Origin of the sequence: Brevibacillus sp. NPDC003359 (genome assembly GCF_042878995.1) — a bacterium.
Classification (GTDB): Bacteria; Bacillota; Bacilli; order Brevibacillales; family Brevibacillaceae; genus Brevibacillus.
Genome location: NZ_JBIAOR010000001.1, coordinates 459,795 through 517,465 on the forward strand (window position 1 = coordinate 459,795; position 57,671 = coordinate 517,465).

Here is a 57,671-nt window from a genome sequence, read left to right on the forward strand (position 1 = left end):
GCCGAATGCTTTGGCGTACTTTTTGACGAGCTTTTGGACAGACCGCACTTCGATGCGATGCCCATTTGGATTAGTCGGGGAAACAGCGAGAAAAACAGCGTCCTCCTGCGGTGAGGGATTGTATTTATCTCGTAGCTGCAAGTATCTGGCTAAGTACTCCTTGCCCCAGTCACTGAAGAAGGGCGCGTCCTCTTTCTTTCCTTTACGGATCAATTTCAACTGGTTTTTTTCCATAATAATGTCGGATAGATCGAGACTGACGATCTCTGACACGCGGAAGCCACCGGAGAGAATCATCGCGATCAAGGCAGTATCTCGGTCGCGGTTTTGCATGTGATACTGCTTCTTTTTTTCCGTATCACAATGGGCTAGATATCCGTTGTAGACAAAATCGACGAATTGATAGATTTCGTCGTCAATCAGGATTTTTGCCCGAATGGCGTGAGCGCGTGCGAGGGGAGTCAGCTCCGTGACCTCCAGCTCGATTTTGGCGAGTACATTCCGCGTCAAATACGATTCCCCATTCTCGTCCTCAGCGAGGGCAGACAAGTAATGAAAAAGCGATTTCAGGCTCGATATTTTTCTGCTGATGGTACGGTCGCTGTACTCTTTCTTCGCGCTTTTGGTAGGGTTCGAGAGCAAAGCGGATCGCTCATACAGATGCGATTCCTGCAAGTATAAGATGTAGCTTTCTACCGTTTCCTTCTTCAAGTCATTCAAATCGCTTAGCGGAATGTCCCTCATATCTGTCGCGGTACTCAATCCTTCTGTCATCATCCAACGAAAGAAAAAAGAGAAATCACGAAGGTATCCAAGCAAGGTGGAGGGTGAATTCTTTTTTGATTTTTTATGCTCAATAAACTTTTCGACATACCATGGGTAGGAACCAACTATTTGCAAGAGCTGCAAGGCATCGCGCTGTTTGGTTACGGACATGAATTTCACCACCAAGATCTTATTGTAAAACGTATACGAACATATATTCTATCAAAAACCAAACGTTCTGGGAATTGCAAATTGAACAAGAAACCGTCATGATGGGGAGTGTATATGGATGTTGGACAAGGACGGAGTGGATTTGTAGTGGCAACATGGGACTTATCTCAGACGAGACATCATGTGCTGATCTGTAATGGTGGAAGCTGTATGCGCAAGGGTGGCGAAGAGGTCACGGTAGCGATACGCGAAGCGATTACCAACGCAGGTTTGGATGACTATGTACATACAACCCGCACGCGTTGCAACGGACGCTGTGAGGACGCATGCGTGATGATCGTGTACCCCGAGGGAATCTGGTATGAAAACGTGACGCCAGAAGATGCACAGTTGTTGGTAGAAGAGCATTTTCAAAACGGCAGACCTATAAAGTCTTTGATGACGCATCGCTTTGAAACGAACGGCTTTGAAACGAACGGCTTTGTGCGCACCATAGACACCAAGCCTGGTATCTTAAAGTCACAAAAGGCAAAAAAATGAGGAAAAAGCCACGATCTGCTCACGTGAAGCAGGAGAGTGGTTTTTTCTTTAGTAGGAGTCTAAGAATTACGACAAAAGGAGAAAGTAGGAGAGATGACAATGCCATAATAAAAAAATGAAAACGTTAACAATATGTCTTTGTGATGTGGACGTTTTAAGTAAATGGTGGTAAGATGTTTGTAGATTAAGTTGATTTAATGCGAATTTTATCACAATGATATGTCCATACAGCGTGAACAATTGTTTTTGTGGAACTTACTAATCGATGGCTGAATAATGGAGGGATTCTCGTTGGCGAGCAAAACACTTGAACATTTTTTACATGAAAATTTGGCAGATTTGAAGAGCAAGGGACTGTACAACGTCATTGACCCATTGCAAAGCGCGAACGGTCCTGTCATTACGATTGCAGGAAAAGAACTGATCAACCTCTCCTCTAATAACTATCTGGGCTTGGCTACTGATCAACGCCTAGTGGACGCTGCAATTGCAGCAGCAAGCAAATATGGCGTAGGGGCAGGGGCAGTACGCACGATTAATGGTACCTTGGACTTGCATGTAAAGCTGGAAGAAAAGCTCGCTGCCTTCAAGCACACGGAAGCCGCTATTGCTTACCAATCTGGTTTTAACTGCAACATGGCTGCGATTTCTGCTGTCATGGACAAGGACGATGCGATTCTATCTGATGAGTTGAACCACGCTTCCATTATTGATGGATGTCGTCTGTCTCGTGCACAAATTATTCGTGTAAATCACTCGGATATCGATGACCTGCGCGCGAAAGCGAAGGAAGCGAAAGAGTCCGGCAAATATAAAAAGCTGATGGTCATTACCGACGGCGTATTTTCAATGGATGGCGATGTTGCCAAGCTGCCTGAAATCGTAGAGGTAGCCGAAGAATATGACTTGATTACGTATGTAGACGATGCCCACGGCTCTGGTGTTCTCGGTAAAGGGGCAGGAACAGTTAAGCATTTTGGCCTGTCTGATAAAATCGACTTCCAAATCGGTACCCTATCCAAAGCAATCGGGGTAGTCGGCGGTTATGTAGCGGGACGCCAAGAGCTGATCGACTGGCTCAAAGTACGCAGCAGACCGTTCCTGTTCTCGACTTCACTGACTCCAGCGGATGTGGCTGCTTCCATTGCGGCTATCGATATTTTGATGAACAGCACAGAGCTGCACGACAAGTTGTGGGATAACGGACACTACCTCAAAAAAGGCTTGAAAGAACTTGGCTTCCATATCGGGGAGAGCGAAACGCCTATCACTCCTTGCATTATCGGAGACGAACAGCAGACCCAAGAGTTCAGTAAGCGACTGTATGAAGAGGGCGTGTACGCAAAAGCGATCGTATTCCCGACTGTACCAAAAGGAACTGGCCGTGTACGGAATATGCCAACAGCGGCACATAGCAAAGAAATGCTGGATCGTGCCCTTAGCATCTACGAAAAAGTTGGGAAAGAAATGGGGATCCTGAAATGAAAAAAATTCTGGTAACCGGGGCGCTAGGACAAATTGGTTCCGAGCTCATCATGAAATTACGCGATATTTACGGAGCGGATCAAGTCATCGCCACAGATATCCGGAAAAACGAAGACGATCCTGTGGTGCAATCGGGTCCATTCGAAGTTCTTGATGTCACCGACGGGAACCGGATGTTTGAGTTGGCGAAGAAACATGGCGTGGATACGATCATGCATTTGGCTGCATTGTTGTCTGCAACCGCAGAAGCTAAGCCCCTCTTGGCATGGAACCTGAACATGGGTGGTCTGGTAAATGCTCTGGAAGCAGCACGTGAGTTGAACTGCCAGTTCTTTACGCCGAGCTCGATTGGTGCATTTGGTCCGAAGACACCGAAGGACAATACGCCGCAGGACACGATTCAACGCCCTACGACCATGTATGGTGTAAACAAAGTATCCGGTGAGTTGCTCTGTGATTACTATTATCAAAAGTTCGGGGTAGATACGCGCGGCGTACGCTTCCCAGGTTTGATTTCGTATGTAGCGCCTCCAGGTGGTGGTACGACGGACTACGCAGTAGATATCTACTACAAGGCGATCCAGCATGGAGCGTATACGTCCTACATTGGCAAAGGCACGTACATGGATATGATGTATATGCCTGATGCGCTGAACGCGATTGTTTCCCTGATGGAAGCAGACACCTCCAAGCTCATTCATCGCAATGCGTTCAACGTAACTGCGATGAGCATTGAGCCAGAGGATGTAGCGGCAGCGATCCGCAAACATATTCCTGAGTTTACGCTCTCTTATGAGGTCGACCCTGTGCGTCAGGCGATTGCCGACAGCTGGCCGAACTCCATTGATGCTACTGCTGCGATGCAAGAGTGGGGCTTCAAAGCAGAGTACGACCTGGACAAAATGACCGAGGACATGCTTGCAAAACTGCGGGGAAAGTTGCTCCAGCAGGTCGGATAAACGAAGAGTGAAAAAGAAAACTGCCATTTCTTCTTGTACGAGATACGAGAGAGGTGGTAGTTTTTTTGTTTATCCAATCACATGCACTATGAAAGACTTTTGAATGTCTTTCCCGTTGTACGGGCACAGTAACAAAACATGCTTGAAGGAAAGAGGAATGGAGGGGGAGAACCATGGATTTACCAAAAGTATTGCAGGACAACCATTCGAAGCACGACGAAGAAGGACAAGTCATCCCAAATATTCAAGAGACTAAAGGCAGTGGTAATGAGGAGCGACCAATAGAAAGCTGGGGATGGTCAAATAACACCGAGACCGTTCAAGATCGCTGACACCTTGTAACAAACAAAGTCTTCCAGAATCAGGAAGGTTTTTCTCATTCCAGGTTGCAATGCTTCGCACAAATAAGCCGTTTTTATTATTTGCGTGTTTGAATTGTTAATGAAATCAATGGGCAGTTAGATTTTTTGGTTGTCATTTTAGGATGTTGCAATGTATAAGCGGGGTATGTTAAGATCGTGCTGACACTTAACGATTGGAGTTGAAGAGGATAATGTAATATTTTTTGCCACTTTTTGAAGAATAAAGCAAAGTTTGTTTTTTTCTTCATTGGCAAAAAAGTTACCTTATTCTTTTCACTCAAAAAATATACCCTTTTCATTCCCTGAACCGGGCTGGATTTGCCGTATTTTTTTGAGCTACAAGAAAGGTAACTTTCTTGTAGCTCTTTTTTATTTTGATAAAGGCGGTTACCGATATGTCATTGATCAAGGTAACGAACCTGACGTTTGCCTATGATGGCAGTTATGACAACAACTTTGAGAATGTACAAATCGATATGGAGGAAATTCGATTTTTCGAGTTTGCAATTCGAAAAGGACATGGCTTCTTTTAGCGGTGATCAGAAGAAGATGCTGATCGCGAAAAGCCTTTGCGAGCGGGTTCATTTGCATGTTTGGGACGAACCGCTCAATTTTGTCGATGTCATGACAGCGAGTTTTGCAAGCATATCGCGACAAAGATTGTGGAACTGAAAGAGATCAACCATTTCTAGGAGGATGAAAGCGATGGAGCTTGAGGTTGTAGATGATTGTGTGAACCGGTTCCTGTTAGGTGAAGCGGTTCACAAAAAAACAAATCGGTTGCCGGAGGTTTACCAATCTATCGACAGGTGCACGTAGCGATCCGTCTGTAAACGTATGCGCTTATTCTGTATAGTTGGTTAATGACGTGTCAAAGTGCCAACTGACGGTTGCTTTTTTACGTTTTCTCCGGCGGTAAGGAGAAGACATGAGACTATCCTCGAAATATGAAACGATTCGGCGAATATTGTCCGACTTCAAGCAGCCCGAGTATCGGTATGCTCAAATTATGGACGCGATTTTCAAGCAAAACGTCGGTGAATACGGACGGATGACCATACTGCCCAAATTTTTGCGCGACGAGTTGACCCAGATACTTGGTCCGAACGTCTGCAGCATCGTTCCGGTAAAGGAACTCACGTCGAAACAGGTCAGCAAGGTGCTGTTTACCATTGCTGGCGACGAACGCGTGGAGGCCGTACGTCTTACTTATGAGCGGGGGTGGAAATCGTATTGTATTTCCACGCAGTGCGGCTGCGGATTCGGGTGTAGGTTTTGCGCCACCGGTACCATCGGCCTGAAACGAAATCTGACTGCCGACGAAATTACCGACCAATTGCTACACTTTCGCTTGAACGGCCACGCCTTGGACAGCGTCTCATTCATGGGTATGGGGGAGGCGCTTGCCAACCCGCATATTTTTGATGCAATGACGATTTTGACCGACCCGCATCTCTTTGGTTTAGGACATCGACGAATTACGATTTCCACCATCGGCCTGTTGCCGGGGATCGACAAGCTGACACGGGAGTTTCCGCAGGTAAATCTAACCTTCTCGCTGCATTCGCCGTTTGACGATCAGAGAAGCGAGCTGATGCCGATCAACGACCGATTCCCAGTCCGCGACGTGCTGAAGGCATTGGATCGTCATATCCAGCATACCGGGAGAAAGGTGTATATTGCGTATATTCTTCTTCAAGGAGTCAACGACTCGACGGCGCATGCGGAAGCAGTTGCTGAGTTGTTAAGGGGAAGGGGACCTGGGGAACATCTCTACCACGTTAACCTGATTCCATTCAATTCGACCGATGTTACGCCAGACAGCTATGGGCAATCTGATCCGAATCGGATTAAAGCATTTGTTCGGATCTTGAAGTCAAAGGGTATCAGCATCACGGTCCGAACTCAATTCGGATCGGACATTAACGCAGCATGCGGCCAGCTATACCGCTCCAAATAATCGGCCAAAGATTGACTAATAATCGTTTAGAGGAGATAAACTACTGCTAACTTGCATCCTGGAGGCGCAGGCTCATCCGGGACTTATTGAGAATTGCCTAGCATAAACAAAAAAGAAGCGCCTCTGCCACGGCTGTAGTCGGACGAGGGCGCTTCTTTTCATGATTCTTACAGTTTTTCACGTGCATGTTTAAGGGTTATCGAATTGGCAATGGCTGTCCACATATCAGTTGATTCAGAACCAACGTACCAGTACGCCAATCCACCAATTTGCCATTGGAGACTAGCCTGAGCTTTCAGCCCAATCGAACGGCTTTCTTCCAGCCAAATTGTGTGCGTGACGCCTTGTTTTTGATACGTCGAACGGTATTGTCCAATTTTATCGTCCCACACTGATTTTGCTCTGTATTGAGAGAGAAGCTGGTAGGACTGAGGGATGCTGATATCTGTCGATTTCAATGTCCCATTCGATTGGTACCAGTCGCGTGTGTAAAGAGGCATTCCGACAATCAGCTTTTGGGTCGGTACCTCGTCAAGCAGGTCGGTGATGACTTTTGTAAACCATGGCAAGGATGCTACGGAGCCTGCTTTTGACCCGCCTACCCAATGCTCCTCATAGGCCATTACTACCAAATAATCGGCATACTTTGCTAATTTAGCAAAGTCAAAAGGATCGCTCCAGTCTGAATCACCATCAGGCGGAATATCTACAGATAGTACAGCACCTTTTGCGTGAAGAGCAGTTGCGAGCTCCTGGATGAACAAGGTGAAGTTGTTGCGATCCGCAGGGGAGAACCCTTCAAAATCGATGTTAATCCCATCTAGCTTGTACTTATCAATGAACGAAGAAAGCTTTTGCACAGCTGCTTTTCGTTTAGTGGGATCAGACAGCAAGGTGTGGGTAGCATCGGGATCGAATTTATTTCCGAATAGCGGCCACATCTGCTTGCCATTTGCTTGTGCCCAATGGACGAGTGTAGCATCCGTAGAGTCGCTAATGGTTCCGTCTTTTTGCAGGAAGTACCAACGTGGTGACAGCGTGTTGACTCCGCTTTTCTTGACCTGTGCAATGAATTCCTCTGTCGTGGATTGGTATTGCCATCCGAGAGAGACAAGCGGTTTTGCTGTAACGTTTTGCTTCTTCATATTCTCCTGAATTCGATACAAAATAACAGCTGTTTCTTCTCTTGATAGTGCTTGAGTTGGGCGGAAGTAGCCGTTATAGCCGACCAACCATTTTTTCTGCATGGCGTGGCTGACTGAGGCGCGTGCCCAACTGGAAATCGTATTGGCATCCTTCACGGAAAGCTGGTAAGAAGGCGATATGCTCTGTTCCAGTGCGCGCACGAGAAACGCAGCGGCCTCTTCGCGAGAGATCGTCCGCTTCGGAGCAAAAGTTGTTGGCCCGATGCCATTCGCGATGTTAAGTCCAGCAGCAGCTTGTACGTACCCGTATGCCCAAGAGTTTTGTGGGACATCCGAATAGGCTGCGACGTTGCTGGCCACCGGTTTAATACCGAGCGTGCGTGTGAGCATTGCGACAAACTCAGCACGCGTCACCGGGCGAGTCGGGTGAAAATACCCGTTTTCATCCCCAGCGATGACACCTGCCGCCTGTAGCGAACGGATTTGCTCTTTCGCATAGCTGTTTGCGATATCTTTTAAATTTTTTGTCGATGCTGTGGATGAAGGAACTCCCATTGCAAAAGAGAGACCGTACACCAAAAAAGCCAAGGAGACTAGCCAGATATGTATGTTTTGTTTTTTCATCATACATCCAGTATAAGAAGAGAGAACCAATCTTTCATTGGTCAGATTTTGGTAGAAACCTTGGAGGGTACCCGAACTCTTTTGATGGATAAACGATATGATATGATGGAGGTATAATAATAGAGAGAATGAAGCGAGGCGGAGAGAAATGGAAGACGTACTGATTGTAGGCGGTGGGCCTTGTGGACTGGCAGCGGCAATAGCTTGCAAGCGTGCTGGATTTGATCCCATCATTATTGAAAAAGGGTCACTTGTCCACTCGATTTATCGCTATCCGACCTATATGATTTTTCATAGCACACCTGATTTATTGGAGGTCGGGGGCGTACCTTTTGCAACGGCGAACGACAAGCCGACTAGACAAGAGGCACTCAATTACTACCGACTGGTAGCAACGCGTGAACAATTGCGCGTGAACGTATATGAAACGGTGACGGAAGCGAAGAAGACGCCAGCTGGCGTCCAGGTCACGACGACTGACCGATTTGCCAAAACGCATACGTATGAAGCGAAAAACTTAGTGATCGCCACAGGTTACTTCGACAATCCGAATAGGCTGCAGGTACCGGGCGAGGAGTTGCCGAAGGTATCGTCCTTCTACAAGGAAGCACATCCGTATACAGGGATGAAAGTAGCGGTAGTAGGGGGAAACAACTCTGCCGTAGACGCGGCGATGGAGCTGGAGCGGGCAGGAGCAGAAGTAACGGTGATTTGCCGCCGAACGGAGCTGTCTGACAAGGTCAAGGCATGGACAAGGCCTGTTTTTGAGAGTTTGATCAAAAAGGGACGTATCCACATGCTGTTCGGTGCAACTGTCGAGAGCATCGAGGAGCGTTCAATCAAGGTGAGAACAGGGGAGGAAATTATTACGCTTGCCAATGACCATGTGTTTTCTTTGATTGGATACCGTCCGGATCGTACATTCCTTCATTCGTTAGGGGTTATGATTGACGAGGAAACGGGAATCCCTGCGCATCATCCAGAGACGATGGAGACGAACATCCCAGGTCTCTATATTGCGGGAGTCATTGCGGCGGGCCAACACGCAAACGCCATTTTTATTGAAAATGGAAGGTTTCACGGTGTAGGTATCGCCCGCCACATTGCCTCTCATGGGGAGTAGTAGCTTCAAGTGATTAGAACTGCCACTCCAATTGTCTGCCTCCGATGAGGTGGTAGTGCAGATGGAAAACGGTTTGTTGTCCGTGTTTGCCAATGTTGGTCACGATACGGAATCCGTCCTCGTTCACGCCCATTGTTTCTGCTACTTTTTGCAGCGACAGATGGAGGTGGCCGATCAGCTCCTTGTCCTCAGGCTCGATTGCCAGAACGGATTGGATATGTTTTTTCGGGATCATCAGGATGTGTACAGGAGCAACAGGATTAATGTCGTGAAAAGCCAATACATGTTCGTCCTCATACACTTTTTTAGACGGAATGTCTCCGTTTACGATTTTGCAAAATAGGCAGTCCATAGGGCTATACATCCTTTCTAAAATGATAGAGAGTAATGCCTACTTCGTCATACGAGTAGGCTTTCCCTGTTTTTTACCCTGGAAAAGTCCGCTCCAAAAACTGAAGAACCTCACGCCAAGAGTGCTCGGATGCGTAGGCGTTGTTTTTGGGCGTGCCACCATTGAGCTGTGTGCGGGTAGTCGGTATGTAAGGAAAACGGATTCCATGTCCTGTTTCCGCGTAACGCAAATGCATTACCGAATGAGCAAACTGATGGTCCTTCAGCCGTTGCACCATTTGTTCGCAATGCTCTGCTGCTGGCCACCAGTGATCGTCATCCGAGGAGAGGAAGAGGATCGGTCCATTGATTTTTTTCACCGGAATTACGGCATCTTCTAACCACTCACAAGCTGCCCAGGCTTCGGCATGGATGTGGTCGATGCGTTGACCTGCTTCGAGCCGTTCCTGTGAGATTTTTGTCTGTTCCTCTGTCCATGGCACGAATGGAAGAGGCTCTCCTTGAAACGACCAAGAGGATTGCGGGGAGAACGTGTCTGATCCAGTGAATGCCTTATCCGAACCGATAGTAACAGTAGAGCTGGGACTTGAAGCAATGACAGCATGTACGTGTTGATCGATGGATGCGGTGACTAATGCCAATTCTGCTCCTTTTGAACGTCCGAATAACGTGGTTTTATCAGGATGTACGGAGGGCTGCTGCTGTAGCCAATGAATGGCGCTTTGAACATATTCGATCGGGATCTGGCGAATCTCGTCTGGAAGATCATTGCATTGGAAGTAAGCGAGTGCTAGCGCCGGATAGCCGTGAGAGGCGAACAAAGCAGCAAATTGGGAGCATGAGCCAATTCCGTCTTCGCTCCCACCTAATACGACAATTGCGGGTCTTTGCTCTGTATGGGGTTTTGAAAAAAACAGGCCGACCAGACCATGGTCGAGCACTTTCTGTATCGATACGTCGCGGGAGACAAAAATACGTTTCACGACTGCTTTCGCTACGGGTTTATCGTAGACTTCTGCCGTTAATTCTATCTCGGTGGAGCGTGGAGTGAACTGAAAGTCGTCGAGAGAATAGGGATGATAAAAACGCATGGTCTGGACATTCATAGACCAGAAAAGCCCCATAGGGTCAATTCCCTCATAAGTACCAAATAAGGGAGCTTGGGAAACCAAATCGACGGAGCCATTTTCGTCCGCTTGAAAGATGGCATGCGAGGATGCAGTCAAATCTCCTCCTTGCAACCCGTTTTTCAGAGTAGCATGAAGGGTGATTAATTGATTCGGGACAAACCCGCTGAGTGTGATATGGACGGGAACATCTAGCAAGGCTGTTGCAGGCGTAACTTCAATTTGTGGAAGTATCATTCTGGTCAACACTCCTTCCAGATTACGGGAAAACTTGACACTGTCATTATAGTAGAATCAATAAAAGTTCGACGGGACGAAATGTGACGGTATGGTTAACTTGACTTCTCGCAAAGGTTGTAACTATAATCATTACAACGAAAGGGTGACAACGTATGAAAATCAGCAGCCGGTTCTCCATTGCGGTTCACATCTTATCACTGCTTTCCATTGATTCCAATTCACATTGTACTTCCGAATGGATCGCAGGTAGCGTGAACACGAATCCGGTCGTGATCCGACGTGTGCTGGGGCTATTGAAGAAGGCTGGGCTCGTGAATGTACGTGCCGGAGCTGGTGGCGCTTCTCTCGCCAAGGAGCTGGATCAAATCACGCTTCTTGAGATTTACCGTGCAGTCGATGTCGTGGAAGAAGGGCAACTTTTTCACATCCATGAGCAACCGAATCCCGATTGTCCAGTGGGAGCGAATATACAGTTTGTGTTGGAGTTGATTTTGACCCGTGCACAGCATGCAATGGAAGAGATTTTGGGCGGAGTGAAAATGTCCGAGCTCGTAGATAACCTCCGTCAAAAAATAATCGAAAAAGCGCAGTAACAACAAAAATGCCCTTGCCTATGCGAGGGCATTTTTACGAGGAAGGAGTGGCCAGTATCGGTTCGACACCCGCCATTTGACTGATGGGGGAGGTGATCTCAGTTCCCCAGTTGGAGGAGAAATACTGCTCATCCGGACTGTTGGGCTATTTGCTCTTCCTTCCAGCGAGTTTTCTTCAATTGCGGCCGCATGAGAAAAAATCCTAAAACGATTGCGATAGCGAAGAAGATGGCGAAGAATCGGAAACCGTTGCTCGTGGCAAGAATTAAGGCACTCTTCGATTGGGCGAGCTCCCCAGCTCCCGTTCTAGAGAATAGAGGCAAGACAGATGCAGACTTGACGCTTAGTTGTACGACTACCAAGGTAAGCGCCTGGCTAATTGCCCGACACATTTCATACACGGTCCAGAACATGCCAGAAGCGGAACCGGCTCGCTCTTGAGGAGCAGCCGACAGCACCGCTTTCGCGAGCGATGGCCAAGACAGCCCGGTGGCAGCGGATATGATCAGAAGCGGAATAATCACAGCCATGTTCGAAAGCTGAGAACCTAACTGTCCAAGGAGCAGAAGCGCGAAGCCGATCAGGAATGATCCTAACAGAATCATGCGCACAGGGCCGAAACGGTCGGCAAGTTTCCCGCCAAATGGGGCCGTGAAAAGTTGGGGGATCGATAATGGGAGTAATAGTAGTCCTGCCTCCAATGGAGTTAAGCGATGCGCTCCTTGGAGATATAGCATCAGGAGAATGGTGACGGCAAAATAGCCGATGCAGTAACTCATGGTAATGCCTAGACCTATCGAATAGTTTCGATAGGTGAAGAGGCTGAGAGGAAATAGTGGGTGCCGGACACGTAGCTCAATGAGTACGAACGCTATCCCAAAAAGTAGAGCGGTTGCAAAGAGGCCAAGGGTAGTTCCTGACGCCCAGCCCCATGTATGCCCTTCAGACAGAGCAATAAGCAAAGCGACTAAACCTGGTCCAAAGGTCAGTATACCTGGCCAGTCGGTCTTGCCCTTTTCGATGGGGGGCGTGTGTTTGAGAACGAGTAGGCCAGCGATTAAACCAATGACTCCAACGGGAACGGCCACGAAAAAGATGGATCGCCATCCAAAATCACCGATAAGCGCACCTCCGATCACAGGACCGATGAGTGATCCAGTCACCCATGATAGGTTGTTTATCCCGAGAGCGATGCCGAGCTGATTCGGCGGGAATGTCCGTATGAGGATTGGTGTTGCTGAGGCCATTGCCATTGCTGCACCTGTCCCCTGAAGAAGCCGTGCACCGATCAGTGTTGCGCCGGAGTTCGCCAGACCGCAAAGCACAGTGGAAATCGTGAACAAGGCGAGCCCCCATAAAAAAATGCGCTTGGTTCCGAGCATATCGGACCAACGCCCAGCAGGAAGTAAAAAGAGTGTACTCATAATGTAGAATGCGGTAATGGTCCACATCCCGATGTTGATCGGAATACGCAAATCTTCCATGATAGCAGGAAGACCGATAACCACAATCGTCGCATCTAAATTGGTAATGAACGAAACAAGCGTGACCACAGATAAAACGGCCCATTTATTCGATTGTACGGGTGTCATTTTGTACACTCCTTTGCTTATTCATCCATGATTCATTTGCTGAATGTTTCACGAATCCGAGTCAAATGAGCGAGGCATTTCTTTTTCATGATGAAGCAGCCAGCGTTTGCGTGAAAGTCCTCCTCCGTACCCACCCAAATCACCATTGGAGTTGATGACACGGTGACAAGGAATGACAATCGCTATCTGATTCGCACCATTTGCCTGTGCGACAGCTCGAAAGGCGCTTGGCCTCCCAATTGCTGCCGCAACGTCGGAATAGGATGAAGTTTGACCGGGGGGGATCGTTTGTAAATGCTCCCAGACCATTCTTTGAAAAGGCGATCCGCACAAAAACAAAGGCGTTGCAAATTCTGTTAGCTTTCCGTCAAAATACTCTTCTAACTCACGTTCAATCGAACGGATTGGTGCTGTGGAACCAGGGATAATCGCTGACTTCGTTCTTTGTCTAAGACGTTCAACTTCTCGCTCCAAGCCGCGGCGATCAATGAATTCAAGTAGATATAGTGCTTCTTCATCTGCGATCGCTATCATGGGACCGAGTCGCGTATCCAGCCACGATGCCTTTAAGACATGATGATCTCCAAGAAGAGTAGGTGCTGCCCCCATAATTCGTGAAAATGCGTCTCGAAAACCACTACTGGACTCGTACCCGGTGGATAGTTGAGCATCGATGATTGCTTTTCCTTCTCTGATTTCTTTCAGTGCAATCCCCATACGTCGCGCCCTTGCATATTCGACGAACGTCATGCCAAAACGCTTTTTGAATTGGCGTCGCGCTGTTGCAGCGTCCACGGATAATCTTTGAAAGTCTTTTTCCGTCCAGCGCTGCTCGGGGTTTTCTTCTACAGCGTTTACTAGCAGACGCACAAGCTCTGAAACATGATTGGGATGTGAAAGCGGACGGCAGCGCTGGCAGGGCCGGAATGAGGCCAGAAGTGCTTGTTTGGCATGATCAAAAAACTCACAATTAACAAACTTAGGTTTTCTTGCTGGACATGTCGGGCGACAGAATACGCCGGTTGTTTTGACTCCAACAAAAAAGACCCCTTCATATTCTGAATTTTTATCCAGTAACGCCTGATAATACTCGGACTTCATCTCGGACGTTATCATTCGTTTCCCCCTCCATCTTTATGTTTTCATTTTATCGCTCACCAAAAATGGCTGCAGCCGAAAATCGTACATTGATTTTTAAAAGGCGATGACACGCCTCTGCGAGAAGAGTACCGTGAGAGGGGCGGTTATAAGAGAAATGAATGGATCGTAGAAGTGACCCTCTCTGACAATCATAGACTGGATTTAAGCTGGAATTAGCCAGAAAATATAGATATAATAAATGTATTCAGAAATATGCAAGAAACCGACAACGGCGTCGGTTGCATATGGAAATGATGAGCAGTTGGCACGTCCGTTCACTGGTGATCGGGAGGTGGAATATTGCGTCAACATTATCGAGTCATCATCATAGACGACGACCCCATTACACGTATGGACCTGGTCGAGATGTTGCAAGAGCAGGGATATAACGTCGTAGCTGAAGGAAAAAACGGCAAAGAGGCCGTTCGATTGACGCAAATGTGGAACCCGCATCTCATTATTATGGATGTCAAAATGCCAATTATGGACGGTTTGACAGCGACTGGGATTATCCGAGAGCATTCGGATGCGGCTATTCTTCTCTTGACTGCTTACAGTCAAAAGGACATGGTCATGCAAGCCAAAGCGAAAGGGATATGTGCCTATCTGGTCAAACCCGTCATGGAAGAAGAACTGCTATCGGCAGTAGAGTTCGTGCTTACGCGCAAACAATGAACGCAAAAAAGTGAATCGTAGGAAGAGCAACGGCGCTTGGACCTAGGCGAGCATTTCGTCTTATGTTTCGAAGCGCTTTTTTACGTTCCGTGAGATAGAGGTCAGGAAAGTTGAAAAGAAAGTGAGTGAAGCTAGAGATGAAATTGGCTTGCATTGTACGAAAACAGCATTACCAGTTTACTTCTGTTCGTGATGTATTGGCAAAAGCGAGTGAAGAAAAGTCTGGCGATCACATGAGTAAACTAGCAGCCAATTCCGCACTGGAGCGGATGGCGGCCAAAGTCGTATTAAGCGAAATGCAACTTCGTGATCTATATGAAAATCCAGTCATTCCGTACGAAAAAGACGAAGTGACACGGATCATTTATGATGATATCAATCTCTCCATTTACGAGGAGATTAAAAATTGGACAGTAGGGGAGCTGCGGGAGTACATCTTGTCGTTTTCTACAGGAATGCCTGAGCTCACTAGAATTAGCCGTGGGCTGACCAGCGAGATGATTTCCGCTACTGCCAAGCTGATGTCCAGCATCGACCTGGTCATGGCTTCGCAAAAAATGAAGCATCAAGCGTATTGCAACACACTGATTGGCGAGCCGGGAAGACTTGCGTTCCGTTGCCAGCCGAATCACCCAATCGATGATCCCGATGGCATTTTGGCTTCAATGAAGGAAGGCTTGTCATATGGATCAGGCGACGCAGTCATTGGAATTAACCCCAATAATGATTCGGTTGAAAGCGTTACCAAGCTGTTGAAAATGACACATGATTTCATGCAAAAGTGGGAAATCCCTACGCAAAACTGCGTACTGGCCCACATCACGACACAGATGCAGGCTCTTCGCGGCGGAGCGCCCATTTCCCTCATGTTCCAAAGTCTGGCGGGCTCACAGCGAGCGAATGATGCGTTTGGTGTGAACAAAGAGATTTTGGATGAGGCTATGGATTTGATGCTCCGAAAAGGCACAGCGTCGGGACCGAACGTCATGTATTTTGAGACAGGACAAGGCTCCGAAGTGTCGCTGGATTCCCATGAAGGCGTCGATATGCAGACGCTGGAAGCGCGTACGTACGGTCTTTGCCGTCACTGGAAGCCGTTCATGGTCAATAACGTCTCAGGCTTTATCGGACCAGAAACACTCTATGATGGCAGACAGATGATTCGTGCCGATTTAGAGGATTTGTTCATGGGCAAGCTGCATGGTTTGCCGATGGGAATCGCTCCGACCTATACGAATCACATGTATGCAGATCAAAATGACCAGGAGATTGCAGGGATGCTGACGACCTTGGCAGGAGCGAATTTTTATATGGGCGTACCAGGTGGGGACGATGTTATGCTCAGTTATCAGGACACGAGTTACCACGATGACGCCAGCTACCGCGAGCTCTTGGGACTGCGACCTCTCCGAGAATTCGAGAAATGGTTGGAAAAAATGGGCATTATGGAAAATGGTCGTTTGACAGAACGTGCAGGCGATTTAACCATTTTTGACTAACGAGTGGGGAGGTAAGCAAGATGAAACAGATCAATATGGATGACCTGGTCCAGCGCGTAATCGATGAGCTGTCCAAAAAAGGTCAGGGCGTGATTGATTTTCCTGAGCAAAAGCAATGCGGGGTAAAGAACCCAAACAATCCAGAAGCATTGGAGCAAGCGATGAAACGAACGCCGGCTCGTATCGGAATCGGGCGGGCGGGTACCCGGATGAAGACGGGAAGCTACCTCCAATTTCGTATTGATCAGGCAGCAGCACGCGATGCGGTCATGAAAACCATTAGTCCGCAGCTGATCGAGAGCCTGCAGCTACCTGTCCTCCATTCAAGAGCGACGAGCATGGAGGAGTATTTAATGAACCTCGACTCAGGACGAATGCTATCGGATGAGTCCGCTCGCTGGCTGGAGCAGAATGGGGATAAAAACAAAGACGTGCAAATCGTCATCTCGGACGGACTTAGCACCTCTGCATGTGAAGCGACCATTCCAGACCTCTTGCCTGCATTGATGCAGGGTCTGTCCATGCGAAACATCAGTGTCGGGAAACCGGTGTTCATTCACAAAGGCCGCGTCTGGATTCAGGATCAGGTCGCGTCCATCGTCAATTGCAAGGTCGTCATTTCGTTGATCGGGGAGCGACCAGGGCTTGCGACGGCAGAAAGTCTCAGTGCTTACATGATTTACAAACCGGATGCGAATACGGTAGAATCGGATCGTACGGTTATTTCTAATATTCATAAGGGCGGTACGCTACCGATTGAAGCGGGTGCGTACCTTGCAGAGCTTTTGGAGGAAATTTTGAAGTACCAGGCGAGCGGTGTAAAATTATCACAGCTTCGAGCGAATAAAGGGTAGATTCCCACTGGCGCTTCCTCCTGTCTTGCACTAGAATACATAGAAGATAACCAATTTCTATGAGGAGTTGCTACGCATGACGGAGCCAAATCAAAACGAAAAAGAAACCACTGAGCAAAAGCCTGGGAAGGTCAGCTTGCAAGAAGCGATGAAGCGCAAAATGGCTGAGAAAAAACAAGCGCAAGCACAAGCCAATAATCCGTTGAATCAAAAGGCGCAAAATCAGAGTATGAAAAGCCAGCTCACCAAAAAACCAAACAATCAACGCAGACGTATGGGCGTATAGTTTCGAAGGAAGCAAGGCAAAAAAGGGAATGTGCAGCAAGTTTAGGCTGCAGGTTCTCTTTTTTGTTTTAGTAGGCGTTTATTCGTTTTAGACAGCAGTTGTACTTGGTGTCCTAAGTTTTAAAAGGCTTCGATGAATCCGTAAAGCTGGCGAAAAGAAAAAGCACAGGGCTCGTAGACCTTGACAACGCCTACCCAGTCGGAACTTCAAAAAGGGGACCACGGTTGTCGAACACTTCTCCCTTGAGAAACTTCCGCCCGTAGGGTGGCTTTGGATCGACGGTCCCCTTTTTGAAGTGGAGACGGCCAGTGAATCCCCCATGCTGGCGTGTTAGAGTCGAAGAGAACTGTGCTTTTTCTTTTCCCCCACTATGTTGACTCAAACCAGAAGGATATTCTTAGGTCTTTCTGAATTCCATCAGAAAGGTGGGGCAATCATGAAGGTAGAACGGCTACTCGCTATTGTCATCATGCTGTTGAATAAGCGCCGTGTGAGCGCCCGTGAACTATCCGACCACTTTGAAGTATCCTTGCGTACAGTCTATCGGGATCTGGAAACCATTAACGCAGCAGGTATTCCAATCGTAGCGTACCCTGGGGCAAGTGGCGGATACGAGATCATGGAGAATTTTACGATCGATCGGCAATACTTATCCTTGGACGAGCTGGTAGCGGTTATTGCTGCGCTAAAAGGGGTTCATTCCTCTACAGACGATAAGCAAATCGGACAGCTTTTGGAAAAAATAAAAGCGTTGCTCACCACTGCACCGTCCTCCCTACAAGGAAGTGCACATCCTGTCGTTTATGACTTTAATCCGTGGGGCAGTACACCGGCGATCGCCGAAAAAGTAAACAGGCTGCGAGAAGCCATCGAGAAAAGACTTCGTGTGCGGATCACCTATACGAAAATACAAGGCGATGCGACAGAGCGCACTATTGAACCTGTAACACTGATAATCAAGGGCTATGTGTGGTACGTGTATGGCTATTGTTTACAGCGCCAAGAGGATCGTCTGTTTCGCTTATCGCGGATTGCAGACATGTCTGTGCTGACAGAAGAGTTTTCCACTCGCCCGTATCACGTAGATAAACTGGAATGGCTCGAAGAATGGGATACAGCGGAGCGTATTTCTCTTGTCCTCCACTTTGCGCCGCGTGTACATGTAAGGGTGCGGGATATGTTTCAACCAGAGACGATAGAAACAATGCAGGATGGCTCGTTGCTGGTACGAACGATGATGACAGACGATGAGTGGTTAAACGGAATGCTGCTTAGCTTTGGTGATGCCTTGTGTGTACATGAGCCTGCGCATGTGAGGCAGAGAATTGGTGATACGGTAAAAAAAATGGCAAAACTTTATGAATAAGCGTTGGAACGTTGACAGATAGTTGTCAGGGTACGGTCGTTATACTAAGTCATGTAAACAAACTCTTATAGGAGCGTGGTTAATGATGAACCCAACGATTGTCAAACTGGATGAGATGCGTGTAGCAGGCTTGCAAATTCGTACAACCAATGAGGCGGAATGCGGACCGAATGGGAAAATTGGGGAACTGTGGCAGCGCTATTATCAAGAAGAGCATCCCTTCAAAACTCCCCATCAAAAAGAGCCAGGTGTTGTTCTGGGGGTGTACTCCGATTACGACAGTGACGAGACAGGCGAGTACTCCCTGTTAGTAGGAACCGTTGTAGAAAAGAACGGTGAGCTTCCTGCTGAGCTCACGATCAAGACGCTGCCGGCTTCTACCTATGCCGTATTTACGACGCGAGTAGGTCCGATGGTAGAGGTTGTGATGGAAGCGTGGGCGAAGGTGTGGGAGTGGTCTAAGCAACCAGGGAACAAGCGGACATTTACCGGAGATTTCGAGCGATATGACGGAGTGCGCTGCGCTGATCCTAACAACATGCAAGTGGATTTGTACATCGCGATCTCAGAAGAATAACGCGAAAAAAATAAACAAACAATCGTAGTCGATCAGGCTACGATTGTTTTGCTTTTTTCCATGATTTCTTCACAAGTTTCGTTTACTCTAGAGAGAGAGTTGCAGAGGGGAGTCATACAGACGGATGGATTGGATAATGAATATAGAAGCCCTTGCAGAATGGATCCGCTCTCTAGGGATGCTGGGGGTTATCGGCAGTATATTATTGAACATCGTGATCAGTGTGGCAGGTGTATTGCCGTCCATTTTTTTATCAGGTGCGAATGCGGTAGTGTTTGGCTTGTACGGAGGGTTCTTGATTTCCTTAACGGGAGAGGTGGCGGGTGCTTGCATCGCCTTTTTCCTTTATCGATACACGCTCAAAAAAGCAGATCGGCGCCAAAAGCTGAAATCGTTCAAATGGGTACATGCCATCAATGGTACGACGAGCTTTCGCAAATGTCTTGCTATCGTTTTGCTCCGATTGAACCCGATGATGCCTTCCGGTGTGATCAATTTAGGTGCGGCTTTGACGAATATCACCTTCGCACAATTTTTGGTTGCGACCTTGCTTGGAAAAGTGCCGTCGATGGTATTTGAAACATTCGTCGGTCATGATCTAATTACTTTCAGTGAAAACAAGTTTCGCTTGCTCTTTGCCTTACTAGCAGGTGCACTCGTCTTTTTGCTTTTCTGGAAAAAAGGAAAGGATCAAATACAAGAGGAGTAGGGGGAACGCACATGTCTACGATCCTGCTAGTCGATGATGAGCCGCAAATTTTAGAAATATTGTCCTCCTATCTGCAAAAGGAAGGCTATCACGTTTTGACCGCCCAAACAGGCAAGGAAGCAGTCGAAATGGCCACGACGGTTACCTTCACCTGTATCATTTTGGATCTAATGCTTCCCGATCTGAGCGGGGAAGAAGTCTGCATCCAAATTCGCAAAGAGTCCCGTGTTCCGATCTTGATGCTAACGGCGAAAAGTGGAGAGGCGGATCGGATTCGTGGGCTTACGATTGGCGCTGATGACTATTTGATCAAGCCGTTTAGCCCGAGAGAACTCGTAGCGCGCGTTCGAGCCATTATGAGACGTGCGGGAGACTATTCAACACTATCTGATTTCGTCGAGGTGGGGGACTTGACCATATCGATGAATGAGAAGAGAGTTACGAAAAATGGCGTCGCTTTGGAAGTTACGCCAAATGAGTACCGCTTGCTCACAACGCTTGTCCGCTATCCGGGGAGAACGTGGGGCAGGGAGGAGCTCGTGCGTGAGGTTATGGGCTTTGATTTCGAAGGATACGACCGAACGATTGACACGCATATCAAAAATCTTCGCCAAAAGATAGAGGTAGACCCGAAGCAACCGGAATATATTAAGACGGTTTATGGATTGGGTTATCGCTTTGACGATCCCATGAAGAAGTGAGGCCAGGATGAAGCATATATGGGTAAAGCTTGCCTTTGTGATCATGACAGTCGGCGCATGTGCTGTTCTTTTTTCTTCTTTGTTGTCCGTAAAGGAAATGGATGTTCATTTTTCCATGTATGCCAATGAAGTGAGGAATCAGCATAACCAAGAAATATCGCGAGTCGCACTCCAGGCGTATCAGGACAATCAAGGCTGGGGAGCGGAAGCCTACCATAAGCTAGAAGCAGTTTCCGAGGTCTTGGGATTGCATATCACCCTCCTCGATCAACAGCAACAAGTGCAAAACGAGTGGGGCAAGCGGCCAGTCCAAACTAGCAATTACAGTGTAGACAAGATCCCCCTTGTGAGTAAGGGTGCCATGATCGGGCAACTGGTGATCAGCCACGATGATCGGAGTGCGTATATGACCTTGGAAAGCCATTTTCAATGGGCGCATAAAAACACGACGTTGTGGACGATGGCTGTGCTACTCATTCTGGTTATCATTATCAGCATACCGCTCGCCCGGACCATGGTGCGCCCGGTCGTACAAGTGAGCACAGCAGCACAAGGAGTCGCGCGGGGCAATCTGTCCATACGCGTACTGGAGCCTCGTGGCAAGGATGAAGTTACTTCATTGGTCGCTGCTTTTAACAACCTGGTTCACAGTCTTGAGCACCAGGAGGAGCTGCGCAAGCGACTGACCTCCGATATCGCTCATGAATTACGAACACCACTGAACACCTTACTTGCCCAAGTAGAGGGGATGATTGACGGCATATGGGAAGCAACTCCCAAAAATCTCGAAAGCACAAGGTCTGAGGTGCTGCGTTTGAGCCGTCTTGTTCGCGATTTAGATCAGGTGATCCAGGTGGAGTCAGGCTCCTTGCAAATGCGCAGTGAAGAGGTGGATCTGCGTGAGGTTGTCAAAGAAGTCACCGAGTCGATGAGTGCAACCTTTGCCCGTGCTCAAGTGAATTTTCACTTCAACGGAGATCACGCAGTCTGGATCAAAGGAGACAGGCAGAGACTGGCACAAATCATGGCCAATTTGTTGACGAATGCCTGCAAGCATACACCAGCGGGAGGAGAAGTCGTGGTAACTGTAGACAAACCGAGTACGATGGTTCGTTTGCAAGTCAAGGACAGCGGCACGGGCATCGATCAAAAGGACCTTCCCTACGTCTTTGAGCGTTTTTATCGGGGAGATCGCTCGCGAGTAAGGGAACGCGGTGGAGCAGGATTGGGGTTGACGATTGTGAAAGGGATTGTGGAGGCACATAAGGGGATCATCTCCCTGGATAGCAAAGTGGGTGAGGGGACGACCATCACGATCTTGTTTCCGCCGAAAGCTCATGAAGTCGAAAAGTAAGCCTAAACCGTATCGTTCTGGCTACTCTTCGTTTATGATAGGAAGAGAATTTGATTTTTCGATACAAAGAGGGAGAGCACATGTTTGATTGGACTACCATGGGAGCATTTTTGGCTGTTGTGATCGGCCTCTTTTTAATACCGGGACCCGCCGTCCTGTTAACCGCGACGCGTACCGTACAAGGGGGACGTAAAGCAGGGATTATGGCAGGGCTGGGCATTGCTACCGGCGACTTCATTCATACGATTTTTGCTGCGGTCGGTTTATCAGCGATTTTGATGACATCTGCATGGGCATTCAATCTCGTGAAATTCGCGGGAGCGGCTTACTTGGTCTACTTAGGGGTTCGGGCCATGCTGGAGAAACCGGTTGACCCAGAGCTGCCAAAAGTAACACCGTTGCCCCCGTTGCAATCGTATGGGCAAGCCATCCTCGCAGAAGTTCTGAATCCGAAGACAGCGTTGTTTTTCCTTGCTTTTCTGCCGCAATTCGTCCATCCGGAGCGAGGGGGAGCCATTCTCCAATTCCTCGTTTTGGGAATGATTTTCGCCATCTTGGGGTTCTTTTACACTGCCTTGATTGCGATCAGCATCAGACCATTAGGGCATCTGGTGAAGCGAATTTCCTGGCTGGGCCGCTGGAGTGGCAAGATCGTAGGATCTGTTTACATCGTATTAGGTTTAAAAGTAGCGTTGCAAGAAAGATAGGATATTGAGTCGGGAAGACAGTCTTCCCGGCTTTTTTTATTGCTTGATTACGGCTGTAAGGTACTTTTTAGTGCCTATGATACTTGAAAGTACGTACTTCCTATCAAGTGAGGCATGAGACATAATAGCATCCAGATGCAACATATTCGCCAATCATGATAAGTAAGGGCCCTGCTTTTTGACTGGCAAGAAAAATTAAGGGAGGATACAACTCAGATGAGCACGATTACATCCAACGAAAAGCAGCAAGCACCTGGTGCGAAAAACTCCACTCTTGCTTTACTTGCTCTCGCAATCAGCGCATTTGGAATCGGGACTACCGAATTTGTTATTGTTGGTTTGTTGTCTACAGTCGCACAGGATTTGAAAGTAACGATCACTTTAGCAGGACTTCTTATTTCTGGCTATGCATTAGGGGTAGCGATTGGAGCACCGATTATTACAGCACTCACAAGTCGAGTCCCACGCAAAACGCTGCTCATGCTTTTGATGATTGTTTTTGTTGTCGGAAACAGTGCGGCAGCCTTGTCGAGTAGCTTTGCGATTTTAATCTTTGCGCGTTTCTTTACCGCGTTTTCACATGGTGTATTTTTCTCCATCGGTTCTACGATTGCAGCCGATCTGGTGCCAGAGAATAAGCGTGCCAGCGCGATTGCGACGATGTTTACTGGTCTGACCGTTGCAACTGTTACAGGTGTACCTTTGGGAACGTTTATTGGACAAATGTTTGGATGGAGAGCGACTTTTTGGGGAGTAGCCATGCTTGGAGTGATTGCACTTATCTCGACAGCGATTCTGGTACCAGGCCATTTGAAAAAAACCAAGCCTGCTTCTATTAAAGACCAAGTGAAAATAATCACAAACTTACCGCTGTTGCTTGTCTTTGCGATTACAGCACTTGGCTACGGCGGTACGTTCGTAACCTTTACGTTCTTAGGTCCGATTTTGGAAGAAATCACAGGTTATCAGGCGAGTGCTGTCAGTCTGATTCTTCTCGTCTATGGAATTGCCGTAGCGATAGGTAATACGGTTGGAGGAAAAGCAGCGAACAAGAATCCGTTAAAAGCGTTGCGCTGGATGTTTATTATCCAGGCGATCATTCTGATCATTTTAACATTTACGGCGCCTTTCAAGTGGGTGGGGACCATCACAATTATGTTTATGGGCCTCTTGGCTTTTATGAATGTACCGGGCTTACAGGTATATGTCGTGCAGTTGGCTGAAAAATACGTGCCAAGCGCTGTTGATGTAGCTTCTGCCATGAACATTGCGGCATTCAACCTCGGCATTGCGATTGGCGCCTTTGTGGGAGGGATTATTGTCGATACGATTGGATTGATTCATACGCCATGGGTCGGTGGAGTGATGGTGCTTGGGGCAGCTGCTCTCACGGTTATCAGCAGCAACCTTGAGAAATCTCGTCGTTAATCATGGAAAGGCGGCGGATGGGAGAGGAATTGGCATCAGCCTTACTACCTTCGAATCACGGCCCCCTGCAAAACAAAGGTAATCCCTAAGATACCTGCGATTGCCAGCAGGCGAATAAAACCGTTTGCAACAAACAGGTTAACGCAGATGAGCCCAATAATGATAAGTGTAAGTATAATCACCGTTTTTCCCGACATGGATCTGTTCCCCTTTCCCCATTGAAATGAAAATCACGAAATAGTCAGTCACTTATTGCGTAAGATAAGTGGCCTCGTCAAATCGGAATATGCGGGTAGGTCCATGGTGTATGTAATTTGACTGTTGAAAAATACGTAGTACGAATTACTTTTCAGGGGTGTCCGAATCTTTTTGGCTGATTCGTCCGCTTTCTACTATTGTAGCGAATAGGCTAGAAGAAGAAAAGGACGTGAAAAAACTCCCTTCTGTCATCGCCAGGTTCTCACCTGCATGCTTGAAAGGGAGTTTTCGCTTGTGAAGCATTTCGTTACTTCGTAGCTAGCTTACGCTCAGTTGCCTGCTGCTGCAACGGCTGTCCGGTCAATTGGGATCGTTTGGAGTGAATCAAGATGGCCGTAATCAACAGCGCAATACCATTGATGATAAATACGAAGCGAATCGGGATGAGCCCTCCGAGAAAGCCGCCAATGATCGGCCCCATCATGGTCGCGAGCTGCGTTGAGGATTGGTTCAAGCTAAATGCTCTGCCGCGAAATTCTGGTTCCGTGACTTTTACAATCATGGCGTTGATCGATGGATAAACAGCGGCAAAAAACAGGCCGTACGCGAATCGCAAAATGCCAAATCCATACAGATTGGTGAAGAAAAATTGCAGTAAATTTCCGATCGCTCCACCCATTAAGCCAATGAACAAGATTTTGGAATAGCCGACCTTTGTCCCGAGCTTTCCCCACTGTGGAGCAGCAATGACTGTCGCGATGCCCACTGCTGCAAAAATGATGCCGGAGCTAAGGGAAGCGTTTTGCTGCGAAGCGCCCAATTGCATGACATACACCGTTAATAAAGGTTCAAGAAGCATAACGGAAATCGTGACCATCAGGCTCATACCAAGGATGGACATCAACTGGCGGTTTGCCAGCGCAGCTCGCAAATCTTCCCGTACACTCGAGCGGCTGCCAGAGCGGTTCAAGTTCGTTTCTTTCACGAAGAAAGTTGCGATCAGCGCTGCAACGAGCACGACAAATCCTGAAAAAATGAAAGCTTCCGCATTTCCCCACACATGACTCACGACACCGCCAACCAAAGGACCGATGATTCCTCCTGTTGCTCCTGAAGTCGCCATAATCCCCAGTGCGTAACCGACGTTTTTTTCTGGTGTATTCGTCGCTACCAGCGCAATGGCGGCGGGAACATAGCCGGCAAGCAAGCCCTGGAAGATCCGTAACACAAGAAACAAATAGGGGTCCGTAATTAAATAAGTCAAAAAGTACAACAAAGCAAGGCTAAAACCAGAGCGAATCAACATAGGCTTTCGTCCATATTTGTCCGCAAGAGAGCCCCAAAATGGCGAGATGAGCGCACTTGCTAAAAACGTGATGCCAAACGAAATGCCGGACCAGGCTTCCAGATGCTCATTGATCCCCAGTGAAGTATGGAGGAAGATGGGCAGGAAAGGGATGGAGATGGAGTAGGCGGTGCTACAGAAAAATACCCCAATCCATAACACAATCAAATTACGATTCCATGAAAATTCCATCTTTCTGTCACAACCTTTGCAGTTAAAAAGCAGGAATACTGTTATTGATCATTCTAGCACTGCAATTTCACGCTGACCAATTCGGAAATATGATCGGACTATTGCAAAAATGAAATAAGAGGAAAGCTTGACGTTTTTGCAGGATTGAGCATTCCGGACGAAAGCGCTATCATGAAATAACGGACTGAATTTTCTGACGACTAAGAGAGGTTGTCCATTTACGTTAGGAAAGGTGGTTGTAAACATGGCTCCACTCCCCCGGTTCCAGCAGGGACGAATACTACGATCGCTGTGGTTGCGAGCAACGCGAATTTGAATAAAGTACAAGCCAACAAAGTCGCGCAAATGGCGCATAATGGACTGGCAAAAACGATTCATCCGGTTCACACGATGAGTGATGGAGATACGATTTTTGCCATCGCAACAGGGGGCGTGGATGCTTCGGTCAATCTCGTCGGGTCGCTGAGTGTAGAAGTACTCGCGGAAGCAGTCGTCAATGCAATCCTTTCTGCTAAAGGAGCGGGTGGGGTGCCTGCTTATCAAGATTTACTTTAAGTGAAAACTCGGTTCGAACCCCCTCAGTCGGCAAAGGACAAGAGGCGTTCGGGCCGTTTTTTTCTTCATAGAAACTTTTCCTACAAACCAAATGTGCTCCGAACAGAAAAAAATCCCAATTAAGGATCGATATCAAGAGAAAATCCATATATAATGAAAATGATTTTCAAAATCAAATACTTGATTGATGTGTTCTTGAGAGAGAGGAGTTGCTGCTTCAATGCTTCGCAGATTTTTTTCTTACTATCGGCCTTATCGTGGATTATTCATCCTCGACTTCACGTGTGCAGTATTCGTTGCCTTGTTGGAGTTGGGATTTCCGCTTGCAGTGAACATGGTTGTCGATCAATTACTTCCAAGCAAGGATTGGAATATGATCGTGTGGGCGTGCATTGGCCTTTTGGCTTTGTACGGTCTTAACTCGGGGATGAACTATGTCGTCACGTACTGGGGACATATGCTTGGGATTAATATCGAGACGGATTTGAGAAAGAAGCTGTACGACCATATTCAAAAGCTCTCTTTCCGCTTTTTCGATAATACCAAGACGGGGCATCTGTTATCTCGCCTAACGAATGACTTGATGGAGATCGGGGAGGTTGCTCACCACGGCCCGGAAGACTTGTTTATCGCCGTGATGACGCTGATCGGTGCTTTTCTCCTGATGTTCAATATTAATGAAGAAATGGCGCTCCTCACATTCTTGGTGATTCCGTTCTTGATATTCTTCGTTGTTCACTTCAACCGTAAAATGACGGGAGCGTTCCATCGTCTGTACGGCGACATGGCCGATTTCAACGCACGCGTGGAGGACAACGTAGGTGGAATGCGTGTCGTACAAGCTTTTGCCAACGAGCAATTTGAAAACAAAAGATTCGCAGAGAACAACCAGCGTTTCCGGATAACCAAGCTGTTGTCCTACAAAATCATGGCACAAAATATTTCGGTCAGTTACGTACTGATGCGTTTAGTCAATTTGTTTGTCTTGATTTGCGGAAGCTGGTTTGTCATTCAAGGTGAATTGACCTACGGTGAATTTGTCGCGTTCTTGCTGTTAACAAATGTATTTTTCCGTCCGTTGGAGAAAATTAATGCGATTATCGAGAGTTATCCAAAAGGGATTGCCGGCTTTAAGCGCTACATCGAAATCATGGACACAGCACCGGATATTGCGGATGCTCCAGATGCGATCCAGGTAGAGTCGTTGAAGGGCGATATCTCGTACAAGGATGTTTCGTTTAGCTACGACCAAGAGTCTTCTGTTTTGCAAAACATTGATTTGAACATCCGGGCGGGCGAGACAATTGCGTTTGTAGGCCCTTCTGGAGCAGGAAAAACCACATTGTGCAGTCTCTTGCCGAGATTTTATGAGATCGGCGGGGGCAGCATCAGCATTGATGGAATGGATATCCGCCAAATCACGTTAGCGTCATTGCGCAGCCAAATCGGGATCGTTCAGCAAGATGTGTTCCTCTTTTCAGGGACGATTCGAGAAAATATCGTGTATGGAAAACTAAACGCTTCCGAGGAAGATATCTGGGAAGCAGCGCGTCTGGCTAAACTAGAAGAGTTTATCCGTTCCCAGCCTGCTGGTCTTGAGACGATCATTGGTGAACGCGGAGTCAAATTGTCCGGTGGTCAAAAACAAAGACTGGCGATTGCGCGCATGTTCTTGAAAAACCCGCCGATCCTGATTTTGGATGAAGCTACCTCTGCACTCGATACCGAAACGGAGGCGGCGATCCAGCAATCCCTGCAGGAGTTGTCCAAGGGCCGTACGACATTGGTGATCGCGCACAGATTGGCTACCATTAAAAATGCAGATCGAATCATGGTTGTAACGGAACAAGGCATTACGGAGCAAGGAAGTCATGATCAGCTCTTGGCTCGTGAAGGCCTCTATAGCAGACTGTATCAAGCACAGTTCGGCACGTACCTAGACCAGTCGAACAAGGTATTTTCTGGATAATGGATGAGAGAGGGAGATAGTGATGCATGAATGGGATGACGATTTTTTAGCGCAACGGTTTGATATTACTTCAAAAACGAGACCCAATCCCTTATTTTCCATGAAGGCAAGAGATTTGGTAGACCCGAAACAAATGAATGAGCTCGTACAAATCTATGCGCCGCTAATCAAGGCACATGAGCTGACTGCTGCTGGTACATACATCAGCAGTTGGCTCACGAGCCCTTCTCTCGGTCTTTCGTACATGATATCTATCTGGAATCGTGCACTTCCCATGACGCTGGATAATATGACGATCGAATTGTTTTACGAAGATGATTATCCGCAATTCGCCTTTGTGATTCCGGCGCAGGAGATCGTAGAAGCGCCTGCCAGCGAAGAAGAGCGTGCAATCTGGCGGAACGAATGCTATCGTGCGTACTTCCAAGATTTCCTGCATCCGTTGCTCACGACTCTTGCAAAGGTAACGGGAAACCCAGAAGCGATGCTCTGGGGTCAGTTCCCGACCAAGTTCAATTATCATATGGATGCTTTTGTGGCGTTGGTAGAACAGGATAGCATCAAGCAACAAGTGAAGGCTGATTACGATGTCCTCTTTCATCAGCTGGAAGGCGAGAGCTTTGGATTGCAAAAAAATCCATTTCGCGTGGGTGTGCGTTGGATCGAGGATATGCGTGATCCTCAAGCGAAAGTGCGGATCAAGAATCAATGCTGTTTGTACTATAAGACGGGGGAGCAAAAGTATTGCTATACCTGTCCGCGGATAAAAGAAGAAGAGCGTGCTCTGATGAGAATTCGCGCGTAGCTGACCCTTCCTTTGTGGAGGGTTTTTTCTATACACCGTAGACGTATGGACATGTACTAGGCTCTTCCTATAAAGTAGAGTCAGGGGTAAAGTTGGAAAAATCAGAATGATTTCCAGGAAGGCGTGGTTCGTATAAAGACAATGAACCAAAAGGAACTGGATCGCTACGTTCGAGATTTTCATCAAGCGGTTGTCAATCAGCAGCTTAGCCTGTATTATCAACCACTCTACGACCTAAGAACAGGCAAAATAATCGGGGCAGAAGCTCTGGTAAGATGGAACCATCATCAAAGAGGGCTACTGTCACCCAATTGGGTATTTTGGTTAGCAGAAAAGTGCGGGTTGATTCTTTTGGTGGAGGAGTGGGTGATCCGAACGGCTTGCAAGCAGAACAAAGCTTGGCAGGACGCTGGACTACCACCTCTTGTGACATGCGTGAATCTGTCATCTTATACCTTGGTATCGGACCAGTTGGGTAGCAGGATTCAAGCAATCTTAGAAGAGACAAACTTGCAGCCTCACTATTTAGAGCTGGAATTTACCGAGGATTCTACCAGAGATGGAGAGCGTACAATCGAGATTCTAGCAGAACTAAAAAGAATCGGAGTAAGAATCAGCTTGGATGATTTTGGGAAGGGCTATAGCTGCATTCAACATCTATCCCGCTTTGCCATGAACAAGCTAAAAATCGATCAATCTTGTGTAAGGGAATGCATGCGCGATGTCACACAGGCGACCGTTATCAAAACCGTCATGGCGATGGCACGAAGTCTGGGCGTGCAAGTAACGGCAGAAGGCGTAGAGACGCAGGAGCAACTGGATTTTCTTTGGCAGCTTGGTTGTGATTCTGCTCAAGGATTTTGGTTTAGTGAGCCCATGCCTGCCGAAGACTTGGCTCGTGTGTTGAAGCGTGAGGAAAGGTTCAGGAACAGTGCCTTTCTTCTACTCAATGGTGGACAACACCGAGCTATTGATACATACGAAGTGGAGCAGAATGAGCGAGGAGACGGTCTTCGCAAGCAACACCTTGTGAGTGAATCGCCATATCGATTAATTGCAGAAAACTTGTCTGATATTATCGTGATCATCAATAGTCAGGGGATCATTACGTATATTTCCCCATCCGTTCAATCCGTTCTGGAGATCGCTCCTGATGAAGTAGTGAATCGACACCTGCTAGCGGTTCTGTCACTGGAAACGGGCAGACTCGTTATGCAAACGATTCGTCAGATCACGGAGGAGAAGAAGCCACGTCTCATTACCTTTACTTGCCCGGACCGGAATGGCAAAAAGATCACGCTGGAGGCAAAGGGAACCCCGGTGATTCATGAAGAACATGAGCCGAACCAAGTCATATTTATCATCCGAAATCATACGAAGCACGTGCAGACAGAAGAGTTTTTACAAAAGATAGACAAGCTGTCCGTCATTGGGCAGATGGCTGCTGGTGTTGCACACGAAATACGAAACCCGGTAACTTCTATCAAAGGCTTCGTACAATTGCTCCGTCGAGATCAATGGAAGAGGGAATATTTTGATATTATGCTGGCTGAATTTCACCAGTTAGAGAGTGTCCTGCGAGAATACGTCTTTTTATCAAGAGATTGTACAGAACCGTACGAACCAAGAAAGATTGCGGATTTACTGCGACAGGTTACACGAATAGTGCAAGCGCAGCTAGAGCTACATGATCTGGTACTCGATGTCCATGAAGTAGAAGGGACCACGATTTGGTGCGACCAGAATCAAATTCAGCAGATTTTCATGAATCTTCTGTCAAACTCTGTTGAGTCGATGCAAGAAGGTGGAACGATTCACATCGAGGCAAGAATGAAAGAAAGCGAACAAGTAATGATTACAATCATTGATCAAGGCTGCGGTATGGAGGAAGAACGGCTGAAACGATTAGGGGAGCCTTTTTATAGCACGAAAGAGAAGGGGACCGGGCTAGGACTTATGATTTGTTATAAAATCATTCAGGCACACGGCGGGTACATCCATTTTTCGAGTACCCCGAATAAAGGAACGACAGTGGAGGTTTCCTTTCCACTCCGAAAATCAAACCCAAGGCTCGATCCATAACGTGATCAGGCCTTGGGTTTTTGCACTTATTCTTTCTTAGTTTGGTTATCGGAAAATTGTTCTTGAACAGTTTCCAAAAAGCGCTGCCATACCTCGGGAAGCTTGGGCTGTTCTGTAGGGCGGGGCATAGTGGAATTGCTGTCGTTTTGTTTCACTGGCTCCATTCTCCATCTATCCTTTCGTGTCTAGCCAATCATGGCGCAAGGTGAACAAGTCCCGCAGCTCTTCCGTTGATAGCTCCGTGATCCAGCTTTCGCCAGTCCCGACAATCTGCTGGCTCAAGGTTAACTTTCTCTCCATCATCTCATCAATGCGTTCCTCAATCGTCCCGAGCGAGATGAATTTATAGACGTGAACATTGCGCAACTGGCCTATGCGATGAGCACGGTCAGTCGCCTGATTTTCTACCGCAGGATTCCACCAGCGATCGACGTGAATGACGTGGTTGGCTTCCGTTAAATTCAAGCCTGTTCCACCTGCTCGCAAGGAAAGAATGAAGATGGCCCCGCGTTCATGGTCCGGAAGTGTCGAGTCTTGAAAACGAGCGATCATTTCATCACGTTTTTCTTTCTTTGTGGACCCATTTAGGAAGTAGACAGGTCCATAACCTTCTCGTGTCAGTACACGTTGGAGCAAATTGCCCATTTCGATGTATTGGGTAAAAATCAGGCAACGCTCTTTCTTTTGGCGAAGATCCTCAACCAATTCCAGCAGCCTTTCCAATTTGTGCGAGCGACTGGCTTCATCTGCTGTTGAGATTTCATTCAAAATGAGGGCGGGATGGTCACACAATTGTTTGAGACGTGTCAGTGTCGTCAGAATTAGACCTCGCCGTTCCATAGGGGAGGCTTTTTCCATTCGATCAAACATATCTTGAATCGCCGTCTCATAAAGTGCGCCTTGCTCGGTAGTCAGCGGTACATATTCCTTGCTCTCATTCTTGTCTGGCAAGTCTAGCTGAATGTTCGGATCGGTTTTCACACGACGGAGCAGGAAAGGCTGAATGAGTCGTTGCACTTGATTGATGAGTTGCTGGTCTTGGTCGCGCTCGATCGGATGGACAAAGCGCTGGGTAAATTCCCCGAGACTTCCCAAGTAGCCAGGATTCAGGAAGTCAAAAATAGACCAGAGCTCACTCAGACGATTTTCGATCGGAGTGCCTGTGAGAGCAATCCGGTGCCATGCTTTCAAATCGCGAACAGCGGACGCTTGCTTTGTATAGGCGTTTTTAATATTTTGCGCCTCGTCAAGACAAATCGTATCCCATGTAACCATTCCTAGCTCCTGCTCATCCAAATGGGACAGGGCGTAGGAGGTAATCACCAGATCTGCTCCCTTGATTGCTGGCAAAAACGCCTCTTTCTTTTGGCGATCATTGCCATAATGAATCATCACTTGAAGAGAAGGGGCGAAACGCTTCAGCTCTTTTTGCCAGTTGCCTATGACGGAGGTCGGGCAGATTAGAAGAGATGGAGTACTGGCTGGGCCATATTGCTTGACGTGAAGCAAATACGTAATAAACTGAACCGTTTTCCCCAATCCCATGTCATCGGCCAGACAAGCTCCCAATCCAAATCGGCGTAAAAAGAACAGCCACGAACTGCCCTCCAGCTGATAATTTCGCAACGTCCCGTGAAAAGTAGATGGCTGTTCCATGATCGGGATACGCTTTGTTTCTTGCAATTGATTCAAGAGCTCTCGCAAATGCTGGTTTAGCTGAACTTCAACAGTTAGGGAAGTGTCGAAATCGAACTCTTCATCGGGCAGCTCCTCAACCTCCACAGAAGGGGCGAGGTGCATTCTCATGACATCGCGCAGCGTCATGCCGTTTTTCGCTTGACTTTTCTTGAGTGCTTCCTGCAACTGCAAGAATAGATCGGGAGTCAATTGTACCCAATGCCCGCGAATTTTCAGCAGGCGCTGCTTTTGTTTAATGAGTTGTTCAAATTCCTCTTCGCTGAGCTCCACAGGTCCTAAGGCGAGCTTCCATTCAAAATCCATGAGCTGGGAGATACCCAGAAAGGACTGTCTGCTAGCACCGACAGAGGATGTAATCTTGGCTTTCAGCTTCGGTTTTACCCGCCGTACTTGCTCCCACCATGCTGGCAGAAAGACGTGAATACCTGCTTGCACCAACTGCAAACTGCTCGACGTCAAAAAGATCCATGCTTGCTCGTTCGTCAGTCGGGTGAGAAAACGGCTTTGATTTTCCTCGGTGTCTTTTAGCCAGGGTAGAATCTCTTTGCATTTGCTAAGGTCCGTGAGAAAACGATTCCAGTGTTCACGCCAGTCAGCAGGGATGCGAGCGGTCGCTGCTCCCTCAGCCGTCAACTGGTGTGGCTCAATGAGAAATAACTGATCTGGCTCTTCACGATTCTGCAAATACACTTGGAGTTGCCAGTCATTTGGGTGCTCCTCGGCCTCGACGATTTGCAAGCATGTTCGAAACGGTGTTGTATCTGGCAGCCAGCCTATCGATTGCAACCATTCCTGTTCCTGAAGGTGTGGAGAAAGCTCGGCGCCAATGACGTACAGAGCCGGGTATTGCGTCAATAACTGTCCCCACTTACGTCCAATCTCGCCAGTGCCTTGCAAGGAATCCTCCAGGACGAGCGAAAGCCACCTGTGTCCGTACTCCGGAAAATCGGCAGGAGTATGCAGGGCTCTCCAGCCTATCTGCCCTTTTTTCCAGGAAGAAAAATCAGGTGCAATGGAGCCTTGGGCTAGCGTATCACGGATCATTACCGCTACATGTGTAAATTGTTCAAATGGCGTGCTGGATGAATAGGTCCGATGCAAAAGCCACTGGGGGGAGACGAAAAAGGAGAGGGCCTTGGCAGGGCCGAGCAATACGCCATGCTCATTTTTGTCCAGGAAGGTGCCGTAATAGGATGACTCATCCCACGCAAAAAGCGTTCCTGCCAATTCTTCTGGATCGATCACTGCTCCTTGTGTGTCTTTGCCAGTAATCAAGAATTGTCCGTCTGCCAAAAGCTCTCCGTCTAGAACCAATGTAGTGACGGTGTTCATAAGTTGAAATTTCCTCTCCTTAGTTCTTCTTGAAAAGCACGTAATCGATTATGTTTGGCAGATAATTGTTCAACGTATCGTTCCCAGCGCGTATCTTGGTTTGCTTTGTTGTAAATCGTCCTTACCTTTTTCATGAGCTTGATCGCTTCTTTGTAGGCCGTTCGATTACGTTCCGTAATCAGTCTGTTCACCTCACGCAAATATAAAGGGAAGAGCAGGGTCGGCTCGGCTTCCTCGATTTCTTTCACCTGCACGATCGAGATATCCGCCATCGGTACTTGAAACGACATTTGCAAATCGATCCATTGCTGAAACTGTCGTTCTTCATATAAATAGGCGGCATATTCGTGATAACTGCTCGGTAAGAACTGCTTCAGCTTGGTGCCGCACTCGGCTGATCGGCCAACTTGCTCCATCGCTTCCTGCCAAATGGCGATAACGAGTCGGTATTGCTGTGAATCGGCTTGGCCGATTAAGGACGTCAAAGAAGCCGTCCAATCGAGAAATCGTTGCCATTCCCCGTTTCGAGCGAATGATTTCATATAAGACAAGTAGAAGGAGAGGTTCAAGCTGCTCATTCTTTTCCAGATATGGAGAGCAGCTTCGTCCTCTTTTTCCATCACATGAAAGTGGGCACGGAGCAGCAATCCTTTTTCCTTTTCGGCGTCAGAATTGTTTTCATCGTCGATAAGTTGATCCAGCACATGGATCTCCTCTTGGACCCACTCCGGCTTCTTCAAAAGCATCCACCATAACATTTGATAGGCGAATATCCAGTAGAGGGAAGTGGCTTCGTTTTCTTTCAATTGTTTTGTCAGGTGAAGAGTATCTACGATGGCATCCTGGTGGTCTGCCAAGAGAGCAGGGATATCCGCGAAATACAATGTCCCTTCTAATTGATCCAATAGCCGCTCGGCCGTCTGAACCAAATCCAGGAACCAGTATGATTGACGGTAAGTTTTGACGTATTGTGTAAGCTTTATGAGATGAAACAGATTGGCATGAATGACAAACAGTTGTGCCCGATCCTTCGGCCACGAGGCAGCAACGCCCAGCACATTTTGATAGCTCGACAGTAACTCAGAGGAAGCTCGGCACGATTCCATGGCCGCAAACAGGTTGCGTGTCCAGCTTTCAAAAAATGTCCACCACTCTTTGACGGAGCTGTTCGCGGTAAGCGAAAAGGAAACAGATGCTGTATGAGACTGAGAAGGAGTGGTATGGCTGTATTTATAAGCAGGAATCAGCATATGAGGAGCAAAAGTAACCCGTCTTGGTTGTTGGGAGCGGGTCAAAAACGTGCGAGGATTCTCGAACACACTGTACATCTGAAAAAAAGTAGCAGCAATATGCTTGCAAATGCGCGAATAAGGGCAGGTACACGTACTACTTTGAACTGTTTCCATATCGAGGCGAACATGATACACCTCGGAACCTTGCACATCACTCGTCAAATATTGGCCTTGTTCTACGCGCGTATTGAAGACGACGCCATCTGAAAAGTACGTATAGCCCCGTTCAATGATGTGTCCTTCGACGGCAATTAGGATTTGCTCGCCTACTTGTATCGCTTGTTCCCGAGTCAACTCTCTTTGCAACATGTAGTCAGATCCTCCGAACGAAGTGTCATCCCACCATTATAACCCAAAATGCGGAGAATGGAAAAAGATGCGTTTGATCGCAGCATCGACAAATTGGTTTGGCCTGGAGCAGAAACAATGCTTAATTTTTGCGGGGACTGGGTGTATACTGAACACATCGAATAAAAAGCAACTGAACGCAATGTGTTTTGTTGTCTTTGGTTGTATTTGTACAACAAGAGAGAAGGGGCACACATGCTATCGATTTCGATTCTGCTCGTACTATCGTCTGGCCTTGCGCACGCAGTCTGGAACCTGTTCACGAAAAAAAGTGAGAACAAAATGGCGTTTCTTTGGTTGATTACATTGCCAACAACCGTGATTCTCTTGCCAGTTCTCATTTGGGAATTGATGCACGTACAACTGACATGGTCCTTGGTACTTTTTCTGTCTATGTCCTTTTTCTTTCAAGGATGCTATACCTTGTTGATTTCAAAGGCGTATACATACGGGGATATCTCACAGGTATACCCCATCATGAGGGGGACGGGGACGCTTCTCATTCCGTTTTTTAGTGCGATCTTCTTTCAAGAGTATTTATCTGTACCGGGATGGCTGGGTGTCATTTGCATCGTGATCGGAGTTTTCGCCATTAGTGGGATGATTGGCACTGGACGCAAGGCTCAACCTGTGAATCCGCTTGCCCTGCGATACGCATTTGCGGTTGGACTATGTATTACAGGGTACACGTTAACTGACAAGCAAATCGTGCAACAATTTTCTCCATTCGCTTTATTGGAAATAACCAACTTTGCGTGTTTGATTGTCGCCGGGGGCTTCGTTTGGAAGAAAGGACTCATTCGTCGTGAGTGGCAAAAAAACTGGAAAACGATTGTACTTGGTTCCGTTCTTTCACCAGGCTCGTACTTGTTGTTCTTGTTTGCCATGACTTTGGCACCACTTGCAGCTATTGCACCTATTCGTGAGGTAAGTACGGTTTTTGGTACGCTGCTCGGGGTGTTCCTGCTAAAGGAGCGACAACGCTTATGGCGTCTGTCCATGTCTTTGATGATCACAATTGGCATTATATCTATTGCTGTTTGGGGCTAATGGATGTTCAAGAGTCAGCTGGGAGAAATCCTGGCTGGCTATTTTTTTTCATACCAGGGAAAGATGAGGTGGTAAGAAAAAAACGGCTAAGGATGATCAAAATGGATGCAAAAGCTGTTGCACCGATCACTCATAAGCGGAAGAAAAAAAGCAGAATCGCACTGAGAGCTCTCGGAATTATTATTGGAGCCTTGTTGGTGGCAGTTGGACTGGAAATCTTTCTGGTTCCAAACAACATCATTGACGGTGGAGTAACCGGCGTTTCCATTATGGTCTCAAAGCTGACCGGAGGCCCACTCGGCTTATTTTTATTCCTGTTGAATCTTCCTTTTTTACTCATTGGCTACAAGCAAATTGGCAAGACATTTGCCATCTCCACGCTGTTCGGTGTGGTCGTGATGTCGTTGGGGACGAGCTATCTCCATCATGTCCCTAGCTTGACGGACGATTTGCTCCTTTCGGCTGTTTTTGGGGGGATCACCATCGGCATTGGTGTGGGCCTCGTCATTCGCGCAGGCGGCTCCTTGGATGGGACAGAGATTGTAGCGATCCTGATGACGAGGAAAAGTCCGTTTTCGGTCGGCGAATTGGTCATGTTTTTTAACATCTTTATTTTAGGCAGTGCCGGCTTTATTTTTGGGTGGGACCGGGCGATGTACTCGTTAATTGCTTACTACATCGCTTATAAAATGATTGATATTACCATGGTCGGACTCGAGCAATCAAGATCAGTATGGATTATCAGTGATTATCCTGACGAAATTGGCGATGCGTTAACGGCGAGATTGGGGCGGGGAATTACCTATTTAAATGGGGAAGGTGGCTACTCCGGAGACGTCAAAAAAGTCATCTTCTGTGTCATTACTCGGCTGGAAGAAGCAAAGCTGAAATCCATCGTGGAGGAAATCGATTCCTCAGCATTTTTGGCAATTGGCCATATTCACGATGTTTCTGGTGGGCGGTTCAAGAAAAAGAATATTCATTAGCCAACGAGTTGGCCCCCTTTTCCAGTAGGTTGAACGGCGAGAAGGGGGTTAAAAATGTATTGACCGTGATGACAGAATTATTTTACGATTATCTTATACCATAATACAAAATGCCATTCCGTATTTTGGGACGATAAAGTGGTGATGAAAAATGGAAAAAACAGCAAACCGAAGTGTGTTGAAAACACTGGAGTTTTTAGAGTACTTCATTGGTAACACTGAATTGAGTTTGGCGGAACTCGTGGAATTGTCACAGATGCCGAAAAGCACGGTATTTCGGATCATCCAGACCCTTGAAATGCGTGGTTTCGTCTCCAAAACAACGAACCATCAACCGCCCAAGTACCAACTGGGCTTGAAGCTGCTCGAGTTTGGAAACATCGTGGCACAGCGATTGGAGATCAGAAAAATTGCGCTTCCGTACATGCTGCAATTACGTGATAGTGTCGAGGAAGCCGTCAATCTGATTATTCGCGATCAAGATGAAGGAGTTTATATTGAAAAAGTGGATACACGTGGGTACGTGCGGGTATACACCCAGGTAGGGAGAAGGGCGCCGCTGTATGCTGGAGCGTGCCCGCGCATATTGTTATCGTTCATGCCGGATGACGAAATTACCGCTTTCTTGAATCGGGTTGAATGGAAAAAAATCGCTCCGGGTACCAATACGGATGAGCAAGTGCTGTGGAAAAGGATACACGATGCGCGTGAGAGTGGTTACACCGTGAGCTATGGTGAACTGGAGCCGGATTCTGCAGCCTTGGCAGTCCCCATTCGTGATTTTACAGGGCAAGTTATTGCTGGCTTGAGCTTAGCTGGTGCCACATCGCGATTTACGGAAGAGCGTTTGGAACATTTGGTCCAGGAGACAAAAGCAGCTGCGAAAAGCATCATGAGCCAGCTAGGATATACGGAATCAATCACAGGTAAATAGGAGGAGTACGACATGAAGACGATTTTGGTAACAGGTTTTGATCCGTTTGGCGGTGAGTCCGTCAATCCAGCATGGGAATCGGTAAAAGAGCTAGGAAAGATCGAGTCAGCGCATTATCAAGTGGAGCTACGTCAACTTCCTACTGTTTTTGATAAGTCGATCGACCAGCTTTATGCAGCGATTGAGGAAACGAAGCCGGACATCGTGCTTTGTATCGGACAAGCAGGTGGACGTGTCGATATTGCCGTGGAGCGCGTCGCTATTAATGTGAACGATGCTCGTATTCCAGACAATGAAGGAAATCAACCCATTGATACGCCGATTCAGGAAAATGGACCTGTTGCGTACTGGTCTACCTTGCCTATCAAGGCCATTGCTCATGAATTAAGAAAACAAGGGGTACCTGCATCCGTTTCACAAACGGCCGGAACGTATGTGTGCAATCATCTTTTTTATGGATTGATGCACTATCTAGCCGAACATCACGCATCAACACGTGGGGGATTCATCCATATTCCATATTTGCCTGAGCAGGCAGCAAGGCAGGCAGGAGAGCCAAGCATGGCGCTGGAAACGATTGTAAAAGGGTTGCAAATCGCAATTGAGGCAACGATTTCGCATGAGCAGGATATGGTTGTGGGTGGCGGACAAATCAGTTGATCAAGAGGGGAAACGAATGAGGAACTACTACGAATTTTCTCCACTTGGCGATTCGGGTGTCATTGTCAAGCTAGGGGATGTGATTGATCTAAAGACACATGAGATTGTCGTTAAGTTCACGAATTTTCTTCAGGAGAATCCTTTTCCGGGAATAATGGAGATCGTCCCCGGTTTTACCACCGTTACAGTCTATTATGATCCGATCATTCTCGCACAGCAGTCACACCACGACCTAATGCCTTACGAGAGCGTCCTCGCAACCCTTGACCAAATGTTCCAAGAGCTCATTGTCACACGCAAGGCGGAGCATAGTCTTGTTGAGATTCCGGTTTGCTATGGTGGAAGCTTTGGACCGGATTTGGACATCGTCGCGCAACAGAACAGTCTCACACAAGAGGAAGTCATTGCGATCCATTCATCGACTGATTATTTGGTCTACATGATTGGCTTTGCTCCCGGTTTTCCGTATCTCGGAGGAATGGACGAACGATTGGCGACGCCACGACGCTCTTCACCGCGTCTGTCGATTCCGAAAGGCAGTGTAGGAATTGGTGGCTCGCAAACGGGTATATACTCAATCGAGACTCCGGGTGGCTGGCAAATTATCGGAAGAACACCGCTGAGTCTATTCCAACCAAGCGAGAGTCAGCCAAGTCTTTTGTGTGCCGGAAACAAAGTTCGCTTTCGTCCTATCTCCGAGCAGGAGTATGAGTATGAGGTTGGGAAGAAGGTGTTTCCATGAGCATAGAGGTTGTATCGCCAGGGCTATGTACAACCGTGCAAGATATGGGCAGGTACGGATATCAACGGCACGGCGTCAATGTCGGTGGCGCGATGGACACACTCGCCCTACAGATGGCCAATATGCTGGTAGGCAATTATCGAGATGATGCCGTTCTAGAGCTGACGATAAAGGGTCCGACACTCTTGTTTCAAAAGGACATGCTGATTTCAATCTGTGGTGGCGATCTCAGTCCGACGATCAACAAGAAACCAGTCAAGTCCAATCGAGCTGTCTGGGTAAGGTGCGGTAGCATTTTGCAGTTCAGCCATGCGAAACAAGGCTGTCGTGCCTATCTCGCTGTTGCTGGTGGATGGGATGTGCCAATCGTGATGGGTAGCCGCAGCACGAACCTGCGTGCGGGATTTGGGGGATTGGCGGGAAGAATGCTGCAAGCAGGTGATAGACTCGATCACAACCCGCAAAGTTCATTCAGTTCGTATCTCGCAAAGCGATTGGAACAAAAAGCGAGAGTTGATGCTTTTTCTTATACGGATTGGTTTATTCCTTCCAGTTATTTTGCGCATAGTCGGGAAAGGGTAGTTCGTGTCATTCGCGGGGATCAGTTCGATGACTTCACAGCAGAAAGCCGTAAAAGCTTTTTCGAACAGGCTTTTCAAGTATCTCCCCAATCAGATCGGATGGGGTATCGCTTGGCGGGACCTACTCTTGCCCTCACGTCTTCACTTGAGTTGATTTCTTCTGCTGTTACCATGGGAACGATTCAGGTTCCCCCAGACGGTCAGCCGATTATCCTGATGGCAGACAGACAAACAATCGGCGGATACCCCAAGATCGGTTATGTCGCGACTGTGGATTTACCGATCATCGCTCAATTGCGACCGGGAGAAACGATGCTTTTTCAAGAGATTTCTCTTCATGATGCGCAACGGGCGCTGTATGAACGCGAACGGACCATGGATGAGATCAAGTTGGGGATGGAACTGACTGTGGGGTGGAGGTAGAAAATGAAGAATGTAGATCTAAACTGTGATATGGGAGAGAGCTTTGGCGCGTACCGGTTTGGGAATGACCAAGCCATCCTTCGCTATGTTAGCTCGGCAAATGTTGCTTGTGGTTTCCATGCAGGAGACCCGGGAACGATGAGAAAAACGGTGAAAATGGCGATGGAGGCAGGTGTGGCAATCGGTGCCCATCCTGGATTCGCTGATTTGGTTGGCTTCGGACGCCGCAACATGGAGATTTCCCCTGAAGAGGCGTACGATTTAGTTGTGTACCAAATCGGCGCCCTGCAAGCGTTTGTACGGGCAGAAGGCGGCATCATGCATCATGTGAAGCCACATGGCGCCTTGTACAATATGGCTGCCACAAAACCCGCTCTGGCTGAATCGATCGCGTTGGCCATCTACAAAGTAAATCCGGAACTGGTTTTATATGGCTTGGCGGGAAGTGAGTTGACGCGTGCAGGGGAAAAAATCGGTCTTGCTACGGCGCACGAAGTGTTTGCCGACCGTACGTATCAGCAGGATGGTACGCTGACATCGCGCAGTCAGCCGAATGCGATCATTACGGATCAACAGCAGTCCCTCCAACAAGTCATTCGTATGGTGAGGGAAGGACTCGTCCTGACCCAGCAAGGCGTGGATATCCCGATTCAGGCCGATTCGATTTGTATTCATGGCGACGGTGTCCATGCGTTGGAATTCGCACAAAGCATCCGAACTGCTTTGTTGGAAGCCGGCATTACAATAGCAGCGCGATTTGCTCGATAGGCATCTATCGAGCTTTTTTGTTTCCGCCTTGGGAGTCTGGTATAATACGACACTTCGCTTTCTTCTCCACAGAAGGAAGAGCAAGAACAACAGCGGGATATAGCTATAAATGAGAAAGCGAGGCTGACATTCGTAACGCATAGATGACCCGGTCAATCCTTTCTGTAGACAGAAACAATGGGAACCGTGATCCTCGTCAAGAAGGGGGGAATGTTTAAAATCATTCGAGTCTCGTGCGATGGAAAGAAACTCGTTCCGTTTGAAGTGGAATTATCATCTAGGAAATCGAATGATTTCCTATGGGGAGGGGAACAATCAAACAAAGAACGAAGCGTGAAGAGAAATCGAAATTGAGGGGTTCATATGGTGGAAGTTAACTGTGATACGTCATCGCTAAAGGCTGAATTACTGCAAGAGCTAAGGGGAATATCCGTTACGTTAGATGAGAGCATCCATGCATTAAAAAGCGAAAACGATTGCCTGCTCGGGACGTTTGATCATATACGCACCAAGTTTAGCCGACTCGAAACAGTAGCAGCCTCGTTTTATTTGCAATGCTATCTGTCTCCCTATACGGAAAAATATCTGGATTTGTCCATGGCTGTGCAGCACTTGTCCAAAAGGCGTCAAGGCGCATTGATTGTCATTGAGCGCGAGGACCCGCTTGATCTACTGCTTCAAGCAGGCATACCGATTGGGGCAACGATGAGCCATTCCTTGCTGGAGTCAATCTTTTATCCAGGAAGCCCATTGCATGATGGGGCAGTTCTGATTCGGGAAAATTATATCATTTCCGCAGCCAATGTCCTGCCATTATCACAGGTTGTGGTAGGGGAAAAAAAGCTGGGAACCAGACATCGTGCTGCATTGGGCATGAGTGAAAAAAGTGATGCACTGATCGTCGTTGTTTCCGAGGAAACGGGGAAAGCGTCCTTTGCCATGCAGGGACATTTGTATCCGATTATTTCACCTTCATGAAAGCGCTCTGCGAGAAGACCATGCAACAGGGAACAAAAACGAGGCTGGATTTGTCATGGTGATGACAGAAATCCAGCCTCTCGCTATGTCTCTTTCAAGTTAGATTCAAGCCCAATTTCCATTGCGGAATAGTGGTTCGCGCTTGCCGTCCGCTGTTTCTCCATCAATGCTCATCTCGGCGGAGCCGATCATGAAATCGACGTGAGTGAGGCTGATATTGATACCGCGGCTAGCCAGTTCCTCATTGGTCATGTCAGCGCCACCTTCAATATTCACGCTATAAGCGTTCCCAATCGCCAAGTGGTTGGAAGCATTCTCATCAAACAGCGTGTTATAGAAAATGATATCGGATTGTGAAATGGGGGACAGATGAGGAACCAAGGCGATTTCCCCCAAATAATGCGAGCCTTCATCTGTTTCAATTAATTGCTTCAGGGACTCTTCTCCCTTTTCAGCCGTTGCCGAGACAATTCGTCCTTTTTCAAATGTCAGGGTAAAGTTCTCGATCAAATTCCCATGATAGCTCAAAGGCTTGGTGCTGCGAACGGTTCCGTTGACTCCTTCTTTTAACGGTGCGGTAAAGACTTCTTCTGTCGGCATGTTGGCCATGAAGGAGACCCCGTCTTTATTTACGCTACCGCCACCAATCCATATGTGATTGGCAGGCAGCTCAATCGTCAAATTGGTGCCGGGAGCTTCGTAATGCAGGTAACGGTATTGTTTGGCGTTGAGCTGATCCACCTTGCTGTTCAGTGTCGCGTGATGGTCATGCCAAGCTTGGACAGGGTCATCCATATCTGCGCGAGTGGCACGGAAGATCGCATCCCACAGGGCAGGCTCCTGTTCCTCTTGTGGCAAATGCGGGAAGACCATTGCGGCCCATGCAGGTGATGGAACGGCAAGCACGCACCAGCTCACTTTATCGGACATGGTATAGCTGCGGAATTTATGAAGAGCTTGTCCAGCTGTTTTGTTGGCAGTAGAAATGCGGTCAAGACTTACACCCTTCAGCAAATCGGGATTCGCTGAAGAGATGTAGAGAAACGCCGCGCCATTTTCCGCCATTTCCTCTAATCCCTGTACCTTCCATTGCGGGTATTCACGAAACGCTTCCTCAGGAGCCAAATCATATTTCATCCGTGTGAGTTCATCGTCGTTCCATTCAATATGTACGTGCTTGGCACCTGCTTCATACGCTTTTTTGGCTACCTTTCTCACAAAAGGAGCAGTAGATAGCGGAGCTGTTACGACTAACGTTTGCATAGGCTGTACATTCACGCCGACTTTCACAGCGAGATCAGCGTAGCGGTCAAACAAGGTTTCAAAAGACATAGTTCATTTCCTCCTTTTAAGAACAAAAGGCTTATTTGCACTCTATCTATTTTACCTTCCCCTCCGAAATCACCTGCTTATGATTTGAAAGAATTTCCTAGGAAAGCGCAGAAAAAGACAGATTACGGCCTAATTCGAGCAAGTTATCCACTTGTTTATTTTGGTTAATTGTAGGAAAATTCAAATGAAAAGGCAATTTTATTACATAAAAATATTTTATTGGCAGAATTAAAGGAGGCAGTCAGAGTGAAGACAAGACAGACACGTGATCAAGTCGCTGTCGAGAATACGTGGAACCTGAACGATCTGTTTGAGAGTCAGGAAGCGTGGGAGCAAGAATTAGCAGAAATTTTACAGCATCTGCCTGTCGTCACTGCATTCAAAGGTCAGCTGCATACGAGTGGAGAGACGTTGTTAGCATGCTTGGAGGCAAACGAGGCGATCAATGTTCGGGCGAATATCGCAGCGACGTATGCCAGACTGCGGTCATCTGAAGACGGAACGAATCCACAAAACCAAGCAAACTCTGCACGGGTAGGGGATGTTGTGTCCCAGCTGAACGCTGCACTTTCTTTTATACCTTCCGAGATTTTGGCTTTGCCTGAAGGAAAAATCGAGAGCTTCTTGGAGGAAGAACCAGGACTCGAAATATTCCGCAAAAGCCTGAATGATTTACTGGAAACAAAACCGTACCGTCTGTCGGCCGAGACGGAAGAAGCGTTTGCTGCGATGGGCGAGGTTTTCTCTGCACCATACAACATTTACGCACGCGGAAAGCTGTCGGACATGTCATTTGCACCTGTTAACGATGGCACAGGGAGTGAGCGTCCAGTATCCTTTGCGCTGTTTGAGACCGATTATGAAATGTCGTCCGATACGGAGCTGCGCCGTGCTTCGTACGAATCTTTCTCGAAGACACTCGCTTCTTACCAAAACTCCTTCGCTGCGGTATACGCGACAGAGGTGAAAAAACAAACCGTCATGTCTCGTCTGCGTGGCTATGAAACCGTAACGGACATGCTGCTGAAGCCACAGCAAGTTACACTGGATATGTACCACAACATTCTGGATATCATCGGGAATGAACTCGCTCCACACATGAGACGCTATGCGAAGCTCAAAGCGAAAGAGCTCGGTCTGGAAAAATTGGCCTTTTGTGATTTGAAGGCGCCGCTTGATCCTGATTTTAGCCCGCCGATTACGATTGAAGAAGCTGGTCAAAAGATACTGGCTTCCTTGCAAGTGATGGGACCAGAATATACAGCCATAATGGAAAAAGCACTGAAGGAACGCTGGATCGACTACGTAGATAACGTGGGCAAATCGACAGGTGCTTTCTGCTCAACGACATACAGCAAGCACTCTTACATTCTCATTACGTGGTCGGGAAATATGCGCAGTGCTTTCACACTGGCTCATGAGCTGGGGCATTGCGGACATTTTATGCTGGCGACAAGAGAGCAAAGCTTTACGAACTCTCGTCCATCCCTGTACTTTATCGAAGCGCCTTCCACACTCAATGAGCTTTTGCTCGCGCAGCACATCGTGGAGCAATCCGACGATCCTCGTCTGAAGCGTTGGGTCATTTTGCAATTGATGAATACGTACTACCACAACTTTGTCACGCATCTGCTAGAAGCGAGAATGCAACGTAAAGTGTACGAAGCAGCGCAAAATGACGTACCATTGACTGCCAAACAGCTCGCAGAATGGAAAGGGCAAGTGCTCGCAGACTTCTGGGGTGATGCAGTTGATCTGGACGCTGCAGCGAGTCTTACATGGATGCGCCAACCGCACTATTACATGGGGCTGTATCCGTACACATACGCAGCCGGTTTGACCGCTTCTACAGCAATGGCAGCGAGCATCAAGCAAGAGGGGCAACCTGCCGTTGATCGTTGGATCGAGGTGCTCAAAGCCGGAGGGACACTGACGCCACTGGAACTGATGAAAAAAGCAGGAGTGGATATGTCAGATCCGCAGCCAATCCGTGAGGCTGTCGCATACGTCGGCAGTCTGGTTGACGAGCTGGAAAGACTTTTTTAACCTGAAATAAAGAAGAAAAGGCTTGTGATCGCGAGGAACGACACAAGCCTTTTGATTTGATCAAGGACGAAGGAGCAGCCATCATGACCGAATTTACGCAGCGCGCACTTAAAATCATTGCCGGGATTCCAGCAGGCCAAGTCATGAGCTACGGGCAGATTGCTGCGTTGGCCGGTAGTCCAAGGGCTGCCAGACAAATCGTTCGCATCCTTCATTCCATGTCCAAAAAGCACAAGCTTCCTTGGCATCGGGTCATCAACGCCCAAGGAAAGATTGGATTGCAAGATTTGGATTCGTTCACGCTGCAAAAAATGGCTTTGGAAAGCGAAGGGGTAGTAGTGTCAGCAGCAGGTGAAATAGAGTTGGAGCGTTATCAGTTTCACCCACATACAGCTGATGAGCCGGTATTCTAGTAACCTACCTCTACGGAAGCGATGACGATATAGGCAAGGTCGTTCTTGTCTTCTTTTTCAGCGATTACGACTCCACTGCTCGTCAGCATGCCGCCATCGACGATTTCGAAGGTGACTTCCCCGTAAGGCAGTGCTTTACGAACCGTTTCCAAGTCGAGCTCGTCCTTGTCAGCAGGAACGGCAAGTCTCACATTTACTTTCATGTTATGGATATCGTTTCCTGGCAGGACTGAACGCAGTCCAGGCATCGAATTATGATGGATAGCATTTTGAACAGCGCGGACTGCGGCTTTGGTGACGTTTTGTCCATGCATGTCAATACCCATTCCTATTTCAATAAACATTACTTTTTCCATCGGTTTGTTCACTCCTGTTTCATTCTACTTTTCTACCATCCTTATCTTACCACGAAAACGAATGGTTTTTTCTCTCATCTGTATTGTGTTTATCGTCAAGACATGTCATCATAACATGTTGGCATCTATGCTTGACGATTTTTCATTATTGGAGGCAGGTCACAATTGGAACGTTATCCTTTTGCCTACGATCCGTCCCAGACATTCATCTCTCAGGTGAGCGATTGGGTAGCGGACGTTTTTTATGAAGTATTGCCTGAGGCTGGATTCGAGGTGCGTGATGAGCAAATCTACATGGCCTTTCAGCTCGAACGGGCTTTTATAGAAAAGCAAACGATTTTTGCAGAGGCGGGAGTAGGAACAGGTAAGACATTGGCTTACTTGCTGTACGCCATTTGCTATGCACGATATACCAGAAAGCCCGCTATCATTGCCTGTGCGAATGAGTCGTTGATTGAGCAGCTTGTAAAACCAGAAGGCGATATTGCCAAACTGGCTCGCCATCTTAACCTGACGATTGACGCGAGACTCGGAAAATCTCCGGACCAATATCTCTGTTTGCGCAAGCTGGATGAGGCGAGATTCCAGCCTGAGACGGGTGAAGCTTTTCAGCATATTTATCAAGAGCTGCCTTCCTTTGTTCATACACACGAGGCCTTGCAGTCGTTTTATCCGTACGGCGATCGCAGCACATATCCTGACCTGGATGATCAAGAATGGGGGCAGATGAACTGGGATACCTTTCAGGATTGCTTTGTGTGCGACAGACAGCATCGCTGTGGGCAGACTCTGTCCAGAAATCATTACCGCCAGTCAGCCGATTTGATTATTTGCTCCCATGACTTCTATATGGAGCATGTGTGGACTTATGAGATTAGGAAACGTGGAGGACAGCTACCGTTGCTGCCATCGCATAGCTCGGTCATTTTTGACGAGGGTCATCTGCTGGAGCCTGCTGCTCAAAAAGCATTGACGTACAAGCTGAATCACTCGGTGTTCGAAGAAACGATTACGCGTGTCTTAAAGGGCGAGATCAGGGAAGAGCTTGCCATTGCCATTGAAGAAGCAATTGCCCAGAGCGAGGAGATGTTCTCCCGACTGAACGAAGAGAGCAAGGCTGTGATGGGCTCCAACCGCAAAGAAATCCACTTTCATCCGGAACTCATTGCAACCATCCACCGTTTTACGAGTCTCGTCAGTTGGATTGAAGAAGAGCTGGCGTTAGAAGGCGGTCTGTATACGTTGGACGAGTTCCAGCTGAGAATTGTCGAAGAGCATCTGGAAATGATGCAGCTGGCACTGGGACTTTTCCAAGACCCGGATCACGTCATTTCCTGGATGAGTGAAGAGATTACAGGGCCTACCTTGGTCGTCATGCCCAAAAAGGTGCAGGAAGTCCTGGAAGAGCGCGTATTCTCGCAAAAGATGCCGATTGTGTTTTCGTCCGCAACGTTATCTGTTGATGGAGCGTTCACATATGTAGCGGACAGCTTGGGCATTGAGCAATACCTGTCTTTCTCGGTGGCTTCTCCGTACGAGTACGACAAGCAAATGGAGGTTTACGTACCGACACTTTCTGCGACCGACTCATTTGCGGAAAAAATGAGCCAGGCTACCCAATTGCTGCAAAAATCAGCGGGAAGTGCGCTTCTGTTGTTTTCCTCCATGGAGGAATTACAGCAATTCAAGGCCGCCATCAAAAACGAGCCTACCTGTACGGATCTGCGATTTTTGTTTGAAGGAGATGCGGAAATCAGTCATCTGATCTCTCAATTCCAAAACGACGAGAAAAGCAGCCTATGTGCGGTGAGCCTGTGGGAAGGGCTAGATGTTCCGGGGCCTTCGCTGTCCAATGTAATCATTTGGTCACTGCCATTCCCGCCGAATGATCCGGTGTTCACAGCAAAACGAAAAAGTGCAGCGAATCCTTTCGACGAGGTAGATATGCCTTACATGCTGTTGAGACTGCGTCAAGGGATCGGTCGATTGATCCGTTCGCGAGAGGATAGCGGTCTGGTATCGATCTTGAGTCCGCAATTGAGCGAAAATGACAAGCTGAGACAGCAAGTTCAGGATGTTTTTCCGACTGGCGTAGAGTGGAAATCGTCGTTGGACGGTGTATTGGCGTAATGAAAAAGCAGGAGCCTTCGTGGCCTCCTGCTTTTTTCTATGGTTATTCCGGCATGTTGCCGACAGTAGGGTCGACAACGAAATCTGGCTTGAAGCCTTCATATTTTACTTCAGATACCATCCCTTGCGCAGCATGGCCCAAATCGTGGCAGTGGAACATCCAGTCTCCTGGATTGTCAGCTTCAAAGGCGACTACATAAGATTCACCCGGCAAAATGTTCAGCGTATCTTTGACCAGTGGGGAGCCAGTGATAGGCTGTCCGTTTTTGCTCAATACTTGGAAGAAATGTCCGTGCAAATGCATGGGGTGGATATCTTTTGGTGATTTGTTCACCATCGTGACTTTGACCAGATTGCCTTTTTTGACGTTGAGTGGGGGGACATCCGGGAACGTTTTTCCATTGATGGTAAAGGCCATTTTTCCATCTGCTGTTTCCGTGTTCAAATTCATTTGATACGTGATGTCGTACTTCTGCTCTAGCGTAAAGTTGCTTTTTGCAGCCTCGCCGTATTTGGTGATGTCGATCGTTGGCATGTCTCCCGCTTCAGATTTGGCTGTTTTTGTTTCTGAGCCTTCGTAGACGATGGGCACGACAAGGGACTTGGCACCTGGATTTGTGCTGCGCTCCTCTAATAACCATTTGCCAGGATTGTTTGCGACAAATTCGAGGTCATATCGTTCTCCTGGTCCGATATTGAGGAGCTGGCCACCCACGAAGGGCGGATTATTGATGGGTTGCCCGTCTGTTGCCACGATTTTAAATTCATGGCCTTGCAGGTTCAGCTTGTGGTTTAAGTATCCGGCATTGATTAGACGGATTCTGACTTTCTCTCTTTCTTTAACAGACAGCGGCTGGATTGCCGGACCTGTTTTTCCGTTCACCGAAAAAATCGTATACATCAACGGCATCATTTCAGCGTCACTCATTGGCATCTCCATACTAGCCATGTTGTGACCACCAGATGAAGAGCTATTCGATGTGGATGCTGGCATTCCGTGGCTCATGCCACTTCCGTGCATCTCCGCCATGCTATCGTCCTGCATCCATTCATCTAGAACGAGGGTAAAGTCCTTATCGGCTGGCTCTGGTATAGCAGGTTCTACCACAAGTGAACCATACAGGCCTTTGTCTACCTGCTTGGCGCTGTTTTGATGCGAGTGGTACCAGTACGTCCCGGCCACGTCCACCTTGAATTTGTAGGTGAAGCTTTCGTTTGGTCTTACGGCATTTTGGGTCACGCCAGGGATTCCGTCCATGTTATTTGGTACGGGTAAGCCATGCCAGTGAATGGTGACGGGCTCGGGCAATTCGTTTTTCAGCGTCACGCTAATGGTTTCCCCTTGTTTGACACGAAGCTGTGGACCTGGAACAGTTCCATTGTACGTCCATGCGTTTTTCATGGTCTTGTCATCGAGGTGGAGCATATTTTCTTTTGCCGTGAGGGTAAACGTATTGCCTGTGAGTACCTCCATCGACGAGTCGCTGGAAGCAGACATCGGCTGTGGTTGCGGTTGTGCGGCTGTTTCGGGTGAAGAATTCATGTTGTGTCCATTATGATCCATCGTGGTATTGTCAGTGGAGCAAGCGGATAACAGCAGAACGCCACCTAGAACGATGGGATAAGCCCATTGGCGTATTTTCCGTTTGTTCATGTGCACTTTTTCCTCCTTTGCGCTGTTGGAGAAAGCGTACCAAACGATTGTGTAGAAAAAATGAAGACGGGATGTATGACACTTCTGTTACGCATTGTGCAAAAATGGGAAAGGATGAGTGGACAAATGCTATAATGGAGTATCGTACATACAAGTAATCAGTAGAATCGGACAGGGATGGTGTTCACGTTTGGGTAACGTAGATTTTGCGAGCTTGCCTTGGAATGTTTTTTGGGTTGGAGTCGCTTATTTTTTGGTCACAGGAGTCTTTTTTTGTCTTGGATTTATGCGATTGCTTTCCGAACGGGTGAAAAGTGGCATCGTATGCATGGTGATTGCGGTTGTCAGTGGTGGTTTTTTCTTGAATTATTTGTTTACTCATCATATTTAAATCTTGATAATCAAGCGAAAATCCTCGTCGGTGCTGGTAATCGATGGGGATTTTATTTTTGTCTTGTGTTTCCCGTTTCGATTGGCGAAAATGGTAGTGATAGGGGAGTAACCGTGGTTGATGTCGCTTTACTTCGGGGGATACCGATTCCATAGCAACGATTACTTACAGATTGGCAAAGGTTATACATACAAGCTTTTGGATTTGGCTATACAACATGCAGAAACTTATTGGCTCAAAGGTTTATCAACAAATGACAATCAGGAATGTCAATACAACTCGCAAAAATTACGAACTGATGCAGGCTGTTGATCAGTAAATCTTTTGTGACAAGTAAACACGTTGCATTTTGCATCTGACAGTGGTGGTCTGCGATGATCTACAATCGTGAAGCTGATGGGGGAAAGTATACCAGCAGCTTCTTTTTTTGTTCCGCGTTTTTACCGGGAAAAAACATGGGTCAGAATGTAAACAGTTTGTAACGAGTTATCCCCCGAAATCGTCATATAATCAGGGTACAAACAACTATTCAGCATGAGTTTTTGTGTGAGACAAGGACCGGGTAATTTCTTTGTGAGACCATCCAATATAAGGAAGGTGTGGTGCATATATAAGGGAGTAAGAGAACAAAAAACAACGAGACAGTGAGTAGTTCATCACATCCTGAATACGGGCAACGATGATGGGAAGAATTCATTTTCCATAAAGATAATGAACGAGATCAACCCCCGTTTTTGCACGATTCCAGAAACAGGGGTTTTTGCATTCATAGAGCACGCATTTCCCGATGTGTAATGACTGCCCCCAACAACAAATGATGAAAACAGAACGGAAGGTAAAAGGGGAGAATGCAGATGTTTTGCATGGCGAGCACGAAGAATCACCATAAAAAAATAAAAAGGACGATGGGTACGGAAAGAATCAATAACCAGAACGAATTAATCACTCGCCATCATGCAACGACAGGAGGCCACCAGCATGCCTGAACCGATCAAAGGCGTAAGCAGCCGATACATGGCTGGGATCGACGGGCTTCGTGCGCTGGCGGTACTCGCAGTCATTATTTATCACTTGAATTACGACTGGGCACCCGGGGGATTGTTGGGTGTCGGGATTTTCTTCGTATTATCGGGATATTTGATTACAGACTTATTAATTGCAGAATGGAATCGTAATGGCAGACTCGACATGAAAGACTTTTGGTTGCGCCGTGCCAGAAGATTGCTCCCAGCGCTTTTCCTCATGCTATTTGTGGTTACGGCAGGGGTAGCCATCTTTTCGCCAGCCCAGTTGGACACGATCCGAGGAGATGTCGGAGCAGCCGTTCTGTACGTGAGTAACTGGTGGCTTGTCTTTCATGACGTATCTTATTTTGAAAAATTCGGTCCGCCTTCACCTTTAGGCCATTTGTGGTCATTGGCAGTAGAAGAACAGTTTTATGTGATTTGGCCATTGGTACTCGCTCTGGGACTTCGTTTCCTGAAGCGCAGAGGGCCAATCATGATCATTACTTTGGTGCTGGCTGCATTATCTGCGATTTCCATGACCGTTTTGTATGAGCCAGGTCTTGATCCGAGTCGTGTTTATTACGGAACGGACACACGGGTATTCGGATTGCTGATCGGTGCCGCACTCGCCATGATGTGGCCGAGTCGCTTGCTTACGACGAACATTTCACAAAAAGCGCGAATCACGCTTGATCTAAGCGGTTTGATTAGCTTAGGGATTCTTTTGTACAGTATTTGGAACACGAATCAATATGATGATTATTTGTACGAGGGCGGGCTAGTCCTTTTGTCTGTCGTCAGTGCGGTGCTGGTCGCGGTACTCGCGCATCCGGCAAGTATTTTGGCGAAATGGATGGGCTGCAAACCATTGCGTTGGATCGGCGTTCGATCCTACGGTATTTATTTGTGGCATTACCCTGTTATCGTTTGGACGAATCCAATTATCGCGGAATGGGAATGGATGGCGGTACCTGGAGCGGTTTTGCAGCTCCTCGCAAGCATTTTGCTGGCATCGTTATCATGGAAATATCTCGAAGAGCCTATTCGCTATGGTGCATTAGGAAGAATCTGGAATCATTCCAATAAGGCTGGGCAGAAAACAAAACGGTTAAACCGTGTATTGGCAACTGGTTGCGCGATTGCTCTTTGTGTCACATATTATGGGATTGCATCGCTTACGTCAGATGCCACCGCTGGAAATATGACGCAGACGCAGCCAACGCAGACTGTCACCGAGACAAAGGTCCCCGACAAGCCCCATGGTCCTGAGGTGCCAATCGTAGAGAAGAAACCGGAAACCGTTCAAAAACCAGCTACTCCACCAACAAAGCCGAAAACCGAGCAGAAGCCAAATAACAACGCCCAGAAGCAGAAGCCCGCGGAGAAGCAGAAAGATTCGAATGCTTCCAAACAGCCTGACCAAAAACAGGAACCGATAAAAGCAATCGGCTCCGGGAAAGGAATTACTGTGATTGGTGACTCTGTCATGATTGACGTGGCTCCTTACCTGGAGAAGCTATTGCCAGGAATCGTCGTTGATGCCAAAATCGGAAGGCAAATGTCCCAAGCTCCTGAGGTGATTGCCCAGCTTAAGGCAAAAGGGCAATTGGGGGATCGTGTCGTGATTGAATTAGGTTCGAACGGCGCGTTTAGTAAAGGTCAGCTCGACAAGCTGTTGCAATCTCTGGATGGCGTAGAGCAAATCATTCTTGTTAATTCTCGCGTACCTAAACCGTGGGAGAGCGTCGTGAATAAGGTGCTGGCGGAAGCTGCTGCTGCCCATCCGCATGTCGTTCTTGTGGATTGGAATGCGGCAAGTGAAGGGCAAAGCTCTTACTTTTACAAAGACGGCGTTCACCCGAATAAGGAAGGCTCGCAAAAATACGCGGCACTCGTGGCGAGTGCAATCGCGCCGACGGAGCCAGAGAAGAAGCCGGAAGTGAAAGAGGAAGAGAAAGCGGAAGAGTCGACAGTGGAAGAGGCAGGGCAGATGGAAGGGGCACTGGAGGCAACTGAGGAAACCCCTATGGAAGAAACGGTACAATAAAACAAAACAAGGGAAGACCAGTGAACCAAGTCGTGCGCTGGTCTTTTTTATGTGACAGAGTGTACAAACAAATATAATTTCCATCAAACTATAGCAGATCAGCTCATGGACTTTTTTCGCTCTCTCCTGTACGATAGCTAACGAAAGAATAATGCATCGGGTGAAAGAAGGAACAATCATGATTCGGTCGTACTTGCTGTTGCTTTTTTGTGTGACGCTGTGGGGTAGTAATTTTGTGTTCGGGAGCATGCTGGTCAAAGAGTTTCCGCCGCTATTTTTAGCGGATGTACGCTTGCTTTTCACGTCTATGTTTCTGATCATTTACGCGTGGCTGACCAAAAAATTCGTAAAAATCACTGCGCGTGAGCTAGGACTTCTTGTCTTGCTCGGATTGATTGGAACGTTGGCGAATCAAACGGCGTATTTCAACGGTCTCTTGACGACAGACGCGACAACGGCATCGCTGATTCTTTCTTTGGCGCCGATCGTCACCGCAGTGCTGGCTTCTTTGTTTTTGAAGGAACAGTTTACCTTACGTATGAAGCTTGGGTCTGGCTTGGCTCTATTGGGAACATTCTTCGTAGTCGGAATTGGGGCAGGACTCTCCATTTCCAAAGGAGTCTTTCTCATTGTGATTGCCATGGTCACATTCTCGTCTTCCATGATCATCATTCGCAAACTGACGCAAACCATGCAGCCGTTTATCGCCACCGTGTACTCGACGACGGTAGGCACTTTGTTTTTGACTCCTGCGGCGTTGTTGACAATCGAGCCTGGGGCGCAGATCAGCCACGAAGTGTGGGCATGGGCGATGCTCATTTTGACCGCGATCCTCATGCAAGGAATATGTGGAATCGTCTGGAATCAGCAATTAAAAGTGGTAGGGACGGGCAAAGCAGCTATTTTTCTTAACTTACAGCCCTTTGTAGCGATGCTGGTCGGATTTTTACTGCTTGGTTCGCAGGTCACGTCGATTCAGGTAGGAGGCTCCTTGTTGATTGTCGTGGGTGTGATTGTTGCCAGTGTTCAAAAGAAACAATCTGTTCAGCCATCTAATTCGGTATAGAGCTATAAGAAAAGGACCTGATGGGAAGGTCCTTTTTTGCATGGTTGGAAAACGAATTGATGCTATACGAATTTGTACATCAGGACATCATCTGCGTATTCATTCTCAGCCAGCTTGAATTCTTTTACTTTTCGTCCTTCTTCCACAAAACCAAGGCATTTGTATAAAGCAATCGCTCTCAGATTGTTGGAGAACACGCCTAAGCTCACTTTTTCAATGAGCGGATGTTGCTCAGTCCAAGCTAACAACTCCTTCAATAAAACCTTGCCGATGCCCTTATTTCTGTGAGCTTTCTGGATCATCATCGTGATCGAACCTGTATGAGACAAACGTTTGCGAGCCGGAGAAACGAACACGACCATGCCAGCCAATTCACCGTTTATTTCCGCTACGAACATAGTTTCCCTGTCATTGTCGATGATGTTTTGTATCCACTCAAGCTGCTGATCCATGGTTTTGTTAAACTCTTCGGAAACAGCAATAAAAAATTCACCTTCACAAACCACATCACGCTGCAAAGATAAAATGGCTGCCGCATCCTCGATACGAACGAAACGAATGGTCACTTTGTCGTCTGTATGTCTAGTCAATGATTTCACCCTTCCCCCCATGTTGATGCCTAACAATTTCCCCTTTCCAAAGAAAATCCCCTTCTTTCCATGGAACATGGCGCTCTGGAAAAAAGGAAGCGTAAGCAGTCGAGAAAGGAGAGGAACATCCCCTGTTCGCAGGCTTACGCTTTTTTTATCCAATATGGCCTACATTTTGAAAGCTTTTCGTAATTGTGCTGACATCTCATCCAACGATTCTTGCGCTTGCTTGATAGTAGTATGGAATCCGATGAAGGAATGGATCAAGCCTTGTTCATTTCGATAGACGACATCGACGCCGCTTTCACGTAGCTTGTCTGCATATGTTTTTCCGCCATCTCGCAAAGGGTCGTATTCGGCTGTAATCACCATGGCAGGAGGCAGACCAGTGAGATCGGCTCCGTTGATCGGATCAAGATATGGATTTTGGAGATCGGAAGGTGGTAGATAATGAGAAAGGAACCAATTCAGCAATTCCACATCCATCAAATAGCCACTCGCATTTTCCTGCATGGATGGATAGGGAGCGGTGTCCACAATTCCTACGGCTGGATATATTAACAATTGATAAACAATAGATGGGGCCAGTCGTTCTTTAGCTATGAGACTCACGACTGTGGCAAAATTACCTCCGGCGCTATCTCCCCCTACTGCTATCCGTGATGGGTCAATGTCAAACTGATCGGCATGGTCTGAAATATATAAGAGAGAATCATAGGCATCTTCCAATCCAGCAGGAAAAGGATGTTCTGGAGCGAGCCGATAATCGATAGATATGACCACACATTTTGCGTTATTTGCGAAGTTGCGGCATACCGAGTCTACCGTTTCGAGATTGCCAATCACGAATCCGCCTCCATGATAGTACACGAGTGCAGGGAAGGGTGCTTGTCCTTCTGGTGTGTATATGCGAATCGGAATAGAACGACCTTCTAAGGGAAGCGATAGATTCTCTACCTTTTTTACCTGTTCACGTTCCACGCCTGAATCTCGATTTTGATCAGTCGCCATTCGCATAATTTGTGGTGTCAATTGGTTGAAATCAACATCATGACGTGAGCGGTTGAAGACGTCTAATATTTGTTGAATTTGTGGATGAACGGGCATGTGTACGCCCCCCTAATCGAATGATATTTGGATAGCTTACACGTATGACCAGAATGGAAAGAGGAGAGCGCTGAACCGCTGAGAGAAATAGCACGAGAAAAAAGCGCAAGCAATGATCCACAAAAGAAGTTTTCTGGAAATCACAAGCTTACGCCTTTCTCATGGAGAAACAATTAAGTGGTTTGTGGGGAGGGGAGTATACGATAAATCTTTCGTGGGCGCCCTCGGTTCGTAGGCGTTTCTTCCCCAATGAGTTCGATG

52 protein-coding genes and 3 pseudogenes (2 of these 55 cut by a window edge) are annotated in these 57,671 nt (G+C 47.5%); 38 read left to right on the forward strand and 17 right to left on the reverse strand.

Annotation, left to right across the window (positions count from 1 at the left end; genetic code table 11):
* Positions 1 to 936: the 5' portion of a tyrosine recombinase XerS gene (gene xerS, locus ACFYU8_RS02220; protein WP_390296245.1), read on the reverse strand. The gene continues 177 nt to the left of window position 1, outside the view; 936 of the gene's 1,113 nt are visible here — the first part of the coding sequence; the start codon lies at positions 934 to 936; its stop codon lies beyond the left edge, outside the window.
* A gap of 147 nt (positions 937 to 1,083) precedes the next feature.
* Here xerS and ACFYU8_RS02225 point away from each other — a divergent pair, with 147 nt between their 5' ends.
* From ACFYU8_RS02225 to ACFYU8_RS02250, 6 genes and pseudogenes are all read left to right on the forward strand, one after another.
* Positions 1,084 to 1,476 carry a (2Fe-2S) ferredoxin domain-containing protein gene (locus ACFYU8_RS02225; RefSeq protein ID WP_390297359.1) on the forward strand — a complete coding sequence of 131 codons (393 nt, stop codon included), beginning with the start codon at positions 1,084 to 1,086 and terminating at the stop codon, positions 1,474 to 1,476.
* 291 nt (positions 1,477 to 1,767) lie between these two features.
* On the forward strand, positions 1,768 to 2,961 hold the full coding sequence (locus tag ACFYU8_RS02230) for a glycine C-acetyltransferase (RefSeq protein WP_390296243.1): 1,194 nt from the start codon (positions 1,768 to 1,770) through the stop codon (positions 2,959 to 2,961).
* Positions 2,958 to 3,920, forward strand: a complete 963-nt coding sequence (locus tag ACFYU8_RS02235; protein ID WP_390296241.1) for an L-threonine 3-dehydrogenase — start codon at positions 2,958 to 2,960, stop codon at positions 3,918 to 3,920. Before ACFYU8_RS02230 ends, ACFYU8_RS02235 begins: the two co-directional genes overlap by 4 nt.
* 173 nt (positions 3,921 to 4,093) lie before the next feature.
* Entirely contained in the window at positions 4,094 to 4,252 is a 159-nt protein-coding gene (locus tag ACFYU8_RS02240; RefSeq protein WP_390296239.1) for a hypothetical protein, read from the forward strand.
* Positions 4,253 to 4,744: 492 nt separating this feature from the next.
* Positions 4,745 to 4,974 (forward strand): annotated as a pseudogene (locus ACFYU8_RS02245) (Lsa family ABC-F type ribosomal protection protein); the annotation flags it as partial.
* 236 nt (positions 4,975 to 5,210) lie between these two features.
* Positions 5,211 to 6,242, forward strand: coding sequence for a Cfr family 23S rRNA (adenine(2503)-C(8))-methyltransferase (locus tag ACFYU8_RS02250; protein WP_390296237.1), 1,032 nt, complete (start codon positions 5,211 to 5,213; stop codon positions 6,240 to 6,242).
* A gap of 167 nt (positions 6,243 to 6,409) precedes the next feature.
* On the opposite strand, the gene ACFYU8_RS02255 is transcribed toward ACFYU8_RS02250, so the two are convergent.
* Positions 6,410 to 8,014, reverse strand: a complete 1,605-nt coding sequence (locus ACFYU8_RS02255; RefSeq protein WP_390296235.1) for a glycosyl hydrolase family 18 protein — start codon at positions 8,012 to 8,014, stop codon at positions 6,410 to 6,412.
* Between the two features lie 145 nt (positions 8,015 to 8,159).
* Here ACFYU8_RS02255 and ACFYU8_RS02260 point away from each other — a divergent pair, with 145 nt between their 5' ends.
* Positions 8,160 to 9,134 carry a YpdA family putative bacillithiol disulfide reductase gene (locus tag ACFYU8_RS02260; RefSeq protein ID WP_390296233.1) on the forward strand — a complete coding sequence of 325 codons (975 nt, stop codon included), beginning with the start codon at positions 8,160 to 8,162 and terminating at the stop codon, positions 9,132 to 9,134.
* A gap of 13 nt (positions 9,135 to 9,147) precedes the next feature.
* Here ACFYU8_RS02260 and ACFYU8_RS02265 read toward each other — a convergent pair whose 3' ends face one another.
* Positions 9,148 to 9,486: a histidine triad nucleotide-binding protein gene (locus ACFYU8_RS02265; protein WP_173628644.1), complete on the reverse strand. Its 339-nt coding sequence runs from the start codon at positions 9,484 to 9,486 to the stop codon at positions 9,148 to 9,150.
* Between the two features lie 73 nt (positions 9,487 to 9,559).
* Positions 9,560 to 10,849 carry an acyl-CoA thioesterase/bile acid-CoA:amino acid N-acyltransferase family protein gene (locus ACFYU8_RS02270; protein WP_390296231.1) on the reverse strand — a complete coding sequence of 430 codons (1,290 nt, stop codon included), beginning with the start codon at positions 10,847 to 10,849 and terminating at the stop codon, positions 9,560 to 9,562.
* Positions 10,850 to 11,004: 155 nt separating this feature from the next.
* Between ACFYU8_RS02270 and ACFYU8_RS02275 the strand changes: the two genes are divergently transcribed.
* Positions 11,005 to 11,445: an Rrf2 family transcriptional regulator gene (locus tag ACFYU8_RS02275; RefSeq protein ID WP_390296229.1), complete on the forward strand. Its 441-nt coding sequence runs from the start codon at positions 11,005 to 11,007 to the stop codon at positions 11,443 to 11,445.
* 128 nt (positions 11,446 to 11,573) lie between these two features.
* Here the strand turns inward: ACFYU8_RS02275 and ACFYU8_RS02280 are convergent, their stop codons facing one another.
* On the reverse strand, positions 11,574 to 13,037 hold the full coding sequence (locus ACFYU8_RS02280; RefSeq protein WP_390296227.1) for an MFS transporter: 1,464 nt from the start codon (positions 13,035 to 13,037) through the stop codon (positions 11,574 to 11,576).
* 48 nt (positions 13,038 to 13,085) lie between these two features.
* A complete protein-coding gene (locus ACFYU8_RS02285) occupies positions 13,086 to 14,153 on the reverse strand; it encodes a bifunctional transcriptional activator/DNA repair enzyme AdaA (RefSeq protein ID WP_390296225.1) in 1,068 nt (355 codons plus the stop codon).
* Positions 14,154 to 14,477: 324 nt separating this feature from the next.
* On the opposite strand from ACFYU8_RS02285, the gene ACFYU8_RS02290 reads away from it, so the two are divergent.
* The 11 genes from ACFYU8_RS02290 (at position 14,478) to ACFYU8_RS02340 (ending at position 24,333) form a co-directional block, all read left to right on the forward strand.
* Complete coding sequence (locus ACFYU8_RS02290; protein ID WP_390296223.1) at positions 14,478 to 14,852, forward strand: response regulator; 375 nt, start codon at positions 14,478 to 14,480, stop codon at positions 14,850 to 14,852.
* A gap of 137 nt (positions 14,853 to 14,989) precedes the next feature.
* Entirely contained in the window at positions 14,990 to 16,351 is a 1,362-nt protein-coding gene (locus ACFYU8_RS02295) for an ethanolamine ammonia-lyase subunit EutB (RefSeq protein WP_390296221.1), read from the forward strand.
* A gap of 20 nt (positions 16,352 to 16,371) precedes the next feature.
* On the forward strand, positions 16,372 to 17,205 hold the full coding sequence (gene eutC / locus ACFYU8_RS02300) for an ethanolamine ammonia-lyase subunit EutC (protein WP_390296219.1): 834 nt from the start codon (positions 16,372 to 16,374) through the stop codon (positions 17,203 to 17,205).
* Between the two features lie 76 nt (positions 17,206 to 17,281).
* Positions 17,282 to 17,491, forward strand: coding sequence for a hypothetical protein (locus tag ACFYU8_RS02305; RefSeq protein WP_390296217.1), 210 nt, complete (start codon positions 17,282 to 17,284; stop codon positions 17,489 to 17,491).
* Positions 17,492 to 17,927: 436 nt separating this feature from the next.
* Positions 17,928 to 18,857, forward strand: coding sequence for a helix-turn-helix transcriptional regulator (locus ACFYU8_RS02310; RefSeq protein WP_390296215.1), 930 nt, complete (start codon positions 17,928 to 17,930; stop codon positions 18,855 to 18,857).
* Positions 18,858 to 18,939: 82 nt separating this feature from the next.
* The gene (locus ACFYU8_RS02315; protein WP_390296213.1) at positions 18,940 to 19,434 is read left to right on the forward strand and encodes a GyrI-like domain-containing protein; all 495 of its coding nucleotides are present in this window, start codon (positions 18,940 to 18,942) and stop codon (positions 19,432 to 19,434) included.
* A gap of 124 nt (positions 19,435 to 19,558) precedes the next feature.
* Entirely contained in the window at positions 19,559 to 20,143 is a 585-nt protein-coding gene (locus ACFYU8_RS02320; RefSeq protein ID WP_390296211.1) for a TVP38/TMEM64 family protein, read from the forward strand.
* A gap of 11 nt (positions 20,144 to 20,154) precedes the next feature.
* Positions 20,155 to 20,844, forward strand: coding sequence for a response regulator transcription factor (locus tag ACFYU8_RS02325; RefSeq protein ID WP_390296209.1), 690 nt, complete (start codon positions 20,155 to 20,157; stop codon positions 20,842 to 20,844).
* A 7-nt stretch (positions 20,845 to 20,851) separates the two neighbouring features.
* A complete protein-coding gene (locus ACFYU8_RS02330) occupies positions 20,852 to 22,198 on the forward strand; it encodes a sensor histidine kinase (protein ID WP_390296207.1) in 1,347 nt (448 codons plus the stop codon).
* Positions 22,199 to 22,278: 80 nt separating this feature from the next.
* Entirely contained in the window at positions 22,279 to 22,905 is a 627-nt protein-coding gene (locus tag ACFYU8_RS02335; RefSeq protein ID WP_390296205.1) for a LysE family translocator, read from the forward strand.
* A 216-nt stretch (positions 22,906 to 23,121) separates the two neighbouring features.
* Positions 23,122 to 24,333: an MFS transporter gene (locus tag ACFYU8_RS02340; protein WP_390296203.1), complete on the forward strand. Its 1,212-nt coding sequence runs from the start codon at positions 23,122 to 23,124 to the stop codon at positions 24,331 to 24,333.
* Between the two features lie 44 nt (positions 24,334 to 24,377).
* Here the strand turns inward: ACFYU8_RS02340 and ACFYU8_RS02345 are convergent, their stop codons facing one another.
* Together ACFYU8_RS02345 and ACFYU8_RS02350 are read right to left on the reverse strand one after the other, a co-directional pair.
* Complete coding sequence (locus tag ACFYU8_RS02345; RefSeq protein ID WP_390296201.1) at positions 24,378 to 24,530, reverse strand: hypothetical protein; 153 nt, start codon at positions 24,528 to 24,530, stop codon at positions 24,378 to 24,380.
* Positions 24,531 to 24,838: 308 nt separating this feature from the next.
* Positions 24,839 to 26,068: an MFS transporter gene (locus ACFYU8_RS02350; RefSeq protein ID WP_390296199.1), complete on the reverse strand. Its 1,230-nt coding sequence runs from the start codon at positions 26,066 to 26,068 to the stop codon at positions 24,839 to 24,841.
* A 249-nt stretch (positions 26,069 to 26,317) separates the two neighbouring features.
* Here ACFYU8_RS02350 and ACFYU8_RS02355 point away from each other — a divergent pair.
* From ACFYU8_RS02355 to ACFYU8_RS02370, 4 genes and pseudogenes are all read left to right on the forward strand, one after another.
* Positions 26,318 to 26,623, forward strand: a pseudogene (locus ACFYU8_RS02355) (P1 family peptidase); the annotation flags it as partial.
* Positions 26,624 to 26,843: 220 nt separating this feature from the next.
* Positions 26,844 to 28,592 (forward strand): ABC transporter ATP-binding protein, encoded by a 1,749-nt coding sequence (locus ACFYU8_RS02360; protein WP_390296197.1) that lies wholly within the window; start codon positions 26,844 to 26,846, stop codon positions 28,590 to 28,592.
* A 22-nt stretch (positions 28,593 to 28,614) separates the two neighbouring features.
* A complete protein-coding gene (locus tag ACFYU8_RS02365; RefSeq protein ID WP_390296195.1) occupies positions 28,615 to 29,397 on the forward strand; it encodes a Fe-S oxidoreductase in 783 nt (260 codons plus the stop codon).
* 123 nt (positions 29,398 to 29,520) lie between these two features.
* Positions 29,521 to 31,479: an EAL domain-containing protein gene (locus ACFYU8_RS02370; protein ID WP_390296193.1), complete on the forward strand. Its 1,959-nt coding sequence runs from the start codon at positions 29,521 to 29,523 to the stop codon at positions 31,477 to 31,479.
* Positions 31,480 to 31,505: 26 nt separating this feature from the next.
* Here ACFYU8_RS02370 and ACFYU8_RS02375 read toward each other — a convergent pair whose 3' ends face one another.
* The 3 genes from ACFYU8_RS02375 to ACFYU8_RS02385 are packed head-to-tail and all read right to left on the reverse strand — an operon-like array spanning position 31,506 to position 36,110.
* Positions 31,506 to 31,643: a hypothetical protein gene (locus ACFYU8_RS02375; protein ID WP_390296191.1), complete on the reverse strand. Its 138-nt coding sequence runs from the start codon at positions 31,641 to 31,643 to the stop codon at positions 31,506 to 31,508.
* A 7-nt stretch (positions 31,644 to 31,650) separates the two neighbouring features.
* Positions 31,651 to 34,509: a DEAD/DEAH box helicase gene (locus ACFYU8_RS02380; RefSeq protein WP_390296189.1), complete on the reverse strand. Its 2,859-nt coding sequence runs from the start codon at positions 34,507 to 34,509 to the stop codon at positions 31,651 to 31,653.
* Complete coding sequence (locus ACFYU8_RS02385; protein WP_390296187.1) at positions 34,506 to 36,110, reverse strand: SWIM zinc finger family protein; 1,605 nt, start codon at positions 36,108 to 36,110, stop codon at positions 34,506 to 34,508. The genes ACFYU8_RS02380 and ACFYU8_RS02385 overlap by 4 nt, the downstream gene beginning before the upstream one ends.
* Before the next feature lie 234 nt (positions 36,111 to 36,344).
* Between ACFYU8_RS02385 and ACFYU8_RS02390 the strand changes: the two genes are divergently transcribed.
* The 8 genes from ACFYU8_RS02390 (at position 36,345) to cdaS (ending at position 43,271) form a co-directional block, all read left to right on the forward strand.
* Positions 36,345 to 37,199 carry a DMT family transporter gene (locus ACFYU8_RS02390; RefSeq protein WP_390296185.1) on the forward strand — a complete coding sequence of 285 codons (855 nt, stop codon included), beginning with the start codon at positions 36,345 to 36,347 and terminating at the stop codon, positions 37,197 to 37,199.
* 101 nt (positions 37,200 to 37,300) lie between these two features.
* Positions 37,301 to 38,185, forward strand: coding sequence for a YitT family protein (locus ACFYU8_RS02395; protein WP_390296183.1), 885 nt, complete (start codon positions 37,301 to 37,303; stop codon positions 38,183 to 38,185).
* Between the two features lie 151 nt (positions 38,186 to 38,336).
* Positions 38,337 to 39,119: an IclR family transcriptional regulator gene (locus tag ACFYU8_RS02400; RefSeq protein WP_390296181.1), complete on the forward strand. Its 783-nt coding sequence runs from the start codon at positions 38,337 to 38,339 to the stop codon at positions 39,117 to 39,119.
* Between the two features lie 12 nt (positions 39,120 to 39,131).
* On the forward strand, positions 39,132 to 39,779 hold the full coding sequence (gene pcp, locus ACFYU8_RS02405) for a pyroglutamyl-peptidase I (protein WP_390296179.1): 648 nt from the start codon (positions 39,132 to 39,134) through the stop codon (positions 39,777 to 39,779).
* Between the two features lie 16 nt (positions 39,780 to 39,795).
* On the forward strand, positions 39,796 to 40,521 hold the full coding sequence (pxpB, locus tag ACFYU8_RS02410) for a 5-oxoprolinase subunit PxpB (RefSeq protein WP_390296177.1): 726 nt from the start codon (positions 39,796 to 39,798) through the stop codon (positions 40,519 to 40,521).
* Positions 40,518 to 41,525, forward strand: a complete 1,008-nt coding sequence (locus ACFYU8_RS02415; RefSeq protein ID WP_390296175.1) for a 5-oxoprolinase subunit C family protein — start codon at positions 40,518 to 40,520, stop codon at positions 41,523 to 41,525. Before pxpB ends, ACFYU8_RS02415 begins: the two co-directional genes overlap by 4 nt.
* Before the next feature lie 3 nt (positions 41,526 to 41,528).
* Complete coding sequence (locus ACFYU8_RS02420; protein ID WP_390296173.1) at positions 41,529 to 42,293, forward strand: LamB/YcsF family protein; 765 nt, start codon at positions 41,529 to 41,531, stop codon at positions 42,291 to 42,293.
* Between the two features lie 363 nt (positions 42,294 to 42,656).
* Complete coding sequence (gene cdaS / locus ACFYU8_RS02425; protein WP_390296171.1) at positions 42,657 to 43,271, forward strand: sporulation-specific diadenylate cyclase CdaS; 615 nt, start codon at positions 42,657 to 42,659, stop codon at positions 43,269 to 43,271.
* A gap of 105 nt (positions 43,272 to 43,376) precedes the next feature.
* On the opposite strand, the gene ACFYU8_RS02430 is transcribed toward cdaS, so the two are convergent.
* Positions 43,377 to 44,603, reverse strand: a complete 1,227-nt coding sequence (locus tag ACFYU8_RS02430; RefSeq protein WP_390296169.1) for an aminopeptidase — start codon at positions 44,601 to 44,603, stop codon at positions 43,377 to 43,379.
* Between the two features lie 246 nt (positions 44,604 to 44,849).
* Between ACFYU8_RS02430 and pepF the strand changes: the two genes are divergently transcribed.
* Together pepF and ACFYU8_RS02440 are read left to right on the forward strand one after the other, a co-directional pair.
* Positions 44,850 to 46,649, forward strand: coding sequence for an oligoendopeptidase F (gene pepF / locus ACFYU8_RS02435; protein ID WP_390296167.1), 1,800 nt, complete (start codon positions 44,850 to 44,852; stop codon positions 46,647 to 46,649).
* An 83-nt stretch (positions 46,650 to 46,732) separates the two neighbouring features.
* Positions 46,733 to 47,062 carry an MGMT family protein gene (locus tag ACFYU8_RS02440; protein WP_390296165.1) on the forward strand — a complete coding sequence of 110 codons (330 nt, stop codon included), beginning with the start codon at positions 46,733 to 46,735 and terminating at the stop codon, positions 47,060 to 47,062.
* On the opposite strand, the gene ACFYU8_RS02445 is transcribed toward ACFYU8_RS02440, so the two are convergent.
* Positions 47,059 to 47,418 (reverse strand): Lin0512 family protein, encoded by a 360-nt coding sequence (locus ACFYU8_RS02445; RefSeq protein WP_390296163.1) that lies wholly within the window; start codon positions 47,416 to 47,418, stop codon positions 47,059 to 47,061. The two genes, ACFYU8_RS02440 and ACFYU8_RS02445, sit on opposite strands and share 4 nt — an antisense overlap.
* Before the next feature lie 165 nt (positions 47,419 to 47,583).
* Between ACFYU8_RS02445 and ACFYU8_RS02450 the strand changes: the two genes are divergently transcribed.
* On the forward strand, positions 47,584 to 49,548 hold the full coding sequence (locus ACFYU8_RS02450) for an ATP-dependent DNA helicase (RefSeq protein WP_390296161.1): 1,965 nt from the start codon (positions 47,584 to 47,586) through the stop codon (positions 49,546 to 49,548).
* A gap of 43 nt (positions 49,549 to 49,591) precedes the next feature.
* On the opposite strand, the gene ACFYU8_RS02455 is transcribed toward ACFYU8_RS02450, so the two are convergent.
* Positions 49,592 to 51,202 carry a multicopper oxidase family protein gene (locus ACFYU8_RS02455; RefSeq protein WP_390296159.1) on the reverse strand — a complete coding sequence of 537 codons (1,611 nt, stop codon included), beginning with the start codon at positions 51,200 to 51,202 and terminating at the stop codon, positions 49,592 to 49,594.
* 273 nt (positions 51,203 to 51,475) lie between these two features.
* Between ACFYU8_RS02455 and ACFYU8_RS02460 the strand changes: the two genes are divergently transcribed.
* The 4 genes and pseudogenes from ACFYU8_RS02460 (at position 51,476) to ACFYU8_RS02475 (ending at position 55,713) form a co-directional block, all read left to right on the forward strand.
* Positions 51,476 to 51,748 (forward strand): hypothetical protein, encoded by a 273-nt coding sequence (locus ACFYU8_RS02460; RefSeq protein ID WP_390296157.1) that lies wholly within the window; start codon positions 51,476 to 51,478, stop codon positions 51,746 to 51,748.
* A 62-nt stretch (positions 51,749 to 51,810) separates the two neighbouring features.
* Positions 51,811 to 51,912, forward strand: a pseudogene (locus ACFYU8_RS02465) (DUF1697 domain-containing protein); the annotation flags it as partial.
* A gap of 659 nt (positions 51,913 to 52,571) precedes the next feature.
* The gene (locus ACFYU8_RS02470) at positions 52,572 to 54,647 is read left to right on the forward strand and encodes an acyltransferase family protein (RefSeq protein WP_390296155.1); all 2,076 of its coding nucleotides are present in this window, start codon (positions 52,572 to 52,574) and stop codon (positions 54,645 to 54,647) included.
* A gap of 178 nt (positions 54,648 to 54,825) precedes the next feature.
* Positions 54,826 to 55,713 carry a DMT family transporter gene (locus ACFYU8_RS02475; protein ID WP_390296153.1) on the forward strand — a complete coding sequence of 296 codons (888 nt, stop codon included), beginning with the start codon at positions 54,826 to 54,828 and terminating at the stop codon, positions 55,711 to 55,713.
* Positions 55,714 to 55,775: 62 nt separating this feature from the next.
* Here the strand turns inward: ACFYU8_RS02475 and ACFYU8_RS02480 are convergent, their stop codons facing one another.
* The 3 genes from ACFYU8_RS02480 to ACFYU8_RS02490 all read right to left on the reverse strand — a co-directional run.
* Positions 55,776 to 56,303 (reverse strand): GNAT family N-acetyltransferase, encoded by a 528-nt coding sequence (locus ACFYU8_RS02480; RefSeq protein ID WP_390297356.1) that lies wholly within the window; start codon positions 56,301 to 56,303, stop codon positions 55,776 to 55,778.
* A 168-nt stretch (positions 56,304 to 56,471) separates the two neighbouring features.
* Positions 56,472 to 57,410, reverse strand: a complete 939-nt coding sequence (locus ACFYU8_RS02485; RefSeq protein ID WP_390296151.1) for an alpha/beta hydrolase — start codon at positions 57,408 to 57,410, stop codon at positions 56,472 to 56,474.
* A gap of 173 nt (positions 57,411 to 57,583) precedes the next feature.
* A protein-coding gene (locus ACFYU8_RS02490; protein WP_390296149.1) for a helix-turn-helix domain-containing protein crosses the window boundary here: on the reverse strand, positions 57,584 to 57,671 show its end. The gene runs 1,223 nt beyond the window's last position; the window shows 88 of its 1,311 coding nt (coding positions 1,224-1,311); its start codon lies off the right edge, out of view — the gene reads right to left on this strand; it ends in the stop codon at positions 57,584 to 57,586.

Bases quoted from the DNA above. Each gene is read 5' to 3' on its own strand.
- ACFYU8_RS02260 (WP_390296233.1), top strand. From the start codon at position 8,160: ATGGAAGACGTACTGATTGTAGGCGGTGGGCCTTGTGGACTGGCAGCG.
- ACFYU8_RS02340 (WP_390296203.1), top strand. From the start codon at position 23,122: ATGAGCACGATTACATCCAACGAAAAGCAGCAAGCACCTGGTGCGAAA.
- ACFYU8_RS02315 (WP_390296213.1), top strand. From the start codon at position 18,940: ATGATGAACCCAACGATTGTCAAACTGGATGAGATGCGTGTAGCAGGC.
- ACFYU8_RS02325 (WP_390296209.1), top strand. From the start codon at position 20,155: ATGTCTACGATCCTGCTAGTCGATGATGAGCCGCAAATTTTAGAAATA.
- ACFYU8_RS02280 (WP_390296227.1), bottom strand. From the start codon at position 13,037: ATGACACCCGTACAATCGAATAAATGGGCCGTTTTATCTGTGGTCACG.
- ACFYU8_RS02285 (WP_390296225.1), bottom strand. From the start codon at position 14,153: ATGATAACGTCCGAGATGAAGTCCGAGTATTATCAGGCGTTACTGGAT.
- pxpB (WP_390296177.1), top strand. From the start codon at position 39,796: ATGAGGAACTACTACGAATTTTCTCCACTTGGCGATTCGGGTGTCATT.
- ACFYU8_RS02475 (WP_390296153.1), top strand. From the start codon at position 54,826: ATGATTCGGTCGTACTTGCTGTTGCTTTTTTGTGTGACGCTGTGGGGT.
- cdaS (WP_390296171.1), top strand. From the start codon at position 42,657: ATGGTGGAAGTTAACTGTGATACGTCATCGCTAAAGGCTGAATTACTG.
- ACFYU8_RS02265 (WP_173628644.1), bottom strand. From the start codon at position 9,486: ATGGACTGCCTATTTTGCAAAATCGTAAACGGAGACATTCCGTCTAAA.
- ACFYU8_RS02445 (WP_390296163.1), bottom strand. From the start codon at position 47,418: ATGGAAAAAGTAATGTTTATTGAAATAGGAATGGGTATTGACATGCAT.
- ACFYU8_RS02335 (WP_390296205.1), top strand. From the start codon at position 22,279: ATGTTTGATTGGACTACCATGGGAGCATTTTTGGCTGTTGTGATCGGC.
- ACFYU8_RS02385 (WP_390296187.1), bottom strand. From the start codon at position 36,110: ATGTTGCAAAGAGAGTTGACTCGGGAACAAGCGATACAAGTAGGCGAG.
- ACFYU8_RS02390 (WP_390296185.1), top strand. From the start codon at position 36,345: ATGCTATCGATTTCGATTCTGCTCGTACTATCGTCTGGCCTTGCGCAC.
- ACFYU8_RS02440 (WP_390296165.1), top strand. From the start codon at position 46,733: ATGACCGAATTTACGCAGCGCGCACTTAAAATCATTGCCGGGATTCCA.
- ACFYU8_RS02395 (WP_390296183.1), top strand. From the start codon at position 37,301: ATGGATGCAAAAGCTGTTGCACCGATCACTCATAAGCGGAAGAAAAAA.
- ACFYU8_RS02345 (WP_390296201.1), bottom strand. From the start codon at position 24,530: ATGTCGGGAAAAACGGTGATTATACTTACACTTATCATTATTGGGCTC.
- ACFYU8_RS02255 (WP_390296235.1), bottom strand. From the start codon at position 8,014: ATGATGAAAAAACAAAACATACATATCTGGCTAGTCTCCTTGGCTTTT.
- ACFYU8_RS02400 (WP_390296181.1), top strand. From the start codon at position 38,337: ATGGAAAAAACAGCAAACCGAAGTGTGTTGAAAACACTGGAGTTTTTA.
- ACFYU8_RS02420 (WP_390296173.1), top strand. From the start codon at position 41,529: ATGAAGAATGTAGATCTAAACTGTGATATGGGAGAGAGCTTTGGCGCG.
- ACFYU8_RS02375 (WP_390296191.1), bottom strand. From the start codon at position 31,643: ATGGAGCCAGTGAAACAAAACGACAGCAATTCCACTATGCCCCGCCCT.
- ACFYU8_RS02235 (WP_390296241.1), top strand. From the start codon at position 2,958: ATGAAAAAAATTCTGGTAACCGGGGCGCTAGGACAAATTGGTTCCGAG.
- ACFYU8_RS02305 (WP_390296217.1), top strand. From the start codon at position 17,282: ATGACGGAGCCAAATCAAAACGAAAAAGAAACCACTGAGCAAAAGCCT.
- ACFYU8_RS02380 (WP_390296189.1), bottom strand. From the start codon at position 34,509: ATGAACACCGTCACTACATTGGTTCTAGACGGAGAGCTTTTGGCAGAC.
- ACFYU8_RS02350 (WP_390296199.1), bottom strand. From the start codon at position 26,068: ATGGAATTTTCATGGAATCGTAATTTGATTGTGTTATGGATTGGGGTA.
- ACFYU8_RS02430 (WP_390296169.1), bottom strand. From the start codon at position 44,603: ATGTCTTTTGAAACCTTGTTTGACCGCTACGCTGATCTCGCTGTGAAA.
- ACFYU8_RS02250 (WP_390296237.1), top strand. From the start codon at position 5,211: ATGAGACTATCCTCGAAATATGAAACGATTCGGCGAATATTGTCCGAC.
- ACFYU8_RS02330 (WP_390296207.1), top strand. From the start codon at position 20,852: ATGAAGCATATATGGGTAAAGCTTGCCTTTGTGATCATGACAGTCGGC.
- ACFYU8_RS02415 (WP_390296175.1), top strand. From the start codon at position 40,518: ATGAGCATAGAGGTTGTATCGCCAGGGCTATGTACAACCGTGCAAGAT.
- ACFYU8_RS02455 (WP_390296159.1), bottom strand. From the start codon at position 51,202: ATGAACAAACGGAAAATACGCCAATGGGCTTATCCCATCGTTCTAGGT.
- ACFYU8_RS02310 (WP_390296215.1), top strand. From the start codon at position 17,928: ATGAAGGTAGAACGGCTACTCGCTATTGTCATCATGCTGTTGAATAAG.
- ACFYU8_RS02270 (WP_390296231.1), bottom strand. From the start codon at position 10,849: ATGATACTTCCACAAATTGAAGTTACGCCTGCAACAGCCTTGCTAGAT.
- pcp (WP_390296179.1), top strand. From the start codon at position 39,132: ATGAAGACGATTTTGGTAACAGGTTTTGATCCGTTTGGCGGTGAGTCC.
- ACFYU8_RS02470 (WP_390296155.1), top strand. From the start codon at position 52,572: ATGCCTGAACCGATCAAAGGCGTAAGCAGCCGATACATGGCTGGGATC.
- ACFYU8_RS02240 (WP_390296239.1), top strand. From the start codon at position 4,094: ATGGATTTACCAAAAGTATTGCAGGACAACCATTCGAAGCACGACGAA.
- ACFYU8_RS02360 (WP_390296197.1), top strand. From the start codon at position 26,844: ATGCTTCGCAGATTTTTTTCTTACTATCGGCCTTATCGTGGATTATTC.
- ACFYU8_RS02365 (WP_390296195.1), top strand. From the start codon at position 28,615: ATGCATGAATGGGATGACGATTTTTTAGCGCAACGGTTTGATATTACT.
- ACFYU8_RS02485 (WP_390296151.1), bottom strand. From the start codon at position 57,410: ATGCCCGTTCATCCACAAATTCAACAAATATTAGACGTCTTCAACCGC.
- ACFYU8_RS02275 (WP_390296229.1), top strand. From the start codon at position 11,005: ATGAAAATCAGCAGCCGGTTCTCCATTGCGGTTCACATCTTATCACTG.
- ACFYU8_RS02295 (WP_390296221.1), top strand. From the start codon at position 14,990: ATGAAATTGGCTTGCATTGTACGAAAACAGCATTACCAGTTTACTTCT.
- ACFYU8_RS02320 (WP_390296211.1), top strand. From the start codon at position 19,559: ATGGATTGGATAATGAATATAGAAGCCCTTGCAGAATGGATCCGCTCT.
- eutC (WP_390296219.1), top strand. From the start codon at position 16,372: ATGAAACAGATCAATATGGATGACCTGGTCCAGCGCGTAATCGATGAG.